The 56267-nt window shown below is 52.5% G+C and carries 62 protein-coding genes and 1 CRISPR repeat array (2 of these 63 only partly in view); of the genes, 51 read left to right on the top strand and 11 right to left on the bottom strand.

Annotated features, from left to right (window positions below; genetic code table 11):
* From F3I20_RS01470 to F3I20_RS01440, 7 genes are all read left to right on the top strand, one after another.
* A protein-coding gene (locus F3I20_RS01470; RefSeq protein ID WP_150019188.1) for a lysis protein crosses the window boundary here: on the top strand, positions 1–236 show its 3' portion. The gene continues 226 nt to the left of window position 1, outside the view; the window shows 236 of its 462 coding nt (coding positions 227–462); its start codon lies beyond the left edge, outside the window; its stop codon occupies positions 234–236.
* 15 nt (positions 237–251) lie between these two features.
* Positions 252–524 carry a hypothetical protein gene (locus F3I20_RS01465; protein WP_150019189.1) on the top strand — a complete coding sequence of 91 codons (273 nt, stop codon included), beginning with the start codon at positions 252–254 and terminating at the stop codon, positions 522–524.
* Positions 525–560: 36 nt separating this feature from the next.
* Positions 561–908 carry a Gp49 family protein gene (locus tag F3I20_RS01460; protein ID WP_150019190.1) on the top strand — a complete coding sequence of 116 codons (348 nt, stop codon included), beginning with the start codon at positions 561–563 and terminating at the stop codon, positions 906–908.
* 74 nt (positions 909–982) lie between these two features.
* Positions 983–1252, top strand: coding sequence for a hypothetical protein (locus F3I20_RS01455; protein WP_150019191.1), 270 nt, complete (start codon positions 983–985; stop codon positions 1250–1252).
* A gap of 2 nt (positions 1253–1254) precedes the next feature.
* Entirely contained in the window at positions 1255–1434 is a 180-nt protein-coding gene (locus tag F3I20_RS01450; protein WP_150019192.1) for a hypothetical protein, read from the top strand.
* Positions 1435–1687: 253 nt separating this feature from the next.
* The gene (locus tag F3I20_RS01445) at positions 1688–3145 is read left to right on the top strand and encodes a glycosyltransferase family 2 protein (protein WP_150019193.1); all 1458 of its coding nucleotides are present in this window, start codon (positions 1688–1690) and stop codon (positions 3143–3145) included.
* A 21-nt stretch (positions 3146–3166) separates the two neighbouring features.
* The gene (locus F3I20_RS01440; RefSeq protein WP_150019194.1) at positions 3167–3364 is read left to right on the top strand and encodes an Rrf2 family transcriptional regulator; all 198 of its coding nucleotides are present in this window, start codon (positions 3167–3169) and stop codon (positions 3362–3364) included.
* Here the strand turns inward: F3I20_RS01440 and F3I20_RS01435 are convergent.
* On the bottom strand, positions 3323–3571 hold the full coding sequence (locus tag F3I20_RS01435) for a DUF1883 domain-containing protein (RefSeq protein WP_255467482.1): 249 nt from the start codon (positions 3569–3571) through the stop codon (positions 3323–3325). The genes F3I20_RS01440 and F3I20_RS01435 overlap by 42 nt on opposite strands.
* A 125-nt stretch (positions 3572–3696) precedes the next feature.
* On the opposite strand from F3I20_RS01435, the gene F3I20_RS01430 reads away from it, so the two are divergent.
* The 12 genes from F3I20_RS01430 to F3I20_RS01375 all read left to right on the top strand — a co-directional run bounded on the left by F3I20_RS01430 (position 3697) and on the right by F3I20_RS01375 (position 13735).
* Positions 3697–4287, top strand: a complete 591-nt coding sequence (locus tag F3I20_RS01430) for a hypothetical protein (RefSeq protein ID WP_150019196.1) — start codon at positions 3697–3699, stop codon at positions 4285–4287.
* Complete coding sequence (locus F3I20_RS01425; protein WP_150019197.1) at positions 4280–4648, top strand: HNH endonuclease; 369 nt, start codon at positions 4280–4282, stop codon at positions 4646–4648. Before F3I20_RS01430 ends, F3I20_RS01425 begins: the two co-directional genes overlap by 8 nt.
* 265 nt (positions 4649–4913) lie before the next feature.
* Positions 4914–5402 (top strand): terminase small subunit, encoded by a 489-nt coding sequence (locus F3I20_RS01420; RefSeq protein WP_150019198.1) that lies wholly within the window; start codon positions 4914–4916, stop codon positions 5400–5402.
* Positions 5403–5405: 3 nt separating this feature from the next.
* Positions 5406–7064: a terminase large subunit gene (locus F3I20_RS01415; RefSeq protein ID WP_150019199.1), complete on the top strand. Its 1659-nt coding sequence runs from the start codon at positions 5406–5408 to the stop codon at positions 7062–7064.
* A gap of 57 nt (positions 7065–7121) precedes the next feature.
* Positions 7122–9056 carry a phage major capsid protein gene (locus tag F3I20_RS01410; protein WP_150019200.1) on the top strand — a complete coding sequence of 645 codons (1935 nt, stop codon included), beginning with the start codon at positions 7122–7124 and terminating at the stop codon, positions 9054–9056.
* Positions 9057–9262: 206 nt separating this feature from the next.
* Entirely contained in the window at positions 9263–10606 is a 1344-nt protein-coding gene (locus F3I20_RS24080) for a phage portal protein (protein ID WP_150019201.1), read from the top strand.
* Complete coding sequence (locus F3I20_RS24075) at positions 10603–11811, top strand: phage portal protein (RefSeq protein ID WP_150019202.1); 1209 nt, start codon at positions 10603–10605, stop codon at positions 11809–11811. The genes F3I20_RS24080 and F3I20_RS24075 overlap by 4 nt, the downstream gene beginning before the upstream one ends.
* Positions 11808–12134, top strand: a complete 327-nt coding sequence (locus F3I20_RS01395; protein ID WP_150019203.1) for a head-tail connector protein — start codon at positions 11808–11810, stop codon at positions 12132–12134. Before F3I20_RS24075 ends, F3I20_RS01395 begins: the two co-directional genes overlap by 4 nt.
* A gap of 8 nt (positions 12135–12142) precedes the next feature.
* Positions 12143–12475, top strand: coding sequence for a head-tail adaptor protein (locus tag F3I20_RS01390; RefSeq protein ID WP_150019204.1), 333 nt, complete (start codon positions 12143–12145; stop codon positions 12473–12475).
* Entirely contained in the window at positions 12468–12857 is a 390-nt protein-coding gene (locus F3I20_RS01385; RefSeq protein WP_150019205.1) for a hypothetical protein, read from the top strand. Before F3I20_RS01390 ends, F3I20_RS01385 begins: the two co-directional genes overlap by 8 nt.
* Entirely contained in the window at positions 12854–13264 is a 411-nt protein-coding gene (locus F3I20_RS01380) for an HK97-gp10 family putative phage morphogenesis protein (protein WP_150019206.1), read from the top strand. Before F3I20_RS01385 ends, F3I20_RS01380 begins: the two co-directional genes overlap by 4 nt.
* Before the next feature lie 15 nt (positions 13265–13279).
* Positions 13280–13735, top strand: coding sequence for a phage tail protein (locus F3I20_RS01375; protein ID WP_150019207.1), 456 nt, complete (start codon positions 13280–13282; stop codon positions 13733–13735).
* A 107-nt stretch (positions 13736–13842) separates the two neighbouring features.
* Here F3I20_RS01375 and F3I20_RS01370 read toward each other — a convergent pair whose 3' ends face one another.
* The gene (locus F3I20_RS01370) at positions 13843–14466 is read right to left on the bottom strand and encodes a hypothetical protein (RefSeq protein ID WP_150019208.1); all 624 of its coding nucleotides are present in this window, start codon (positions 14464–14466) and stop codon (positions 13843–13845) included.
* Between the two features lie 20 nt (positions 14467–14486).
* Here F3I20_RS01370 and F3I20_RS01365 point away from each other — a divergent pair, with 20 nt between their 5' ends.
* Positions 14487–14681, top strand: coding sequence for a hypothetical protein (locus F3I20_RS01365; protein WP_150019209.1), 195 nt, complete (start codon positions 14487–14489; stop codon positions 14679–14681).
* A gap of 33 nt (positions 14682–14714) precedes the next feature.
* Here the strand turns inward: F3I20_RS01365 and F3I20_RS23810 are convergent, their stop codons facing one another.
* Positions 14715–14873, bottom strand: a complete 159-nt coding sequence (locus F3I20_RS23810; RefSeq protein ID WP_190286009.1) for a hypothetical protein — start codon at positions 14871–14873, stop codon at positions 14715–14717.
* Between the two features lie 268 nt (positions 14874–15141).
* Between F3I20_RS23810 and F3I20_RS01360 the strand changes: the two genes are divergently transcribed.
* Together F3I20_RS01360 and F3I20_RS01355 are read left to right on the top strand one after the other, a co-directional pair.
* Complete coding sequence (locus tag F3I20_RS01360; RefSeq protein ID WP_150019210.1) at positions 15142–15366, top strand: type II toxin-antitoxin system Phd/YefM family antitoxin; 225 nt, start codon at positions 15142–15144, stop codon at positions 15364–15366.
* Complete coding sequence (locus F3I20_RS01355) at positions 15363–15737, top strand: type II toxin-antitoxin system death-on-curing family toxin (RefSeq protein WP_150019211.1); 375 nt, start codon at positions 15363–15365, stop codon at positions 15735–15737. The genes F3I20_RS01360 and F3I20_RS01355 overlap by 4 nt, the downstream gene beginning before the upstream one ends.
* Positions 15738–15772: 35 nt before the next feature.
* On the opposite strand, the gene F3I20_RS01350 is transcribed toward F3I20_RS01355, so the two are convergent.
* Positions 15773–16597, bottom strand: coding sequence for a LexA family protein (locus F3I20_RS01350; protein ID WP_150019212.1), 825 nt, complete (start codon positions 16595–16597; stop codon positions 15773–15775).
* Positions 16598–16675: 78 nt separating this feature from the next.
* On the opposite strand from F3I20_RS01350, the gene F3I20_RS23805 reads away from it, so the two are divergent.
* From F3I20_RS23805 to F3I20_RS01285, 13 genes are all read left to right on the top strand, one after another.
* Complete coding sequence (locus F3I20_RS23805; protein WP_190286008.1) at positions 16676–16849, top strand: hypothetical protein; 174 nt, start codon at positions 16676–16678, stop codon at positions 16847–16849.
* Between the two features lie 69 nt (positions 16850–16918).
* Positions 16919–17515, top strand: coding sequence for a BRO-N domain-containing protein (locus F3I20_RS24400; RefSeq protein ID WP_370461289.1), 597 nt, complete (start codon positions 16919–16921; stop codon positions 17513–17515).
* A 63-nt stretch (positions 17516–17578) separates the two neighbouring features.
* The gene (locus F3I20_RS01340) at positions 17579–18283 is read left to right on the top strand and encodes a Rha family transcriptional regulator (RefSeq protein WP_150019213.1); all 705 of its coding nucleotides are present in this window, start codon (positions 17579–17581) and stop codon (positions 18281–18283) included.
* 132 nt (positions 18284–18415) lie between these two features.
* Positions 18416–19552, top strand: coding sequence for a hypothetical protein (locus F3I20_RS01335; protein WP_223811642.1), 1137 nt, complete (start codon positions 18416–18418; stop codon positions 19550–19552).
* 113 nt (positions 19553–19665) lie between these two features.
* Positions 19666–20007: a phage tail protein gene (locus tag F3I20_RS01330; protein WP_150019214.1), complete on the top strand. Its 342-nt coding sequence runs from the start codon at positions 19666–19668 to the stop codon at positions 20005–20007.
* 223 nt (positions 20008–20230) lie between these two features.
* Complete coding sequence (locus F3I20_RS01320) at positions 20231–23239, top strand: phage tail tape measure protein (protein ID WP_150019216.1); 3009 nt, start codon at positions 20231–20233, stop codon at positions 23237–23239.
* A complete protein-coding gene (locus F3I20_RS01315) occupies positions 23239–23577 on the top strand; it encodes a phage tail protein (RefSeq protein ID WP_150019217.1) in 339 nt (112 codons plus the stop codon). The genes F3I20_RS01320 and F3I20_RS01315 overlap by 1 nt, the downstream gene beginning before the upstream one ends.
* A gap of 17 nt (positions 23578–23594) precedes the next feature.
* Positions 23595–24347 (top strand): phage minor tail protein L, encoded by a 753-nt coding sequence (locus F3I20_RS01310; RefSeq protein WP_150019218.1) that lies wholly within the window; start codon positions 23595–23597, stop codon positions 24345–24347.
* A gap of 10 nt (positions 24348–24357) precedes the next feature.
* Positions 24358–25065, top strand: a complete 708-nt coding sequence (locus tag F3I20_RS01305; protein WP_370461290.1) for a C40 family peptidase — start codon at positions 24358–24360, stop codon at positions 25063–25065.
* Positions 25066–25131: 66 nt separating this feature from the next.
* Positions 25132–28887 (top strand): TipJ family phage tail tip protein, encoded by a 3756-nt coding sequence (gene gpJ / locus F3I20_RS01300; RefSeq protein WP_150019220.1) that lies wholly within the window; start codon positions 25132–25134, stop codon positions 28885–28887.
* The gene (locus F3I20_RS01295; protein WP_150019221.1) at positions 28887–29954 is read left to right on the top strand and encodes a DUF6453 family protein; all 1068 of its coding nucleotides are present in this window, start codon (positions 28887–28889) and stop codon (positions 29952–29954) included. Before gpJ ends, F3I20_RS01295 begins: the two co-directional genes overlap by 1 nt.
* Positions 29955–30016: 62 nt before the next feature.
* A complete protein-coding gene (locus F3I20_RS01290; RefSeq protein ID WP_190286007.1) occupies positions 30017–31276 on the top strand; it encodes a tail fiber domain-containing protein in 1260 nt (419 codons plus the stop codon).
* 169 nt (positions 31277–31445) lie between these two features.
* Entirely contained in the window at positions 31446–31757 is a 312-nt protein-coding gene (locus tag F3I20_RS01285; protein WP_190286006.1) for a hypothetical protein, read from the top strand.
* A 424-nt stretch (positions 31758–32181) separates the two neighbouring features.
* Here F3I20_RS01285 and F3I20_RS01280 read toward each other — a convergent pair whose 3' ends face one another.
* From F3I20_RS01280 to F3I20_RS01260, 5 genes are all read right to left on the bottom strand, one after another.
* Complete coding sequence (locus tag F3I20_RS01280; protein WP_150036953.1) at positions 32182–33261, bottom strand: fimbrial protein; 1080 nt, start codon at positions 33259–33261, stop codon at positions 32182–32184.
* Positions 33246–35684: a fimbria/pilus outer membrane usher protein gene (locus tag F3I20_RS01275; protein WP_150036954.1), complete on the bottom strand. Its 2439-nt coding sequence runs from the start codon at positions 35682–35684 to the stop codon at positions 33246–33248. Before F3I20_RS01275 ends, F3I20_RS01280 begins: the two co-directional genes overlap by 16 nt.
* Positions 35684–36391, bottom strand: coding sequence for a fimbrial biogenesis chaperone (locus tag F3I20_RS01270; protein ID WP_150036955.1), 708 nt, complete (start codon positions 36389–36391; stop codon positions 35684–35686). The genes F3I20_RS01275 and F3I20_RS01270 overlap by 1 nt, the downstream gene beginning before the upstream one ends.
* A gap of 56 nt (positions 36392–36447) precedes the next feature.
* Positions 36448–37047 (bottom strand): fimbrial protein, encoded by a 600-nt coding sequence (locus tag F3I20_RS01265; protein ID WP_150036956.1) that lies wholly within the window; start codon positions 37045–37047, stop codon positions 36448–36450.
* Positions 37048–37645: 598 nt separating this feature from the next.
* Entirely contained in the window at positions 37646–38581 is a 936-nt protein-coding gene (locus F3I20_RS01260) for a formate/nitrite transporter family protein (protein WP_150010630.1), read from the bottom strand.
* A 242-nt stretch (positions 38582–38823) separates the two neighbouring features.
* Between F3I20_RS01260 and ccmA the strand changes: the two genes are divergently transcribed.
* From ccmA to mlaA, 10 genes are all read left to right on the top strand, one after another.
* Entirely contained in the window at positions 38824–39441 is a 618-nt protein-coding gene (gene ccmA / locus F3I20_RS01255) for a cytochrome c biogenesis heme-transporting ATPase CcmA (protein WP_150010628.1), read from the top strand.
* A complete protein-coding gene (ccmB, locus tag F3I20_RS01250; RefSeq protein ID WP_150010626.1) occupies positions 39441–40100 on the top strand; it encodes a heme exporter protein CcmB in 660 nt (219 codons plus the stop codon). The genes ccmA and ccmB overlap by 1 nt, the downstream gene beginning before the upstream one ends.
* A gap of 67 nt (positions 40101–40167) precedes the next feature.
* The gene (locus F3I20_RS01245) at positions 40168–40908 is read left to right on the top strand and encodes a heme ABC transporter permease (RefSeq protein ID WP_150010624.1); all 741 of its coding nucleotides are present in this window, start codon (positions 40168–40170) and stop codon (positions 40906–40908) included.
* Positions 40905–41138: a heme exporter protein CcmD gene (gene ccmD, locus F3I20_RS01240; protein ID WP_150010622.1), complete on the top strand. Its 234-nt coding sequence runs from the start codon at positions 40905–40907 to the stop codon at positions 41136–41138. The genes F3I20_RS01245 and ccmD overlap by 4 nt, the downstream gene beginning before the upstream one ends.
* On the top strand, positions 41135–41620 hold the full coding sequence (gene ccmE / locus F3I20_RS01235) for a cytochrome c maturation protein CcmE (protein ID WP_150010620.1): 486 nt from the start codon (positions 41135–41137) through the stop codon (positions 41618–41620). Before ccmD ends, ccmE begins: the two co-directional genes overlap by 4 nt.
* Positions 41617–43575, top strand: a complete 1959-nt coding sequence (locus tag F3I20_RS01230) for a heme lyase CcmF/NrfE family subunit (protein ID WP_150036957.1) — start codon at positions 41617–41619, stop codon at positions 43573–43575. The genes ccmE and F3I20_RS01230 overlap by 4 nt, the downstream gene beginning before the upstream one ends.
* On the top strand, positions 43572–44129 hold the full coding sequence (locus F3I20_RS01225) for a DsbE family thiol:disulfide interchange protein (protein WP_150010616.1): 558 nt from the start codon (positions 43572–43574) through the stop codon (positions 44127–44129). Before F3I20_RS01230 ends, F3I20_RS01225 begins: the two co-directional genes overlap by 4 nt.
* Positions 44126–44578 carry a cytochrome c-type biogenesis protein gene (locus F3I20_RS01220; RefSeq protein WP_190285899.1) on the top strand — a complete coding sequence of 151 codons (453 nt, stop codon included), beginning with the start codon at positions 44126–44128 and terminating at the stop codon, positions 44576–44578. The genes F3I20_RS01225 and F3I20_RS01220 overlap by 4 nt, the downstream gene beginning before the upstream one ends.
* Positions 44578–45789 carry a c-type cytochrome biogenesis protein CcmI gene (gene ccmI / locus F3I20_RS01215; RefSeq protein WP_150010614.1) on the top strand — a complete coding sequence of 404 codons (1212 nt, stop codon included), beginning with the start codon at positions 44578–44580 and terminating at the stop codon, positions 45787–45789. Before F3I20_RS01220 ends, ccmI begins: the two co-directional genes overlap by 1 nt.
* 147 nt (positions 45790–45936) lie before the next feature.
* The gene (gene mlaA / locus F3I20_RS01210; RefSeq protein ID WP_150019223.1) at positions 45937–46701 is read left to right on the top strand and encodes a phospholipid-binding lipoprotein MlaA; all 765 of its coding nucleotides are present in this window, start codon (positions 45937–45939) and stop codon (positions 46699–46701) included.
* Positions 46702–47060: 359 nt separating this feature from the next.
* Positions 47061–47943: direct repeats of the CRISPR family, unit length 29 nt; unit sequence GTGTTCCCCGCGTGAGCGGGGATAAACCG.
* Between the two features lie 199 nt (positions 47944–48142).
* Here the strand turns inward: mlaA and fadL are convergent.
* Positions 48143–49426: a long-chain fatty acid transporter FadL gene (gene fadL, locus F3I20_RS01205; protein ID WP_150036958.1), complete on the bottom strand. Its 1284-nt coding sequence runs from the start codon at positions 49424–49426 to the stop codon at positions 48143–48145.
* 358 nt (positions 49427–49784) lie between these two features.
* Here fadL and F3I20_RS01200 point away from each other — a divergent pair, with 358 nt between their 5' ends.
* From F3I20_RS01200 to sixA, 4 genes are all read left to right on the top strand, one after another.
* Complete coding sequence (locus F3I20_RS01200; RefSeq protein WP_150010608.1) at positions 49785–50081, top strand: YfcZ/YiiS family protein; 297 nt, start codon at positions 49785–49787, stop codon at positions 50079–50081.
* A gap of 158 nt (positions 50082–50239) precedes the next feature.
* Positions 50240–51550, top strand: a complete 1311-nt coding sequence (gene fadI / locus F3I20_RS01195; protein WP_150036959.1) for an acetyl-CoA C-acyltransferase FadI — start codon at positions 50240–50242, stop codon at positions 51548–51550.
* Positions 51550–53646, top strand: a complete 2097-nt coding sequence (fadJ, locus tag F3I20_RS01190) for a fatty acid oxidation complex subunit alpha FadJ (protein ID WP_150036960.1) — start codon at positions 51550–51552, stop codon at positions 53644–53646. Before fadI ends, fadJ begins: the two co-directional genes overlap by 1 nt.
* Positions 53647–53870: 224 nt before the next feature.
* The gene (gene sixA, locus F3I20_RS01185; protein ID WP_150010602.1) at positions 53871–54353 is read left to right on the top strand and encodes a phosphohistidine phosphatase SixA; all 483 of its coding nucleotides are present in this window, start codon (positions 53871–53873) and stop codon (positions 54351–54353) included.
* A 29-nt stretch (positions 54354–54382) separates the two neighbouring features.
* Here sixA and smrB read toward each other — a convergent pair whose 3' ends face one another.
* Complete coding sequence (gene smrB / locus F3I20_RS01180) at positions 54383–54931, bottom strand: endonuclease SmrB (RefSeq protein WP_013358610.1); 549 nt, start codon at positions 54929–54931, stop codon at positions 54383–54385.
* Positions 54932–55090: 159 nt separating this feature from the next.
* Between smrB and prmB the strand changes: the two genes are divergently transcribed.
* Together prmB and aroC are read left to right on the top strand one after the other, a co-directional pair.
* On the top strand, positions 55091–56023 hold the full coding sequence (prmB, locus tag F3I20_RS01175; protein WP_033783751.1) for a 50S ribosomal protein L3 N(5)-glutamine methyltransferase: 933 nt from the start codon (positions 55091–55093) through the stop codon (positions 56021–56023).
* A 45-nt stretch (positions 56024–56068) separates the two neighbouring features.
* On the top strand, positions 56069–56267 hold the 5' portion of the coding sequence (aroC, locus tag F3I20_RS01170; protein ID WP_033783750.1) for a chorismate synthase. Its footprint extends 887 nt past the window's final position; the window shows 199 of its 1086 coding nt (coding positions 1–199); its start codon is at positions 56069–56071; its stop codon lies beyond the right edge, outside the window.

The raw sequence follows: 56267 nt of genomic DNA, 5'->3' as shown, positions 1-56267 counted from the left end.
ATGATGCTCTTCGCCGCCAGCTTGCCGCTGGTACTCGCCGCATGTACGTCCACGCAAAATGCCCCGTGTCCGGTACCGGCACAGCGACAGGGGCCGGCAGCCTGGGCGATGGAGCCGCCGTCGAACTCGCTGCAGATTCTCGACGAAACGTTCTCGACATCCGCGCCGGCATCATCCGTGACCGGGAAAAGCTGAAATATCTGCAGGGGTATGTGCAGACCGAGTGTCTCAGATAACCAAAAGGTCAGACTGTGAAAAAAATACTGTTTGTTATAGCGCTGTGTGCGGTTGCTGCCGGCTGCACCGATGCGTCCCGTTCAAAATTCACGGCGTTTGGCTCACCTCATGAAGTCCAGTGCTGGAATTATCATCAGGAAATTTATCACGGCATATCAACTGGCCGGGTAAGTCACGACAAAGAAGGCAGCAGCGATACGATTTCGTTTGAGGATGCGGGCACGCACCAGCTGGTGGAAATCATGCTGGGCCAGTCCTCAACCTGCGTTATTAAGGTTAAGCCATAAATCAGGCAGCAATGCCGGTAACTAACAGGTGGTAAAATGTCAGACAAAGATATCGAACAGGCAATTCAGGCCAAAGGCAAAACCGCACCGCGAGTGACTCCCGAACACATCGGTAGTGTCATTTCCAGTGAGCACTATTTTACTGCGCAGGATGGTGTTAATGGGGCGTACGGAACTCCGCGCGATGCCCCTGCATCACTATCATGTCTGACATTTTGCGTACTGACTTTGAAAAACGGGTTCAGCGTCACCGGTGAAAGTGCCTGCGCCAGTCCGGAGAACTTCGACGCTGAAATCGGTCGTCAGATTGCGCGCGAGAACGCTATCCAGAAAATCTGGCCGCTGGAAGGCTATTTGTTGAAGCAGAAATTAAGCGAACAATAGCCCTCATCAAAATAAAGTTTTCAAGATTCGCACCAGCATTATCCCCCCAATAAATTCCTCATAAGGAAATATGAATGTTCAGTGCTAACGTCCCGATTATATGGGCGCTGGCTGCGCTCGCCCTGGGTTTCATAGCAGGTTATATGGTTGGCCTGTTTCGATGGAAGAACGCGCCGGCTAAGGCCGCTACTGAGCTATTAGCCATCCGAGATGCATGGAAACAGGCTGAAGCCCATTTTCAGGCTCAGATTGATGAGCTGAAAGCAAAGCTGGATGAGAAATTCATTCAGCATTCCGAAGAGGCGCGAAACGACGCGTCAAAAAAGTCACTACTGGAGAACTGAAAATGTCCGAACCGCTGAATGATGTAAACGATCAACAGAACACTGATACAAACGACACAGTCGATAACAGCAGCAACACTGATGCTGTGCTGGCGAAAGTGAAAGAACTGCTGAAAGTAGCAGGTCACGACGTGGAATCGGTGTTTGAAGATGTCGTCGCGCTGGCTAAAAAGCTGGTCTGATAGTTCGTGTTACAGAGCATTCCTCCGGGAATGCTCGATAATGCAGAATTAATTTAAAATTGCTTGCCCGCTGACACCCTTACTTTTAGCAGGACATTCTAAATGGCTACGTTTAAATACTCGATTAAGTGGACGCTTCGCCCTTACACGAAGCCACTACTTTTGATTGCAGCATTAACCAAATGGAGTTGGCTAACTGTTATCTGTTTCAAAAAAGAAGTGGTTGTCCGGGACGTGGAGCGGTGAGGCTGACATGAACGTTGTTATTGATGGGGTAAAATACGCGCCAGCAAACAATCCCACTTCCAATATCGGCATAGCAATCTCCACCCACAATCGACACGAAGTACTATCCCGCGCCCTGGAACACCATCTTAAGTATCTGCCATACGGTGCGCTGGTGGTAGTTATAGATGACGGGTCCAAAAAGCCAGTGACGGTCCCTGATGGGGTCCGACTTATTCGACATGACATGTCACAGGGGATTGTAGCGTCAAAGAACGCGAGTCTTGAAGCATTAATGGACGCTGGGTGCGAACAATTATTTTTATGGGACGATGACGCCTGGCCAGTCGCAGAAAACTGGCATCAGCCTTACATCGATTCTCCTGAGCCGCATCTGGCCTATCAGTTCCTAGACCTTGCCGGCCCGCGCAAGCTCAGAGACATGAACATCCTCTTTCAGGATGCACAGCATATTGCTTACACAGGCCAGCGCGGCGTGATGCTGTATTACCATCGCAGCGCAGTAAATAAAGTTGGCGGCTTCGATCCTGTTTATGGGCGAGGCATGTATGAGCATCCTGATTTGGCTCTGCGCATTCATAACGCCGGGCTGACAAGCTGGGCATTTGCTGACGTAGTCGGTTCTGAAAGGCTGATTCATTCATGCGATGAGCATGAAACCGTTGACCGGTCGCTACCGGGAGCAGAGCGGCAGGCACTGGTGGCAAAAAACTCAGTTATCTATAGTCACCGCCGGGACAGTTTTTACACCGGCTATGTTGAGTATCGTCAGCAGCGTAACGTTGTTATCACCACGCTACTGACCAGTCAGCCAGACCCGCAGCGCGGCAGCAAAATGGCGGCAACCCCAGACCTGCTAAGCAAATGGGCCGCATCTGTAAAAAGCGCTGATGCTGTTGTGCTGGTGGATGAACTTGAAACAGCACCTGCAGGCGCAACGCTTCATCGCGTACCGGATGTGGCTATGAACGTCTATTTCCGGCGCTGGCTGCACATTTACCAGCATCTGCGTGATCACCCGGAATACCGCTGGGTCTGGTGTACCGATGGCACAGACGTAGAAATGCTTCATGAACCCTGGCAGGAAATGGAGCCAGGTAAAATTTACGTTGGTTCGGAGCCGAAAACCTATGCTGACGCCTGGGCAGCAGCCAATCACCCAGAAGCGTGTTATCAGCAGTTCCTGACTCAACACCGAAAGGATTTGATGCTTAATGCCGGATTGCTTGGCGGCAGTCGCGCTGAAGTGATGGCTGTTGCTCACGGCATCGTCCGACTGTATTACCACATCGAATCACTGCGCTGCTGGAAAAAGGAAGGTGCAGCGTCCGCTATCGGGGACATGATCGCGTTTGCCATAGTTGCACACCGCTACAGCGACAGGCTGGTGACCGGACCCCGCGTTCATACTGTGTTCAAGTCAAACGGCATAGGAAAAGATTATGCCTGGTGGCAACATAAATAAGCCGAAAGGCGGGAGAGAGTGATGAAGATTGAAATCTCAGAAAACGATAACGTCATCTGGATGCGTGATACTGCAAATAAGTTGGGCATTGCATCAAAAGGTTATTTAAAGGACGGCACTCAGCAAAAAATCATTGCCGCCCTTGAGGATGCATTAGCTCAGGCCAAAGGGGAGGCCTTAAGCTGGAATAACGTTAATACCGTATTCGATGTTGGCTGAACCGCCCCCGAGATCCAGCGTTATGTTCCAGTAGCCAGAATAAGGAACATGAAGGTGTGCCGGAAGTCGCTTAAAAAAACCGCCACCTCCATGATGCTGAAATCTACGGCCGCTTCTGTAGCTATTAAAATTACTGTCAGTCGTCATAAGGATATTGCATTGATGAGAGCAGTTAACGACAACAGTATCGCCCTCATTGAGTTGCATTCTTTTGTGTAGATAATGCATACCATTTCCTTTTCAGAGGTAATCAGCCATCCCTCATTATTGCTGTGTGCGCCTGCGCCCCAAACGCAGGCGGGCTGAACCCCTATAGTAACCAGGGCTAATGAATGATCGAAGCCATAACGTATGTAATCGTCGGTCACCATTCACGCAGGCACCCGGCAGAAAAGCTGGCGAAGTCGCTCAAGGCACATCTGATTATTGATGAGTATCAGCATGGAGCAAACTGGAATCACCGTCGAGCGCTTGAGTGGGCAAATAAGCAGGTCTGCAGAGTAGTCATCATTGAAGATGACGCAGTGCTGGTGGAGGGTTTCAAAGACAAGGTTGCTGGCTGGCTGGCAAGATTTCCTGATGATCTGTGCTCTTTCTATCTGGGTACCGGAAGGCCGCCTCAATACCAGCTTGATATAGCGATGAAGCTTATCGAGAGCGATAAACGGCAGACAGACTACATCACCATGAAACGGCTAATTCATGGCGTCTGCTACAGCCCCCCGCCTGCCAGCATCCCACGGATTCTTGCACGATGGGACGTCACAAAGCCCGCCGACTTTGCTGTGGGCGATGCCTATGGAGGTGTGGTCATTTACCCCTGCTGGTCGCTGGTGGATCATGCAGACGGAGATTCGGTCGAGCGTCATCCTGATGCTGCTCTCCGGACAGAACGGCGCAGAGCCTGGAGGTTTTATGGCTAAGCTGAAGACCCTGCAGCCGAGGCTTAAAGCCATCGATACAAGGCGCATCAAGCCAGTGTACGGTGAAGCGCGGCGCATTAGCGGCAGTACCAGGATGAACCTGAAGCGCCGAATCTATGTGCGTGACAGTGGTCACTGCTGCATGTGCCAGCGCGTTGTGGATCTGCATAGCAGCGAACTGGATCACCGTATCGCTCTGCAGTTCGGTGGCAGCAACAATGAAGATAATCTCTGGACCCTTTGCATTGAGTGTCACAGGGATAAGTCCTTGCGAGAGGTCGCATCCGGACAGCCCGACAGCGAAGCACTGAAGCATCATGTGCCAGCGGAAGATATCGGTGCATCAGTAACGATTGTGTGAAGCAAGCATGAACTTGCAATTATTGATATCAGCAGGGTGAAAAGCCGCGTCGCGCTATGAGGGATGTCGCTGCGGTGGTGGCGATCCACCATCGCGGCAGGGTGGAGGTAGCAGACGAGCCACGCCGCCGTCCAGACGTCCGTGACGGGCCTGGCTGGTGGCTGGTCAGGGTGGGGGGGGGTACCTCTGAACCTCACCCCCTTTCGCCTTCGACACCGCGCTCCCCCTCACGCACAGAAAATATCCCCGTTTGGAGGGTGTAAACATGTTAACAGCCCAGAAGCGAAAATTCGCGCTGGCGCTGATTTCCGGTATGTCGAAAAAAGATGCGGCTATAAAGGCTGGGTATTCTGCAAACTCCGCTCGATCTAAGGGGTCGCAGCTTGCTAAGGACCCGGAAGTCATCGCCTTTATTGCACGCAAAAAGAAAGAAAAAATTGACGTTGATGATGTGCCGTCACTGGGGAAAAAAGTTAATACCCCAGCGGTAAACCCGCCCCCCGGATCCGCTGCGAAAACCATTATTGCGGTCGGTGAATATGATGACCCGCTTGAGTTCCTGAAGGCGGTGATGAACGACCAGCACGAGGATATTGATACCCGCAAGGATGCTGCAAAAGCCATGCTTCCCTACATTCATAGCAAAAAGGGGGAAGGGGGCAAAAAGGATGCAAAACTGGCAGCAGCTAAATCCGTCGCCAGTAAGTTCTCAGGCCTGACACCGCCGAAACTGGTGGTCAGTAATAGAGGGTAAAAAATGCCACAATGGTCAACGGCCTGCCCGGGGTGGGAAGACAAACTGATCAATCGGCAATCCATCATCCCGCCGCCAATATTTCCTGATGTGGCCCAGCATGCCTTGTCAATATTTAAAGAGTTGCGTGTATCAGACCTGCCGGGCAAGCCAACATTTGGTGAGTGCTCGGAGCAATGGGTTTTCGATTTCGTTTCTGTCATTTTCGGTGGTTATGATGCCGAAACGGGTAATCAGCTGATCCGTGAGTATGGATTGCTTATCAGCAAGAAGAACACCAAAAGTACTATCGCGGCCGGGATTATGCTGACGGCCCTGATTCTGTGCTGGCGGGAAGATGAAGAACACCTGATTCTGGCACCCACTAAAGAGGTCGCTGATAACAGTTTCAAGCCCGCCGCCAGCATGATCCGTGCTGACGAAGAGCTTTCAGACATATTTCACGTACAGGATCACATTCGTACCATTACCCACCGCGTTACACGAAACAGCCTGAAAGTGGTTGCTGCTGATGCAGAGACGGTATCCGGTAAAAAGTCGGGCCGCATTCTGGTTGATGAACTTTGGCTGTTCGGCAAGCAGAGTAAGGCCGAATCCATGTTCATGGAGGCACTGGGCGGGCAGGTTTCACGAAATGAGGGCTGGGTAATCTACCTGACCACGCAAAGTGATGAGCCGCCGGCCGGTATTTTTAAGCAAAAGCTGAACTACTGGCGTGATGTGCGCGATGGCAAAATTAGCGATCCTAAAACGCTTGGCATTCTGTACGAATTTCCGGAAGCCATGCTTGAGGCCAAAGCCTGGCAGCATCCTGAAAATTTCTATGTCACCAACCCGAATATGGGGCGTTCGGTCAGTAAGGACTGGCTTGAGAGCGAATATCTTAAATACGGCAACAGTTCAGACGGTACGCTGCAGCAGTTTCTTGCCAAGCATCTTAATATCGAAATTGGTTTAAACCTGCGCAGCGATCGCTGGGCGGGCGTTGACGTATGGGAACAGCAGGCTCAGCGGGTGACGTTTGATGAAATACTCAGGCGGGCGGAAGTGGTCACTGTCGGCATTGACGGTGGCGGCCTTGATGATTTGCTGGGACTGAGTGTGATCGGGCGGGATAAAGAGAGCCGCCAGTGGCTCTGCTGGTGTCATGCCTGGGGGCATCAGATCGCGGTTTCACGACGAAAGAGTGAGCAATCCCGCTTTATCGACTTTTGCGGTGCCGGGGATATGACCATCGTTAAGAACGTCGGGCAGGATACCGAAGAAGTGGCGGCGTATGTTGCACAAATTTACGAGGCCGAACTGCTCGACAAAATAGGGATTGACCCGTCAGGTGTAGGACAGATTCTGGACGCACTGGTTGAGGCCGGAATCCCGGCCGATGATATCGTCGGAGTCAGTCAGGGCTGGCGGCTGGGTGGCGCGATAAAAACCACTGAGCGCAAACTGGCTGAAGGCGTGCTTGTTCATGGAGGCCAGCCGCTTATGGCCTGGTGCGTGGGTAACGCCAGAGTTGAACCCAAAGGCAACGCCATTCTGATCACCAAGCAGGCGAGTGGTAAGGGCAAAATCGATCCCCTCATGGCGCTGTTTAATGCCGTGTCGCTGATGGCGCTGAACCCGGAGGCAAAAAAGAAAGATTATCAGGTATTTTTCATCTGACCAGATGATTTGCAGACAACCCGCTTCGGCGGGTTTTTTCATTTAAGGAGGCAATTAATGGCGCTCAAGCACGCCTGCACTCTCATGACGGTGAAATCGGTAAACGAGGATGATCGGATTATTACCGGCATCGCCTCCACACCGTCACCGGACCGTGACGGTGACATCCTGGAGTCAGAGGGGGCAAAGTTCCGCAACGATACGCCGTTTCTCTGGCAGCATGACAGCACCCAACCCATAGGCATATGCACGCCTGCGAGGGTAAAAGAAGGGCTACAAATTACCGCAAAGCTGGTCAAGCCCACACCAGATATGCCCTCACAACTGGCCTCGCGGCTTGATGAGGCCTGGACTTCAATCAAGGCGGGTTTGGTGCGGGGACTCTCCATCGGTTTCCGGCCCATTGAATACTCATTCCTGGATGAAGGTGGCATCCGCTTTCTGTCCTGGGACCTGCTTGAAGTATCGGCAGTGACCATACCGGCAAACGCCGAATGCTCTATCGATACCGTTAAATCTTTTGATCGACAGTTTCTCGCCGCGTCAGGCAATAAGAAACCGGTGGTAAAAAACGCTAAAACCGCTGGCGCTACAGCACCCAAAACCAAAACAGGAAACAATCTGATGAACGTAGCAGAACAAATTAAGAGCTTTGAAGCGAAGCGTGCAGCGCTGGCAGCATCACTTGATGAAGTGATGTCCAAAGCGGCTGAAGAAGGGCGTACTCTGGATGCTGAGGAAGAAGAGAGCTACGACAATACGTCCGCAGAAATCAAATCCGTTGATGCTCATCTGAAGCGCCTGCGTGACATGGAAACCAGCCTGGCCGCTAATGCCAAGCCGGTCGATAAGGCTGCAAACGGAGCGGTCAGCTCCATCAAAACGGGGGCACCTTCAATTATCCGCGTGGAACAGACGCTGGAAAAAGGGATTGCCTTTGCCCGCTTCGCCAAGTCGCTGGCTGCGGCAAATGGTAGTCGCTCTGAAGCGCTGGAGATTGCACGCAAGCAGTATCCGGATGACTCAAAGCTTCATCATGTACTCAAGTCTGCCGTTGGCGCGGGTACCACGACCGATCCTGTCTGGGCGGGCGCACTGGTTGAATATCAGGATTATGCAAAGGACTTCATTGAGTTTCTGCGTCCGCAGACGATCATCGGCCGGTTTGGGCAGGGAAATATTCCTTCGCTGCGTCAGGTTCCGTTTAACATCCGCATTCCTGCACAGACTTCCGGCGGCTCGGCAGGCTGGGTTGGACAGGGTAAAGCCAAGCCGCTGACGAAGTTTGACTTTGAGTCCATTACATTCAGTTTTGCGAAGGTTGCGGCGATTGCTGTCCTGACAGACGAGCTGATCCGCTTCTCAAATCCTGCAGCTGATGCGCTGGTGCGAAATGCGCTGGCAGAAGCTGTGATTGCGCGGCTGGACACCGATTTTATCAACCCTTCAAAAGCTGAGGTTGCGGGTGTTTCCCCGGCTTCGGTGACAAACGGCATCACGGCGATTCCTTCTACCGGTATTCCGGATGAAGATGCTGCTGCTGCATTCGGTGTTTTTGTGGCTGCAAACCTTCAGCCGAATGGCGCGGTCTGGCTTATGTCGAGTACAACTGCCCTGGCGCTGTCCATGCGTAAAAATGCGCTGGGGCAGAAGGAGTACCCGGATATGACACTGCTGGGCGGCACCTTCCAGGGACTTCCTGTGATCGTTTCTCAGTACGTGGGAAATCTGCTGGTGCTGGTCAACGCGCCGGATATTTATCTGGCGGATGACGGTGGCGTTGCTGTGGATATGTCCCGTGAAGCATCGCTGGAGATGGAAAGCGAGCCTGCTGGCGATAGCGGAACGCCCACCGCCACTGAAATGGTCTCCATGTTCCAGACAAACAGCGTGGCTATCCGTGCCGAACGCTGGATCAACTGGAAGCGTCGCCGCACTGCTGCGGTAGCGGTTATCTCCGGCGTCAACTACAGCACCGGTCAGGGTAGCTAATCAGGTAAAGGAGGGCGGGGCAAAACCCCGCCGTAACTCATGGTCAGGATCAGATATCTGCAGCATACCCATGATTCCCGTTCAGGGGAGGTGAAATTTGTGGATGACCAGTGCGCCAGGGTACTTGTTCTGCTCGGTAAGGCCGAGTATGTGACCGGAAAACGACCCGGCATCAGGAAAAAAAAGACTGATTCGGAGGGGAGCTGATGTGGAATCCCTTCAGAAAAAAGCAGGCGATGCAACAGCCAGTTAGCCGTGGGTGGACACCGTTGTTTGGCTTCGTTCATGAGCCCTTTGCCGGTGCATGGCAGCGAAACCTTGAGATTAATCAGGACACCGTACTGTCGTTTTACGCGGTATTTTCCTGCATTTCTCTTATAGCCAGCGATATATCCAAAATGCCCCTTCGTTTAATGCAGAGCGATTCACAGGGCGTTAAAAAAGAGCTCACCACAGGCAAAACGGCTGCTCTCTGCAAAAGGCCTAATGCTTTTCAGAACCGCATACAGTTTTTTGAACACTGGATCAATTCCAAGCTCTGTCATGGCAATACTATCGCCCTGAAAATCCGTAACAGCCGCGGCGACATTACCGAACTGCGGCTGCTGGACTGGCACAAAGTTACGCCGCTGGTCGCCGATGATGGATCGGTCTTTTACCAAATCAGCCCGGACAATATGACCGGCGTTGAAACGACGATAACCGTACCGGCCAGAGAAATCATTCACGACCGGTTTAACTGTCTGTTTCATCCGCTCATCGGACTATCCCCGATATATGCAGCGGGACTTGCTGCAACGCAGGGGCACCATATTCAGGAGAATTCCGCTCATTTCTTTCGCAATGGCAGCCGGCCGGGTGGTGTTATTGAGGTGCCGGGATCGCTGAGTGAAGAAAACGCGAAGCTAATTAAAGCCAGCTGGGATAGTGGCTATTCAGGTGAGAATGCTGGCAAAACCGCCGTACTGAGTAACGGTGCAAAATATAATCCGGCTGCAGTGTCGGCTGTGGATTCCCAGACCGTTGAACAACTCAGCATGACGGCGCAGATCGTCTGCTCCACGTTTCATGTCCCGGCCTACAAGATTGGGATCGGTGCCATGCCTTCTGGCGACAACATCGAGGCTCAGGAACAGCAGTATTACTCACAGTGTCTTCAGACGCTGATTGAGTCAATTGAAATACTCCTGGATGAGGCTTTTGAGCTTGAAGGTAATAGCAGCACGGAATTTGACGTTAACGCGCTGCTGCGTATGGATAGCGAACGCCGCCTTAAAACGCTGGGTGAAGGTGTTAAAAACACTATTCTTACGCCCAACGAGGCCCGGCGCAGTGAGAATCTTCCTGCGGTGCCCGGTGGCGACTCACTCTATCTTCAGCAGCAAAACTACAGCCTCGAGGCGCTGGCACGGCGCGACGCGTCGGACAATCCCTTCGGCAGTAAGAATGCAGACTCACCGCCAGCACCGGAGGCCAGCCAGGATAAAGCCCTGTCAGCCGTCGAAACTGCTGCTACCCGGTCAATGCTCAGGGGGCTACTCAAAAAATGAACGAACGGGAACTTTCTCTGATAAAAGCGCTGGGAGAGGAATTTGGCCTGGTACTCCGCGAAATGCGCAATGATTTTGAAGAGCGACTACAGGAGCACAAAGGCGCGACTGAACAGTGCCTTCGTCAACTGGCAAATGATATTCAGTCACTCAAAGACGCGCCTGAACCGGACTTCGCGCCGCTCGTAGCATCTGCTTTATCGGCGATCACCCCACCCGAGCCTCCACCTTTGCCTGATGTCGCAGCAATGGTTGGCGAGGCTATTGCGGCGCTACCCCGGCCGCAGGATGGTACCAGCGTCACCATTGATGACGTGCGGCCCATGCTTGAAGAGCTGGTAAGCATAGCTGTTGCTGACATTCCGGCACCCCGCGACGGTAAAGACTACGATCCGGACGTGCTGAAGCAGGCGGTCAGTGAAGCGGTGGCAAGCCTGCCGGCACCCAGGGACGGCACCAGCGTCACCGTTGATGACGTGCGGCCCATGCTTGAAGAGCTGGTAAGCATAGCTGTTGCTGACATTCCGGCACCCCGCGACGGTAAAGACTACGATCCGGACGTGCTGAAGCAGGCGGTCAGTGAAGCGGTGGCAAGCCTGCCGGCACCCAGGGACGGCACCAGCGTCACCGTTGATGACGTGCGGCCCATGCTTGAAGAGCTGGTAAGCATAGCTGTTGCTGACATTCCGGCACCCCGCGACGGTAAAGACTACGATCCTGATGCGCTGAAGCAGGCGGTTAGTGAAGCGGTGGCGAGCCTGCCGGTACCCCAGGACGGTCGTGATGCGCTGTCGCTGGAGCTGCTACCTGGCATTGATGAAAGCAAAAGCTATCCGCGTGGGACATGGGCTACCCACAATGGTGGTCTGTGGCGAGCGTATGAAAAAACGTTTGGTATGCGTGGATGGGAGTGCGTGGTTGACGGTGTGTCCGATGTAGATGTTTCACTCAATGAGCGGCGTTGTTTTAACGTCATCGTCAATCGTGCCAGCGGTCAGTATGAGAATAAGACTTTCAACGTGCCAGTCATGCTCTATCGCGGGGTTTTCAAAGCCGATACCGAATACCTGCCGGGCGATACGGTCACCTGGGGTGGATCGTTGTGGCACTGCGACACTAAAACTCAGGATAAGCCCGGAGAAACCGGCTCGACAGGTTGGACGCTGGCCGCTAAGCGGGGACGGGACGGGAGAGATAAAACATGATTGAGCTTGTCACCCTGGATCAGGCAAAAGAGCATCTGAGGATCGATGAAGATGCGGGCGACACCGATCTGACTCTGAAAATACAGGCAGGTAGTGCGGCGCTGCTTTCTTATATACAGGGCAGTCGTGAATTGGTTGTGAATGACAAGGGTGCTCTCGTTGATGGTGAGCCACTGGTGAGAGTTCAGACCGCGTTACTGGTCCTGCTCGGTTATCTCGATCGCAACCGGAACGGCGAAGATGCCGATAAGCTGATGCAGGGGGAGTTGCCATTGTCAGTGACGATGCTGATTTATGATCTGCGGCGACCAACCATTATCTGAGGTGATTTATGTCTTCCATTCTCGCAGGTGAACTCAGCAAGCGTGTAACGCTGCAGCGTCGTGATACTACACGCGGTCCCCTTGGTGAGGTCCTGAGCGAAAAGCTCATCGATGTGGCCACTGTCTGGGCAAAGGCTGACGTCAAATCTAACAGAAAAATTCGCACGCTGGATCAGGCCCAGGTCGTTGAGACATGGCTGTTTACGCTGCGCCCACGTGCCGACGTCCAGATCGACTGGAAAATTTGCTGGAAAGACGCCACGTTCACGGTTGTTGCTGTAGACCGCACTCAACCTGATCGCGTTGAGATCAAAGCAGAAAGGGACGTGCGCCATGATTGAAGCCGCTATCAAATCTGAACTGGAAGCCATCAGCGGCATGCCGGTTTATCCGCTGCTATTACCGGATGAGCTGCAGGAGGGCATTACTTTCCAGCGCATATCTGATCCAGAGGTAGAAGACGGCCTGGTACGCACCGGCTTAATCGCCGGGCGCTTCCAGATATCCATGTATCGAATCGACCAGTACACCGATCTGGTGCTTCTGGAAAGGAAAATCTGGTCGGCCTGGCGTGATATCCGGCATGGCTATATCGGCGGTTACCCGGTTCAGTATGTGGAAAGAGGAAATATTGTTCAGGACAGAGCGACACTGACCAGCAAAAGCATTCAGTACCGCCTGGTCAGGGACTTCACGCTGTATTTTTTCGAGGACACAACATGATCCGTATGGAAGTGAAAGGTCTTACTGAGCTGGAAAAGCAGCTTGAAGCGCTCGGCGAAAAAGTAGCGGTTAAAGTGCTGGCTGAAGCCGGTAAAGAGGCTATGCAGATAGTCAGTGAGGATATGCGCCGGCATGCAGGTTACGACAAGGAAAGCTCCGGCCCGCACATGCGCGACAGCATAAAAGTATCTTCCCGCAACCGGATGAAAAATAAGCGCTGGAACACCGTCGTTACTATCCGTGTTGGCCCCTCCCGAGAACACACCCAGAAAGCGCTTGCGCAGGAATATGGCACCTCTAAACAGGTTGCCCGGCCCTTTATGCGTCCGGCGCTGGAATATAACACTGCAAAAATTTTGCGAATCCTTACGGTACAAATCCGCGAGGGCATACAGAACAATCGTTAACTGAGGTAATAACCTATGACAGACAAAACTTCACCCGAATACGCCATGCTTCCGGCAGGAACGGTGGTTAAGTGGGGTAAATCAGGCGATACCGTCGATGAAATGCAGGCGCTGATTAACTGTAAAGCGCTGGGTGCTACCGGTGCTACAGGTTCATTCGTAGACTGCACCACCCTGATCGACACCCAGAAACAGTTTCTGTCCGACCTGCCTGAAGGCCCGGAAAAGTCACTGGGTTTTATCGACGATCCGACCAACCAGAGTTTTACGGCATTTCTGAATGCTGCTCAGCAGCGTCAGACCGTACAATTCTATGTCAAGCTGCCGAACGGGCGAACCGCCACAATGATTATGGCGCTTTCTGGCTGGCAGATGAATGAAATCACGGCACCAGCCAGTGAGGTGATTCAGATTACCGTGAAGGGTAAGCAGAACAACCTGACCTGGGGAGTGGATGATCCGGGTAGCTGAGGCCGATAGTTCCTGGTCGGACAAATGCAAATTTCAACGTGACCAGCTCTGCCTGACAATCAATCTGCGGAATCCTCACAGATGATCAGTGCTTATTACTGGCCCACTCAGGTGGGCTTAGTACTGTCAGTTGTATTTGTAGTGAATGAATATTGATGTTGGGAGAAATCATTATCCCACTGCTTATCGTGCTTGCTTGCAACGAATTTCATCATCTCTTGCATTAGCACGCTAAAAATAAGACAGAGTTTTAGCCTGTTTTGTGAGCTATCAGAGGCCATAGTAACCGTTGCGACCTCATTGCCATCTGGGCTGTTAACGGTCACATATCGCTTTGAAAGCGTCACATCTGATGAAAGCCTGATGTGATTATCAGTCTTTTCAGCAAAGCTTTGTATGCGAGAGTCTGGAATCGAATTCTTAATGGGGTTGTGAGCAATGTCGTTTCGTAAAGAATTAAGAACCTTGAAAGCCTTCCCTAAGTGCTCAGGAAGCCCAAGATTTATAGCCATCTCAATTTTTGCACTGCATTCAACCAGAACGCGATTCTTATCCTGCCCGAATAATCCGGCGTTATTGCAGCATGCACAAATCCATGACTCGATGAGGCGCTCGCTAATAAGGTGTAGTCTTAGAGTGGTTCCTACATCATCATCAATAGTTGCTGCTTTTAAAAGCAGGTCATTAACATCAATGGCAGTGTAATATTCCATAAATACACGTGCGTCCATTTTTTCTCCGTGAGGTTTGTATGATGAACTTAAGCGAAACGCTGATTATCTTTCTCAAAGATGACGGCATCTCACTTCAGACGCTAGATGGTCAGTCAGCCGGTTACTGGCCAAATGGCAATCTCCGAATCTTTGCAGGTCAAAACAGGCAGGCTTTCCCTGCTCGTATAGTGCTCCATGACGAGCGTTCCGACATCTCATCAAATGAAAAATAAACCCGGAATTTAATCTCCGGGTTTTTAACAACATCAATGGCGTTTTTCGTAGTGATCGCCCGTACGTGCATTTTTGTATTTCCCATACTTGTGGGAAGAGCCATGCCCGCCAGAGTAGTGACCACCGCGAGCAAAACTGAGGGAAGGTGAAAGCAGCGCGATCGCCATCAAAGCTACCATAATTTTTTTCATGATTATCCTTTTCAAAATTTGCTGTAAGGGAAAAACCCATTGGCAATATACGCTTAAGTTTTAGAATGAGAATCCTGACAAATGATCAGGTTTTTCGACTCGGCTACGAGGCCCGTCCTGATGCGTAGGGAAAATGCGATCTTCGGATGCTTTAAGCTGGTTGATCTACCTGTACAGTATTCACGCAACCTGGCAAGTGATAAACTCCCGTTTAAGATTTGGATTGTACAATCCAAACTATAATTTTCACTTGCCAGAGGTAATCCCCATGATGACTATACCGTTCTCCGATGCTCGCCAGAAGCTTGCAAGTGTCTTTGAGACTGCGACGAAACAGCCGGTAACTATCACTCGCCGCTCTGCACCGGATGTTGTGGTGATCTCCGCTGAGCAATTTGCAGAATTCCAACAGGCGAAGTTTGAGGCTTCACTTGCTCGCGTTATGGGTAAGCCAAAGAATCAGGATCTTTTCAGGGAACTAGCCGATAAATGATTTTCTTTTTAACTGTCGACCAGGTCATAGCGATCCATGACAGTCAGTTAGAAGCTTACGGCGGATTGCCGGGATTCCGGGATATTGGTCTTATTGAGGGCATGGTGGCAAGGGTTGAAAACCTCCATGTCTATGAGAGTGAAGACGACCTGTTTGTTCTGGCTGCAGCCTTACTGCTTTCCATCGCTCGCGGGCATGGATTCAACGATGCAAACAAACGCACCTCGGTAGCAGCTGCGATGATTTTTCTGGGCATGAATGGCTCGTCGATCGCGCCAGATGAGGGGTTCGCTGACTTCATAGTGGAGGCGGCACAGGGAATTCATGATCTGCAGGATGTAGCGGCGGAATTGCAAATGCTAGCGGAGTAGACCCGGCCACTGAGCCGGGTTTTTGCTATCTGGATTCAGGCGGGCTTTTTATTGTTAATGGTCTTTAGTATCTGGTCAATTTTATCTTCAAGTGAACTAAGCCGTGAATCATAATCTTTACTCGCCAGAAGTGTTGATGATTTGCATGTTGATAGTTCAGGGTCACCTGCGTCAATAGGATACGCCCTGCTTAGAGATGTTTGAGAGTGAATAGCTATGCCTTTTATCTCAACATCTTTAATTGGTATTAGTGGGTATGCTGGATTCAAGGAACGCAGAAATTTCTGCCCCTGATCTTGTACCAATTGTTTAAATGTCGCGAAATCGTCGTCAAATTTACAAAAGACGAAATCTCCGCTAAAAGCTTCCTCATATGGCTCGAATATAACTACTGTTCCGTCAGGAAATGAGACTGAACCAGAAGATGCCATAGAATCACCTGAAATTTCTATCGCGAAAGCATTTTCAGAAATCGAGATACTTGGTGCGGGAATGTAGTCCTTTATTGAAGGAGTGCCATGCGCTGGCGACGTATCATTATCTAAGAGAGTCATAGCCATGCCCCATGACAAAACCGGTATTTCTCGAACTGTTACGGTACGTTTTATGTGATTTACGTCAGGTCCTCGTCCATTTCCAGTGGAGAGCCACTCCGTGGATGTGCCTAGTGCTGCCGCTAAATTTCGCAGCACCTTATCTCTTGGTTTTGAATCTCCAGCTTCATATGCGGCAATTTGCCTGCGTACGATCCCTACGATGTCGGCAAGTTGAGATTGAGTCAGCCCTAGTGCTGTTCTGGCTATAGCAATGCGTTTACAAAATGAATCATCTATTTTCATATGTGAATCTTTAAAACTCATATTGACACACTGTGTCTGCCTGATGATAATCTTCTCACACCGTGTTGGTGTGAAGATGAAAAGTGCATGAGGTGAATAATGGAGCAGAAAAAGTCAGAGATCAAGCCGATGGCTTATCGGATGCGTCCCGAAGTAAAAGAGTTCGTTGAAGGTAACGCTAAGCGAACTTACCGTTCTGCGCAGGGAATGATGGATTACCTGATGGATAAGATTATGCAGATGGAAAAAAAAGGTGAATTTGTCATTCAGTAAAAAGCGAAACCCCGCAGTGCGTCAACACTAACGGGGCCTCTGATGTCAGTAATCTTGGAGAAAACCAACATGAGCATTGTAGCTAAGTCACATCTCGACTTCCACGGAGTAATGCTTAACCCTGTAGAAAATGTTTCTGGAATTTGGCTAACTTCAGCAGATATAGCAAATGCTCTAGGTTATGCCTCAAGCAAAAGCGTATCAACGATTTACTCACGCAACATTGATGAGTTTTCCAATAGCATGTCAATGGTCATCAAAATGATAACCAATGGAATAAACAATAACTTACGTGAAAAAAGTGTACGTGTTTTCTCACTCCGTGGTTGTCATCTGATAGCCATGTTTTCAACAACTCCGGCTGCCAAAAAATTCCGCCGCTGGGTGCTGGATATTTTGGATCGAGAAGTTGCCGTTAACATGCCGGTTCAGTCAGGTCCAAGTGAGCGCGAGATCCATGCATACAACGTTCATGCACTGGCCGACCACTACAAGTTTATGTACGAAGCATGGGAGAGGCAGATAGAACCAGCATTGAGGGCTATCGAATCGCCGCTAGCAGATCGCTTACATGATCGTTTTCAGGATGGAGGTGTGTTCATGCAACTAATAAAAGAAGGTTCAGAAAAGCAATTGAAGAGGGGGGAAGTTGCAAGGCTTTACTGAAAAAGAAAAACCAGCAGGGTCTAGCTGCTGGTTATCAGGCGTCAAATCAACTACGAGGTTCGTATGACTGAGTTAACTGTATCAAATGCTAGATCATCTGTCACTAAGATGTCGAGCCGTGAGATTGCGAAATTGACCGGCAAGCAGCACAAACACGTTCTGGACGACTGTCGCAAAATGTTCGAGGCGCTCAGTATTCAATCGGCCGACTTTTCGGCCGATTACCAAGACGAGCGCGGGCGCACGTATCAGGAATTCTGGCTCGACCAGGATTTGACACTTACTCTCATGACCGGCTACAGCATACCGCTGCGTCATAAGGTGGCAAAACGCTGGCGTCAGCTTGAGTCCGGCGAAGTTTCGCCACAAAAATCCGCGTCATACCTCCCAGAATATCGTCGCGCTCGCGCAATAAAAATGGAAGTTGAAGCATTGAACCTCGCACTATCTTTCATGCCAAAACTGAGCGATATCGCAAAGCAGACGGCGATGGCGCGTGCTGTTAATGATGCCGCTGGCATGGAGTTGCTTCCGCTACCTCAGGTAGAAGAGCATTACTACAGCGCCCGAGAGGTAGGGGAGATGCTAGGCGTATCCGCGCAAAAAATTGGGCGAGTTGCCAACGCTAATAACCTGAAGACAGATCAGTTCGGCATCACGGTAATGGACAAGTCAGCACACAGCAACAAACAGGTTGAAGCCTTTCGCTACAACGCTGAAGGCATCAGGGCGCTTCGGCATTTGATTTGCGGGGCCAGGGTAGCTTAATCAGCAATTTGGACCTCGGTCCAGCCACATAAGCAGATCATTGATCAGGCTCATTGTTGAGCCTGTTTCTTGCTTTCCTTTGAGTTCAGCTAGCCTTATGATTTTAGCTAACTTTTTAAAGGAGATAAAAAAGTGAGAAAAAAACTATTACTTGTCGTTATGCTGTCAACCATTTTGATGTCAGGTTGTGGGCCAGCAAAATTAAATGATAGCGAGAAGAAACTGGTTGATAACTTAAAGGTTGAGTTATCGAAGACTGAAAAAGATATTGAGTTGTCTTTGTCAGAAAGCCAGCAGTATTCTCAGGGTTTAATAAGAAATTTAATCACTTCAAAAAAAGAAATCCTTGAAATAAACAAAGCTCTTTTGCAGCAAAGAATAAATGCATTAGAAGCTGGTGCAAAAATAGATTTTGAAACCAAAGGGACCAAGACGGACCCAGCTTTAGCCGATAAGATCAGTAATGAGATGGGTTCTTTGATAACTAAAATTGACTCTGACAAGGCTGACTCTGGAAATTATACTGGGCTTGTTCAGACAATAAAATTGGCGACCATTGCATCTGAAGAACAAACTTTAGCAATGCTACAACAAAAATATCTAGCTGCAAAATATGGCATGATGACGATTCAGATATCCGAAACCAGCGGTAAAAGTCATTCACCATCTTCTTCTCCCGTTGTGAGTGATAAGAACAGTAAGGATAATTTGTTGCCGCCAGCAGATGGGCCATTTGGTTTGCAGGAGGGGTTAACCAAGAAAAATATAGAAGATATGACAGGGGTTAATTTATCTCCTATTGAAGGTTCAACAAACCTCTATCTGGCGGAAGCTTTACCTAAGAGTAATAATGATTTTTCGACCTTCGCTCTACTTATCTCACCTCAAGTTGGCTTATGTCAAATTAGAGCCGTGGGTAAGGATATTGACTCTGATAGTTACGGTATAGCATTACAAATAAAGTTTAATGAATTAAAAAAATCCTTGGATTCTATTTATGGTAATGGTAAGAAAATTGACATTGTGCTTCCGGGTTCAATATGGAAAGAACCTGAGTATTGGATGATGGGAGTTGCAAAAAAAGAGCGAACGCTTGCAGCAGAGTGGACTTCAAAAAATGATGCTATGAAAAAGAATAGATTAAGTGATGTAAATATTGAATCACGAGCAGATAGTGATTCTAAAGGGTATATTTTCCTACAGTATACCTTTGAAAATGGAACTCAGTGCCAAAATGAATTAGATAATGCGAACAAGGGCTCTCTATAAAGGCCTGCAAGAGTTTTGCCAGTGATTGGATTACTTAAATCAGTAGTTTTATATAGAAACCTTTTTATACATAACCACTCCCTAGTGGGGTGGTTTTTTTATGGAGAAATTAAATGAAAGACTTTAAGTCACGCCTTTTATGCCCCGTTCATGATGCTTTGACGGTCACTATTTTAGGCAGTGAGTTTTTTATCCGTCGACTTTCAGCTTACGAACTGGCTGAATTTGAAGATAAGGCAGCGAAACTGCGCAGTGAAGATAATACACGCGGGCTGGCAATGGCTGGCGCATCCCTGGTACTAAATGCGCTGGTGAGTGAAGACGGACAGCCGATTGCTGATTTGCCAGCACCGGATGAGCTCATGAAAGCACACTCCTATGCCTCGCTGATTGAGGCGCTTACAGTGGTTCAGCGCCACAGTTACGGCACGCTAGAGGAAGCAAAAAAAAACTGATGGATTCCCCGTGGCTTCAGCTGATCTTTTCACTCGCTGACCGCTTCGGGGAGTCTGACCCGCGCAAAATAGCCTGCCTTCCCGCTGAAATTCTTCGCTACTGGGAGGCATGGTTTTCCTTAACAGACCCGACCTGTGACATCACCCCTGCGGCACCATCCGCACCGCCATCTCGTACACCGGTCGACAAACAATGCGCTGACATTATGAGGATACTCGGATAATGAGTGACGTAGCGTCTTTGTCGGTTGCCCTGCATCTTAATTCTGCGACGTTCAAATCGCAGATCGCAGATGCATATCAGAAAGCGGGGCAGGCCAGCAAAAATTTTAACAGCCAGGCTAAAGCTCAGGCCAATGAGCTATCAGCTGCTATTGCCAAAACGGTAGAGGCGGCAAAGAAAATTGGCGGGCAGAGTATTGGAGCAGATCAGTTTTCTGGAGTAACTCAGGGTGCAGGCCAGCTTAACTTTGTACTGCATGAAGTGGCTGCGGGCAGTAACGTTGCCAGCAGCACAATCATTAATGCGCTAATCCCCGCTGTTCATTCGCTCAAAGGTCAGCTGGACGGCAGCGCAGACGGCTGGCAGGCCCAGCAGGAAGCCGCCCGTAAGGCTGCGCAGGAACTGGCATCAGCTGCCCAGCAGCAGATCAGCGTGGCGCAGGCAGAAAAGCAGGCAGCAATCAGTAAAGCTGCGATAGCTGAAGAAACAATTGTGGCTGCGGCTGCACAGCGTGAAGAAGCTATCGCCCTGGATGATTATTATGCCAAACGAACTGAGGTTAACAAACAATACGGGATAAGTCTCAGCTATCAGGAAGAGCACCTTAAAAATGAACGCGCGATCATTGAAGCTGAGCGCCTAGAAGAGTCTGGTGTGGAAAAGCTGGAGGCGGCAAAAGCAGCGATTATTGCAGCCGAGTTGGCTGAAACTGAGGGGAAAGCAGCGCTAACTGCCGCGACCGAGGCGGCAGCTGCGGCCAACACACAACTGACGGTTTCGCAGAGAATAGCGGCGACCAGCAGCAGAGCCTTGAGTTCCGCAATGAGCTTGCTGGGTGGCCCTGTTGGCATTGGCCTGAGTGTGCTTGCTGCTGGCGGAACGTTAATCTACAACGAGTTTAAGAAAGCTGAAGAGCAGACTAAAAAGCTTAATGCGGCCGCGCTGGACCTGAGTACATCCTCCCTAATTTCTGCTACCGATCTAAAACGACTGAATGGAGAGTTAGGAGACACGGAGAATTCAGTTACTGCCGTGTCTGCTGCTGCAAAAGCGGGATTTTCCGGCCAGATGTTGACACAGGTCGCCACACTTGCCACTGCTTACGCAGAAGCGGGTGGAAATGCCGATGACCTGGTGAAAAGCCTTTCTGCACTTCGGGGCGATCCTGTCACTGCCATGGAGAAACTTACCGCTTCAGGAGTGGCGCTCGGTGATTCTATTATCCATCAAGTCATGGCACTCAGCCAACGCGGACAGACTGCACAGGCTAGTCAGCTACTGATTGAGGCCGCAATAGAAGCAGAGAAGGGAAGATTAAAAGAGTTGGGCGTTGAAGTTGATAAAACTTCAACTCAGGTTAACAACCTTGGTCAGACTTGGGGGATGGCAGGCAACCAGGCTGCAGAAGCACTCGGTACAGCGATTGATAACACTCGTTATCTTCAGAAACTGCAAAAAGATTACGACGAATCTTCGGCAAGATATATTGCAGCCAGTAAAGCGGGCTATGCCGCTGCTCAAAATGAGCGCTTAAAAAATGCTGCGGACCTCAAAAGTTATATGACTGAAGGAACCAGCGCTGTTGAAAAACGCGCTGCGGCACTTAAAAAACTTAATAACAGTATTTATTCTCCTGACTCTGCAGATTACAAGCGCATTCTGAAAGGGATTAACGACGAATACGATAAATCCACCAAAAAGCCCAAGCACAAAGCGGCCACTGGTGAAACTGAAGGCCAGCGAATGCTGGAGCAGGCCCAGCAGCGCAGCGCAGTACTGAAGGAGCAGGCGCTGACAAACGACAAAATGACTAGCTCGCAGAGTCAGCTTGTTGCATTTGATCAGAAAATTGCCGGGCTTAAAGGCACGGCACTCAATGCCAGCCAGCAGAGTCTGGTGAACATGCAGGGACAAATTCGCGCACAGCTTCAGGCTAATGTGCTGCTGGAACGTGAAGCTGCACTTCGTAAAGTCTCTGAAAAATATCAGGGTGAGGCCAAAAAATGGGCTGAAGAAGCTGCAGCGATGAAGCGTGAAGCAGCGGCCAGCCTGGATAAGTACAGTCAGTCCGATCAGGAATCCGCTCAGGCTGAAGCAAAACTTGCCATTGAGAACCGCTTCAGCCAGCGCCGCATCGCGCTTGATAAAGATTTTACTGATAAGACATCTGCAGAGTATCAGGCCCGTCTGGCTGATCTGGAAAGCGCCAAGCAACAGGAACTGCAGATCACCGAGAAAAGCGTGAGTGACCGTCTGGCTCTTGAAAACGATTATGGGAAGGGATTCCGGCGCGGTACGCTGAACTGGATAGACAGCGCCCGCTATGCAAACAGCCAGATGGCGAGTTATGCCGGAAGTCTGTTTGACAGCATGACTGACTCTGTGGCTACTTTCGCCACAACGGGCAAGCTCAACTTCAAATCCTTTACCACATCGGTGCTGTCAGACCTTGCCAAAATAGCAGCCCGTGTAGCGCTCAGTAATGCTCTACAAAGCATTCTTGGCACCGCTTTCTCCAGTGCTGCAAATGCTGACATTTCGGCACCATCCGGTTCAGGCGGGTCAACGGGGGGGATGGGAATGCCCACTGGCTGGCAGGCTTACGCCAGCGCAACCAAAAATGCAAAAGGTGGAGTTTACAACTCTCCGAATCTGAGCAGCCACAGTAACAGCATCGTCAGTCAGCCTACCTTCTTCGCCTTTGCAAAAGGCGCGGGCGTTATGGGTGAAGCCGGTCCGGAGGCAATCCTGCCGCTCACGCGCACATCGGGAGGTGCTCTGGGCGTGCGTAGCACGGGTTCCGCGTCTGCGACCACATCACCCATTGTCAATGTCACAATTACAAACAACGGAAATGGCCAGAGCTCGGCAGACAGTTCTTCCAGCGCGGGCTGGGAACAGTTCGCCAGGCAGATTACGCCCATGATACAGCGTGAGGCGCAGAAAGTGGTAAATCGTAATCTGGGGCAGGCAGGAGCAATAACTACGGCAATCAGGGGGCAGCGCTGATGGCACTTGAAACCTTTACCTGGCCCGTGCGCGTAAATGCTGCGGGCGAAAACAGCCTGAAGGTCAGGACCGCTTCATTTGGCGATGGCTATGCCCAGACTGCAGGCGATGGACTTAACAGTGAGGTGTCGCAGTGGTCGGTCACGCTCGTCGGCAAAGAGGCACTGGTCCGCGAAGCGCTGGATTTTATCCGCAACCATAGCGGATACCGGTCATTTATCTGGACGCCACCTCTGAGCGACGCCGGGCTTTTCCGGTGTGCAGAATATAAGCCCACCGCCCTGGGGGCCGGTAACTATTCTCTTTCAGCCACCTTCATCCGCACTTACGCACCCTGAGCAGCAGGAGACAACCTATGGCACTGACCAGTGATTTTCAGAAACTGGAACCCGGCAGCCGCATTCAGCTGATCGAAATCGACGGCAGCGCGTTCGGCGCAGACGTTTTGCGTTTTCATGGACATGGTATTGCACATACCGCCGCAGAAATTGCCGCTGCAGGTGGAGATGAGTCGAAACTGCCGGCGAAATCAGTATGGTGGCAGGGCAATGAGTACCGGGCGTGGCCGTGCGAGATTGAGGGTGTGGATGCATCCACGGATGGCAAGGCTTCCTCTCCAAAACTCACTGTTGCGAACCTGGACGGTTCAGTGACAGCCATCTGCTCAGCCTATGACGACATGCTGCAGGCAAAAGTCACCATACGGCACACACTGGCCCATTATCTTGACGCCAGAAATTTTGAGAACGGTAACGATCGCGCCGATCCGTCTCAGGAGGTGCTGCAGGTATTTTATATCGACAGTAAAAGCGGTGAGACGAACGCCAGCGTTGAATTCACGCTCAGTTCACCGGTAGACCTGCAGGGATTACAGCTTCCGAACCGTCAGCTGCATTCGGTCTGCACCTGGTGCATCCGGGGATGGTACCGGACAGGCAACGGTTGTGGCTGGAATGGCAGCACGTACTATGACCGCTTCAATAATCCGGTAGACGATCCGTCAAAAGACGTCTGCTCCGGGCTGGTCTCAGCCTGTAAGGTCCGTTTTGGCGACAATAATCCCCTGGACTTCGGCGGGTTCAGTGGTACGTCTTTGATCAAAAGCTGAGGGGAAAATGATTACAGAAGACCTTAAAGGGGCCATTTTGCATCATGCTGCAGCAGCTTACCCGCATGAATGCTGCGGTGTGGTGGTTATTCAATCCGACGGGCATGGCCTGTATCTGCCCTGCAGGAACATCGCACCAGATCCGGAAAACGATTTTGCTATCCATCCTGAAGATTACGCCGCAGCGGAGGAAATGGGTCAGGTCATCGCGGTAGCACACAGTCACCCGGACGCATCAACCCGACCCGGTGAGACAGACCGGGCGCTTTGCGATCTGTCTGGCCTGACATGGTATATCGTCAGCTGGCCGGAGGGTGATTTTCGGGTGCTGCTGCCGCGCGAAGAGCTACCTCTGGTGGGCAGGCCGTTTGTACTGGGTGTTTATGACTGCTGGGGACTTATCATGAGCTGGTACCGGCAGTCGCTGGGTATCGAACTGCCTGATCACCGGGTGAACTATCCCTGGTGGGAGCAGGGCGAAGACCGCTATATGGATAACTGGCACAGCACCGGGTTCAGGAAATTCAGCGGTCCGGCGCGGACGGGCGACGTTGTACTCATGAAGGTTGGCGCTCGGGTGGTCAATCATGCCGGCGTTCTGCTTGAAGACGGCATGCTGCTTCATCACCTGTATGGCCACCTGAGTCAGCGCGTTGTCTTTGACGACAACTGGCGCAGCCGCACGGAAATGATTGTCCGGTATCAGGGTAACTTCTGACCCCCTGCTTTTCTTCACAAATCCTCTTCCGCGTCACTCTCAGATAATTTTCAGCAGGACATTCCTATGTCAGATATGACAAAACGCAGGGTGCGTCTTTATGGCGTGCTCGGGAGTACATTTGGGCGGGATCATGAGCTCGTTGTCGCGACGCCGGCGCAGGCCATCAGAGCTTTATGTGTGCTGATACCCGGGTTTGAGCATTACCTCAACAGCAGCCGGCGGCGCGGGCTGGTGTATGCCGTGTTCAGCGGACGGCGAAATCTTAGCGCAGACGAACTGAATCTGGACGGCAGTGACAGTGATATCCGGATCGTGCCTGTCATTATCGGCAGCAAGCGGGGCGGCATGCTGCAGGTGATTATTGGTGCTGTGCTGGTAGTAGCCGGATATTTCACCTTTGGCACTACTTCATCAATTGGTATGGCGATGATAGCCAGTGGCGTGTCTATGGCGGCAGGTGGCGTAGTACAGATGCTGTCACCGCAGATGACCGGTCTGGCGAAGAGCAGCGATGAAAAGGCCAGTTATGCCTTTGGTAGTCCGACAAATACTTCTTCTCAGGGTTACCCTGTCCCCCTGCTTTACGGAAAGCGACGTATTGGCGGGGCCATTATTTCAGCCGGAATCTATGTCGACGATCTTGATGCGTACCAGGCTCAGAGAGCATCCGGGACGATAACTCCAGACGCCCGTGGTGCAGAAAAGGGTGATCTGCAGTCCATCGCCGTTGCGCGTGTACTGGTGGCGCTGGGGGAGGGGGAATTCGCCGGCGGTTTAACAGATCAGAGTATCTTTCTGAATGGCACAGCGCTGGCAGGCAGCGACGGTACCAGCAACTTTGGCTCAGGTGTTTCATGGGTATTTCGCCCGGGAACACAGGATCAGGAATATATTCCGGGCATTCCCTCAGTCGAGAATGAAATATCGGCCGGCAGCGTGGAGGTCACCACTGCGAAAAGCTGGGTTCATACTCTGACGAATACCCAGCTGTCGGCCGTCCGGCTGCGCCTGAAGTGGCCGTCATTGTTTCATCAGAAAGATGACGGTGGTGTTGGTGGTTATCGGGTTGAGTACGCTATCGATTTACAGGTTGATGGTGGAAGCTGGCAGACCGTCCTGACGGATGCAGCAGATGGACGGGCCATGTCCGGATATGAGCGTACTCATCGTGTTGCTTTGCCGTCCGGGGCTAAAACGTGGACGGTGAGGGTCAGACGTCTGTCAGCAGACACAACCGATGAAAAGATCGGCAGCAAAATGACGCTGGAGAGCTATACCGAAATCATTGATGCTAAATTCCGCTATCCGCACACCGCACTCCTTTATATCGAATTTGACGCCTCAACCTTCAGCGGACAGATACCCACGATTACCTGTGAACCGGCGGGTCGTATTATCAGCGTCCCCTCCAACTATACACCGGAAACGCGCACGTACGCCGGCACCTGGGACGGCACATTCAAGCAGGCCTGGACGGACAACCCTGCATGGATATTTTATGACATCGTGGTAAGTGAGCGGTTCGGCCTTGGGCCACGGCTGAGTGCGGCAAATACCGATCGTTATGAACTTTACCGCGTCGCGCAGTACTGCGATGCGCTCGTGCCGGATGGGCTGGGCGGAAGCGGTACCGAGGTCCGGTATAAGTGTGATGTCTACATTCAGACCCGTGAAGACGCATTTACTGTTCTGCGTGATTTTGCATCCATGTTTCGCGGGCTGACCTGCTGGTACAACAACCAGCTGGTAGCGCTGGCCGACATGCCACGCGATATGGACTGGACGTTCACGCGGGCAAACGTGGTGGACGGGCTGTTTACCTACGCCGGCAGCTCAGTGAAAAGCCGCTACACTACCTGTCTGGTGACCTACAGTGATCCGGATAATGCCTGGCAGGATGCTGTCGAGGCTGTCTTTGAAAGTGATCTTGTCACACGGTTTAATGTGAATCAGCTTGAGCTCAGCGCGGTGGGTTGCTCGCGACGCTCGGAAGCTAATCGTCGTGGACGATGGGCCGTACTGACCAATAATGGCGACAGGACCGTTGAGTTTAAGGTGGGCCTGGACGGAAACATTCCGCTTCCGGGTTACATAATTGGCGTGGCTGATGAGATGTTTTCCGGCAGGGTTACGGGAGGGCGGATCAGTGCCGTGAACGGGCGAAGCGTCACCCTGGATCGGGTGCCGGGTGCTGCTGCCGGTGATCGGCTTATTCTCAACCTGCCTTCAGGGGTGGCCCAGAGCCGCACGATAGAGTCCGTCAGCGACCGTACAGTAACAGTCAGCACAGTCTGGAGCGAAACGCCGGAAGCGGAGGCAGTTTGGGTCGTTGAAGCCGACGATCTGTACGTTCAGCAGTACCGTGTTATCAGCGTTACGGACAACAATGACGGGACATTTACTATAAGTGGCATCCATTACGATCCGGATAAGTTTGCCCGCATCGATGATGGCGCAACCATACCCAACCGCCCCGACAGTGTATTGCCGATTACCACCCAGCCAGCACCGACTAACATCGTCATCAGTGAAACCTCCGCTGTTTCGCAGGGACTGAGTGTGGCCACAATGCACGTCACCTGGGACAAAGCAGCAGGCGCTATTGCATATGAGGCACAGTGGCGTCGGAACAGCAGTAACTGGATATCCGTTCCCCGCTCATCGGTCACAGGATTTGACATTTCAGGTATTTACGCAGGTCAATACCTGGTGCGCGTGTGCGCTGTTAACGTTGCGGATGTCTCAAGCACCTGGGTGTACTCAGATGAAACCACGCTCACGGGCAAGCAGGGTAACCCGCCGGTACCGGTTGGGCTGAGGGCGACAACAGACCGGGTGTTTGCCGTCGAACTGACCTGGGGATTCGGTGAGGATTCCGGCGATACCAGCTATACCGAAATTCAGTATGCCACGCGCGCGGATTACAGTGACGCCACGCTACTTTCAGATGTGGCATATCCCACACATAACTATCTGCAGAGTGGTCTGGCGGCCGGGGTGACGTTTTATTACCGAGCCCGGCTGGTGGACAAACTGGGTAATCAGTCGGACTGGACAAGCTGGGTTCAGGGGGCATCTTCGTCGGATGCCTCAGATATTCTCGGCGACATCACCGAAGCCATAGAGAATTCGCAGGCATGGCAGCAGATGAACCAGAATATCGATCCGCTGGCAGAGGCGGCTATTGAAAATGCGCTGGCCAACGATGCAGATATTCAGCGCTGGCGGAAAGAAAACGGCAAGGTGGTGGCCCAGATTGTGGAAATCCGCACGACTGTTGCTGACCAGGATAAAGCCTTCGCGCAGTTCGAGCGTGACGTGGGCGTGCAGTTTAATGACATGTCGGCAGCTGTGGACACCAAAGCCACGGCTAAGTTTGACGCCACAGGGCAGGGTTTCGCCTCCTGGGATACTGGCGCACAGGTGACTTATAACGGTCAGACGGTTTCTGCCGGTCTCTCCATCTATGCCGAAGTGGATGGCGGCAGCATTACGGCCGGCGTTCTCATTAAGGCAGAGCAGTTTGCGCTGATGCAGCCCAGCGGCAGCGGCTGGCTGTCACCATTCGCGGTAAAAAATCAGCAGGTCTTCATGAATCAGGCATTCATTGAAGATGCCTCGATCACGAATGAGAAGATCGGTAACTACATCCAGTCTGTGGGGTATGACGGTAAAACCGGATGGCGCATTGATAAAGGTGCCGGCTTCTTCTTTGGTGCCGTTGATTCTGCCGGGGCAGGTTCGATCCGGCTGGACGAAACCGGCCTTGCGGTCATGGACGGTGCCGGTACTGAACGCTGTAAGCTGGGGAGGTTGTAATGACTTACGGATTACGCATCACGCCGGATGACGGGGGTAAATCCTTGGTCCTGGACGGCAGCACTCGTTATATCTCATACCTGGCTTCATTATCCCTCAAAAGTGGCGACAAAACACGACAGGTGAAAGCTCCGCCGTCAGGTTCTGCCGCGCTGGTGGTGCCACGAAAACTGGTGTCAGTATTTCCCACGGTGAACCAGCCGGTGATGTACTACCTCACTGGCTGGAGTCTGGCTGCTAATGGAACGTTTACGTACAGCGTCGGGGGCGGTGATGACGTGCAACGCTCAACGCTTGATATTGCCGATGTTGATATCTTTTCGGTGGCTGGCGGGGCCGGGGTCGGTGGGTACGGCATCAGGATCACAAATGGCGCGGATTTTATGGAGGTGAACGACACCAGTTATCTGGGGTATGTGACTTACAGAGCGACCATCAGCATTACCGATCGCTGGCCCATCCCCGCAGCGGTGCTGGCGCTGGGCAGTTCTTACGTGGTCTTTGCACGGTGGAATAATACGGATAATCCGCTGTTCCTCAACCGCGATAATAACAGCATTGAGGTTTACAGCGCGTTTGCCGCTACGGAAGGTTCAAAGGTAGGCGGCACGGTCAGCAATGTTCAGATCGTCATCGTCTCCTGCGGGTATTCCCCGGCCCTGCCTGCATCCGGCTACGGGCTGGTGATCCGGAACGCCGCCGGGCAGATTACGTTTTCCAGCAAATTCCCGCCGGTCATGTACCGGGGCGCATCATACAATTTTTCATACTGGCAGAACTTCGATACCAGCGGGGGCGAAGTCCTGAGCTGGACCAGTCCAACCGGTGACGTTTCGCAGCCCATGATCCCGCTGTGCAGTATCGGGTTACAGCGCGGTGATTACAGCCGGTCGCAGGGGGGCTGGCAGTACCGTATTGTGCTCTATTCGGGATTTAAAATGAGCGGGAATTCGGTTTCTGTCGCCAGAGCACGTTCAGCGGGTTCAGAAGCTGCCGTGCCGATGTTCGTTAAGGCGATGCAGGCCGCATGTTCGCTGCCCTGCCTGGACGCGGCAGACTACTTCTGACAGAACTCAGGAAAATTCAGGGCCACCGGAGACGGTGGCTTTTTTTATGCGAGGAATATTTGATGGCATGGTACAGAACCGGCACGATTGCCGCAGCAAAAGACAGTAAAACCGTTACCGGCACCGGGACAAAGTGGGCGGACAACAAACAGGGGATTGGAGCCGGGCAGATGCTGCTGGTACCGGGCAGCGGCAGCGTACAGGCTTATGAGATTGCGTCGGTTAGGAGTGATACTGAGCTGACCGTGACGGAAGCAGTTGCCAGCGAAATCAGCGGCAGCGCCTACGCTATCCTGGCATTTTACGGTAACTCCTATCCGGACTTTGCCCGCCAGCTGGCCGCGCAGTTGAAATACTATCAGTCCCAGATGGACGGCTGGCAGGAAATTATGACGGGAACCGGCGACGTCACGCTGGTGGCACCGGATGGCACTAGTGTGACCATCAGCAGTCTGAGCAAGCTGACGTCTGCTCTCGCAGAACGTGCAATAACAGGCAGCAATGCTCAGTTTTCAGGACTGGAGTTGATGTCTCAAACGCCCTACATAGACTTTCATTATAATAAATCTGAGGCTGACTATAGCGTCAGGATGATTTGCACGGAGCAGAGCGCACTGGAGCTGACCGCAGCCAGCGGAAATGTTTCACTGCACGTTAACGGAGGAATTCGCGCAGGGGGCGCGAATAATCCCGGTGGAATTAATTTATACCGGGGCAACGGTGATGCATCAAGCCTGTGGGGAGTAAATGCCAGCGATGGTAATTTTAACATCGCCAGAGGCCCCAGTGCCGGTCTGAATGTGGTCATGGGTGATGCGTATCTCGACAAAGTTAAGGGGATTTACACAAAACGAGGTGCGTCAGGAGTTTATGGCGCTAACAAATATCAGTTCTACTGGACCGGAACGTTAATGGAATGCTGGGTTGATGCCAGTGGAGTCGGTACCCTGCAACTAACACCAATGTCAGACCGGCAACTAAAAAAGGATATTGTGTATCGGCACGATGCTCATAAGGCGCTTGATGAAGTGTGTAAGTGGCAGCCCGCTGATTTCAAAATGAAGGCACGCGGTATCATTCCAGAAACAGCAGACCAGCTCGGGTTTATTGCAAATGACCTTGTGAAAGTTTCACCTGAATGCGTTGGCGGCAAGGGATTACCGGAGGATTACGATATCGAAGCTGATCCTAATAATTCCGACGCATATTTTCTTAATCAGGTTCCAATGATTGCCAAACTGACACAGGCAATACAGGCCCAGCAGATAATGATAAAAGAGCTTCAGCAGCGGTTGTCAGTTTTAGAAAACTCCGGAAGTTAGATTGTCTATAAATGAATCGCTGAATGCCGCATGAATTAAACACAAGTCCAGCCCCGGCAGCCTGAAATTTTGGGACAACCTCAGCTTTACAATTTTGCCTGCCTTTTCGTCTTGATCAAATCTACCGATCAATATTACTGTTTATCTATACAGTTTTCGAGATTGGTCTATGCGCAGATTTTCAACTGGTGGCTATACGTTCTACATACTGCAACGAGGCGAGCGGGCACCTGACCCGCTGGCTGATACCGGATTTTGTGGGGCTTATCTGATCTGGCCGCGAAAAAATGGTTACTGGGATGTTCGTGAGTTCATCTCAGGGCAGTGGCAGGAGATAACAGATGTGCAGTTTGACACTGAGAGTGCAGCATTTAGTTTCGTCTATGAACAATACCGCATTCGTGTTAAGGCTTACATCCGAAAGGTTGATGCAAGGCATGAGGGTCTAAAAGATTTAGCTCTTCCAGAGATAAAGTCTTGACGGGGATTAAGATGAATCTCAGTTTATTTATAGCTTGACCAAATAAGTCTCAAGTACAAACGCCAGCGCTAGACTGTTGGCGCTTATTCACTGATAGAGCCTGAGGCAAGGGGGTTATTAAGCATATTTTGGAAGGCTGAACCGCTGCGGAGGGGAATTCTGTGTACATATATGGGTACCTAAAAAATAAATAGTCCAAGTCAATGCATTGATTTATATGTTATTTTTTATTTTATTTGCTTTACCCATTTAACTAAGAGGACTGCGGCGTGCAGTATAGCGAAAGAGGTCTGAAGATTCACCAGGTTGCCGTGCGTTTGCTCATTCCTCCAGCAACACTGCTTTTATCTCTTCCTTTTGTTGCTATTCAGGTCGTGACGGCGAAGGTGCTAAACCCAAAATAAGCGCATCGCCGCCAGTAAGCTTACTCATATTCCATGTAGATAATGATGGTGCCGACCACGGTGCCAGGCGACGCGTTTGCTGCATCAAAAATTTTATAGCGTGCACCAATATCGATCGCCGTCAGCGATGAAACGAGATCCTTGCCTTTGGTCATCGCTGCCAGTGAGGTGGATGCAGAGTCATAACCGGTCGTGAATTTTAATGGATCAGAAAGGGTGTTAAACAGTTGAAATCCAATGCCTGAAGAGGTTGACGATGCATTCCTGACGATGTAGTTGGCGCTATCAACGATATCGTTACTGTAGGCTCTCAGATTGAAAGTTTTCGTGGCCTGACTGTTTATGCTTCCGCTACAAGAGAGAGGGATAGAGAACTGCGTATCTGAATAATCACCGGATTTCAGAGTAAACAGCGTTGTTGAAGGTAAAGTGAACGATTGGCTCTGAATGCTACAGGTGGTGCTAACCGGAACAAACGCCACATTCACCGATGCAAATGCCTTAAGTTCATTATATGAGGCGGATGTTGCTGAGTCTTTAGTTGCTACAAATCCTCGCAGTGCGCTGGCGGTGGGATAAAGAGTGCTGCCGTTCGATGAGATCAAATATAACAACGGAATTTCAGCGTTGCCGGTGGTTGTAGCTGTATCGTAAGTAGTGCCGTCAGCGATTTCAGCATTGACAGTGATATCAGTATCAAAATCTGAGGCGGGATAATCCTGGCTGATGAAACCTACACTGAATAGCTTACTTGTAACGGGAATAGACGCTGTAAACTTAATATAATAATCTTCATCGCCAGATGAAAACTTAACCGTATAGCCATCTTCAATCCCATTACGGTAATAGAGGGTTTCACCGCTGGTCTGGCATCCCAGTTTAAAACCGGTAAAATTTGAGCTTATGGTCACTGAATAATTACTTGTCAGTGAAAGCATGTTTGCCAGATCGATATCACTTGACGTGGAAGTCGCCACGATAGAACTGCCAGTTGCCAGACTGTATGGGTTGCAAAAAGCTAGCGCCTGATTAATCGAAGCGATCGCGAGCCCAAAAAATATTCCCGAGGCGATTAACAGATTCTTTATAAACGTGTACATAGATTATCTCCGGTAAGAACCGCGTTTTTAATCACGCAGGACTGCTGTTTATCGAACCGCGCAAGAATATAGTCAGGCAGGGCATCAGCTTTGACGTAAATCAGGCCGCCCTGAGCTACAAAACCTAACTCTGCTCCTTTTCGGTCAAAGAGCGAGGCACCAAACGCCAGCGGTGTTCCATCAGGGTGACGGGCCAGTAATGAAAATGTTTTTCGCGTATCGGTCATGTATTTCACATAAGAAATACTGCCTTTCCAGGGTGCGATTTTTTTAATATTCCCCTGAATATCACTGGCGGATTCAGAATTAAGATGAAATGTATTTTTGCGCCACGGCGTCGCGAAGGGCACCAGCGCCTTACCCTGACTATTTGTATAAATTGTCGCGTTACCATTAACTTTCGCACCAGCAATGCCCGGCGCATCAATAATCACGAAGTGATTACCGGTCTGTGGCGACGTTAGCAAACCGTGCTGAGAGAGCAGTATAGTACCCGAAGCCGTCGCGCCATATTGGGTATATTTCTCACCCTGTGTCAGATTCCCGGTAAAGGTCGACCACGGAGATGCATAAGAGAAATAACCGCCAGAAGAGACACCGTCACGGCTTCGATTATTCACTAACAGGTTATACCTGAACGCGTCTGAAACTTTCTCATTCCAGCCCAGAGAGGCGCTTGACTGGCTTCCTTCAACACTGGATGAGGCACTGACTGTGCCATCGTGCCCAAATATGCTCCAGGGAATGCTGAGTGTTAAACTGGCATACTCTTCCTGGCGATAAACCGCATTACTGCGATTCTCTTCGTATGTTTCTGCATTAGTGTAAATTCTTTTGCCTGCATTCAGTGACCAGGAAATCTGATTATAAGTGTTGCTCCATCCCACACTGAACTGGCGAGAGACCTTGTCAGTATTCCAGTAACCCACAGCATAAAGGCTGGCGTTTAAACTGCCATAACCTGCGGGCAGGCGTTGATCAATAGCCAGATTAAGACTGTTCTTTTCCTGAGCTCGGTAGCCTATACGGTCGCTGATATATTCAGCAGCGGTGTCCGCCTGACTCAGAGTAATGAAGTTTTTGTCGCTGTAAGAGGCCGCAACAGTGACTGATGTTCGGGTTGGAAAATGTTTATTCAGCGCCACCCTGACTTTCTCACCTTGCTGCTTTTCTTCTGTCAAATTTGCCTGGGTATATTGATAGCTGGTAGTCAGCGTACCGAGCCACGGAACAAGCAGACCGGTACCGATCAGTCCTGACTGGTATTTTTCGGCAGCAATGACACCGGTAACCATTGTTAAATAATTGTTAATGCCCCGACTATACTCTGCCTGAACAAAATCATTCTGCCTGAACAGGGCGTCACTTTTAAATTTACCGGCATATATCTCCCAGTCGGTGGAGCCGCTTCTTAGCAGGCTGCCTGCAGCCGAGTATGGGATGATGGTCGTGGTTTTACTGCCATCTGCGTTTTCAATAACGAGTGAGAGGTCAGAACGTGAGCCGGTTGGCATAAGGTCAGCAAATTCAAAAGGACCTGGGGGAACGCTCTGCTGAAAAACAACCCGGTTATCCTGTAGCACCTTAACAATCGCATTGGTTTGTGCCACACCGCTGATGACGGGCATATAGGTTCGGTAGCTGTCAGGCAACATGGCGAGATCTTTAGTCAGACTGAATCCGCGAAACTTAACACTGTCGAACCAGGATGAGCGGGTGTAATCGTCACCCACTTTAACTGCCGAGTTGATCGCCGGAATCGATTTCTCAAGATAGCGAGAACGGTTCATCCAGCGGGAAGTGGTCTGATTGCGATAGTAATAGCTATTGTCGCGCAGATGCCAGTCAGCCACGTTAAAGCCGCTATTCAGGGTCAGATAAAGATTGGACTGGTTATTACTGTCACGGTATTTACCGCCAGAAAAGATGGCACTGTAGTTCGTGAATAACCCTGTGATTCCCTTATCCCACAATTCTGGCGGCATCCAGTTGCGGTCGTGCGCAATAATACGTGCCTGCGGGACGGTAATATCCAGCTGGAAAATATCCTGACGAAACTTAAGCGCGTCGTCAGTGACAATATCCTGCAGGTCAACCCAATCCTGGTTCAGCGGCGTCAGTTTCTTATCATGTGCGTCAGGGTCGGTTTTGATATCTAAAGCACTGATATCTTCTCTGGGAATAAGAAAGACGCCATTCCCTTCCACTCTTAGCTGATGATTACCTTTCCACTCTTTATTAACATAAATATCCACGCTGTAGATGCCAGGAGAGATAGGGTTTCTCTCGCTGGACCAGGCTTCATTCGAGGCGCTACCGAGCATAAAGCCCTGATTGAATTCTTCCTCAGCATAGCTGCGAATGCATACAGCGACGCTGATGAAAAGTAACGTTGTTTTTAGAAGAGTCAGTCTGGTATTCATTAGCGGCTGATATCAACTGTTCTTAAAGTTCCGAAATCATCAATGTATGTCAGATAAAATTTTCCCTGGGTTGAGAAACCTGCAGACTTACCAACAGAGGCGCAACTAAAGGGTTTTGCCAGTACGGATTCCTGCAGCAGATTATCTTTTTTACTGCCATTTTTGACTTTGCTTAATCCGGCAACGGTGACGTAATAGGGTGAGCTGTTTTTAATACAGGTGCCATTGTTATCACGCGTCAGCTTCAGGTGATCCTGCAGTTTATTTTGATTGATGCTCAGATTAGTTGGACGATAAAAAACTTTGACGCGGTTTCTGATAGCAAACTGGAGGTAGCTACCGCTTTTATCTTTTGGATTCGGTGGGATATCGATGAAATTCAGCCAGAATAGGCTTTCACGATCTTTTGGCAGTGAGGCAGCCAGATCATTTTTGACTACAGTCAGAATCTGACCATCATTGGCACCGATGCGAACTACGGAAGGCACAACGGCCAATGCCAGCCTGAGGTTTTCAGGTTTCTCATCAGGATTTCCGTTGTCTATCCATGACTGAACAAGATGAGCTTCTGCTGATTTATTGACGAGCTGTACGTTGACGCTTTTCTTGTCACCACTATAGATAACACGCGTATTATTCATCACGACGCTGGCGTTTGCGCTTAATGAAAAAATGCATAGCAGTGTGCCTAAAGAAACGAGTTTCATTTTCAGTCCTCATTTTTTAGACATCCTTGTCTCAGCGAAATATCCTGTTTTTACAATTATTCGTAAGTGAAGGTGTAAGTTGCAGTGGTCACCACTGAACCGGCTTTTACTGCTGCGCCGCCATAGTTGTAATAGTTGGCGTAGTAGTTAATGGCACCGCCTGGTGCAGTATCAAAGTTTGTGCCGTCTGAAGAGGTGGTTTTCAGGCCACTGTCCAGCGCGGAGTTCAGCGCAACCAACTGGCTGCCATCTTTAGTAATACCGATGCCCACGCCGCTTGAGGTGCCAGTCGTGTTTTTCAGGTAGGTGTTGTCATCAGAGACATTCCCGCCTGAAAAAGTGATTTTCAGCGTCTGCGCTGTAGCGCTGGTGCTGTCAAAACCTGAACAGCCATCTACGTTCAGCGTGAACTGTTTTGCATTAGTGCTGACTACGCCAACGGTAGTGCCCATATCGGTGCTGGTGACCGGATTTAAATCAACCGCAAAGTCACTTCCGCTGTTGGTTGTTACGTTACAGGTTGCATCTGTTACTGCACCATAAAAGGTGATGGTGCCACCCCCGACATCAGCAGTAGTAGAGGTGGCGAAAGCGACCTGGCAGGTCATTAACAGGGCAATTCCTGCAGTGATTTTATTAAGCGCTAATTTTTTCATTTTTATAATCCTTTTGTTGAGTCAGATTAACGTGACGTGTATTGACACAATAAAAAGTCTCTTCAAGTGGTGACGCAGGGTTTATTACCTGGTCCTTGTTGTGTGCAATTAACAGGAAATAAGTTGATGCGGCAATAAGCTCTATTTTCAGAAGTCAACTTAATTAATTCCTCCTTAATAAATTAAAGTGAATAAATTAAGTGATTTTCCAGTCTGGCGTATACTGTGTCGCATCAGGAATCGGCCTTTCCTGTTAGCGGTAAAGGTAACAAAAAATCGGGTGGGGGAATATATGTCTGGCGTTATATATATTTATTCAAAAGCTAATAAACTTTAATTTTGTGGGAGGGTAATGTTGGGTGGAATCTGGTTTTATTAACATGCTTTCCAGAATGAGAATTGCCCACGAATAATCAAAACTAAATTGACATGAAGTGAATTTAATTTACGATACGTTCGCGCTAAGCGCAAATGATAATGTCTACTATTGGGTATTTGTCTATTCTCAGCTGGCGACGCTATGCTTTATATTCAGCCGCAGGCTTTCAAATCGCCATGCAGTGCAAAAAAGCACAGCATGGCGTTGATCCGACCGCTATTACTCGGTGTTTTCCTGCGCTTCACGCTGGCGGCGCTTCTCCTGCTTCCTCTTTTCGGCCTTGGCTTTAGCCACGGCGGCTTCACTCATATCATTGCGGATTTGCGCATGGCTTATCAGGGCAAAAATCAGGGTACCACCGGTAATGTTGCCGAGCAGCGTTGGCAGGGCAAACGGCCACAAAAACTCATGCCAGCTGATGCTGCCATTGAAAACCAGATAAAGCACTTCTACCGAGCCTACTACGATATGCGCCAGATCACCCAGCGCAACCAGCCAGGTCATCATGACAACAACCAGCAGCTTAGCGCCCCCCGCAGAGGGAAACATCCAGACCATAGTGGCGATAATCCAGCCTGAAATCACCGCATTGGCAAACATCTCACCGGGAGTGTTTTCCATCACCTTCATACTGATATCGGTAAACGCCTGGCGGGTAGCCTCATCAAATATCGGCATCTCATTGAATGCCAGCGCACCGAGTGCCGTACCGATTAAATTTCCGAATAAAACAATGCTCCATAACCGCAACAGCAGACCCGCATTACTCCAGGTCGGTTTGTGCATCACTGGTAACACGGCGGTAACGGTATTTTCAGTAAACAGTTGCTGGCGCGCCATAATGACAATAACAAAACCAAAGGTATAACCGAGGTTTTCAAGCAGGAATGCGCCCGGTACGCCATCCAGATGCACCTGGAATATCCCTTTAGCCATCAGCGAGGCGCCCATAGACAGGCCCGCCGCGATAGCTGACCAGAGCAGCGCCATACCGTCGCGCTCCAGCTCCTTTTCTCCATCCTGGCGAATTTCCTCATGGATCGCCGCTGCGCGGGAGGGTAAAGCCTCCTCATCGACTTCGATGTCAGTGCCCTTGTCCTTCTCTTCGCTTTCTACGTCGTTAGGACCCTGTTCGTTACCTGATGAAGGCTTCATATTTTCTCCTGGTGATAGTGCTGTAGCGTAATAAGCGTAGTCGTTTTTTATTTGCTGAGAATGTAACAATCAGTGCGAATAAGCGTAACAACGTTTTTCGGAACTGCATTTTTATTCAGACTTCTGACGATACCGCACGAATAAGCTACTGGCAGCGAAACTGAGCGGTGGCTCACACTTCGGCCCACAGCAACATTGTGGTAATATCCCGGCCACTTTTAGCTGGTGCGATTCTCCCCTCGATGTTGGAAATCATTACGCTCACTTGTGCATACGATGAACGCGCGCTGTTCCGACGGCTCTCTTTTTGCGTCTCTGCTGGTGACATTGTGCAGATTGAAGGCCCGAATGGTGCCGGTAAGACTTCGTTATTGCGCCTGATGGCTGGCCTCAGCCGTCCTGAAGAGGGTGAAATACGCTGGCAACAGCAGCCAATCCTGCGGCAGCGTGAAACCTGGCACCAGGCAATGCTTTATCTGGGCCACCATACCGGTGTCAAAGGCGTGCTTACGCCGCTGGAAAATCTGCGTTTTTACCATCCCGATTGCAGTGATGCGCAGATCTTTGCTGCGCTTGAGTGTGTCGATCTTACGGGCGATGAAGAGGTGCCGGTCAGCCGGTTGTCGGCGGGCCAGCAGCGTCGGGTGGCGCTCGCGCGCTTGTGGCTAAGCCATGCCAGCCTGTGGATCCTCGATGAGCCCTTGACCGCCATCGACAAAGCGGGAATTGAAAAATTAATGGCGCAATTCGTCCGGCATGCCGATAACGGCGGTGCAGTGATCCTGACAACCCATCAGGATTTGCCTGCGGATGCAGCACGGGTGCGTAAAATTCGCCTCGGCGACGAGGAGGCAGAGTGATGCTGTTTCGCCTCATCCAGCGTGAATTGCGCATTGCCTTTCGCAGCGGTGCGGATGTGGTTAATCCGCTCTGGTTTTTCCTGATTGTCATTACCCTGTTTCCGCTGGGCATCGGACCGGATCCGCAACAGCTGGCGCGTATTGCGCCGGGCGTTGCCTGGGTTGCCGCACTGCTGGCGTCGCTGCTGGCGCTGGAACGGCTATTCCGCGATGACTTCAGCGATGGTTCGCTGGAGCAACTGGTGCTGCTGCCAACGCCTCTTCCGCTAACGGTTATCGGCAAAGTGGTGGCGCACTGGCTGGTTACCGGCGTGCCACTGATTATTCTGTCGCCGCTGGCTGCGCTGCTGCTGTCGCTGGATTTTAATGGCTGGCGGGCGATGGCGCTGACGCTGTTGCTAGGCACGCCAACCCTGAGTTTTCTCGGTGCCATTGGCGTGGGTCTCACGGTAGGTTTACGACGCGGCGGCGTACTGTTAAGCCTGCTGGTGCTGCCGCTGGCTATTCCTGTCCTGATCTTTGCCAGTGCGGCGATGGAGGCGGCCAGTCAGGGATTGCCGACGGGGGGCTATCTGGCCATTCTTGGCGCGATGCTGCTGGGCAGCGCTACGCTCGCGCCGTTTGCTACGGCGGCGGCGCTACGCATTACTTTGCAGTAACCGGCTTGTACCAGCCGCACGTGAAAGACGCGGCAATACTCTTTTATCGTTAATGTGAGCATCTGATATGTGGAAAGCGTTACATCAGCTGGCCAGACCCGAACGGCTTTATCAATTTTCGGGTCGACTGGTGCCCTGGTTTGCCGTTGCAGGGCTGGCGTCATTGCTGCTGGGCTGGGGCTGGGGATTCGGTTTTGCTCCTGCCGACTATCAGCAGGGCGACAGTTTTCGCATCATGTATATCCATGTACCCGCCGCGATGTGGTCGATGGGCATCTATGCCTCAATGGCTATCGCCGCCTTTATTGGTCTGGTGTGGCAGATGAAGATGGCCGATCTGCTCTCTGCCGCCATGGCACCCGTGGGGGCGGTTTTTACCTTTATTGCGCTGGTCACCGGTTCTGCCTGGGGCAAGCCGATGTGGGGCACCTGGTGGATCTGGGATGCGCGTCTGACGTCGGAGCTGGTGCTGCTGTTCCTCTATATGGGCGTTATCGCGCTTTATCATGCTTTTGATGATCGCCGCACCGCAGGCCGGGCCGCCGGCATTCTGATTCTGGTTGGCGTGGTCAATCTGCCCATCATTCACTTCTCGGTGCAGTGGTGGAATACCCTGCATCAGGGCTCGTCAGGCCTTCTTCAGCAGGCGATTGCGCCCGTGATGCGAACCCCCCTGCGCTGGGCAATCCTGGGTTATCTGCTGCTGTTTATCACGCTGACCCTGATGCGGTTACGCAACCTGATCCTGTTAACTGAACGTCATCGTCCCTGGGCGTTAGATGTGGCGAAGCAGGGAGAGCAGGCATGACCCCGGCATTTACCTCCTTGCACGCCTTCTTTGCGATGGGCGGTTACGCCTTTTACGTCTGGCTGGCGGTTGCCTGCACGCTGCTACCGCTTATCGGCCTGACGCTGCATACGCTGTTGCTGCGCCGACGCCTGCTGGCTGAGATCCGCCAGCGTGATGCACGGGAACGCCGCATCCGGGTGGCGAAAACGAAAAAAGCCGTAGCTGATGCGGCAGGAGAGACACTGTGAATATCCGTCGACGCAACCGCCTCTATGCGGCAGTGGCGATCCTGCTCGGCCTTGGCCTGGCCACCGCGTTGGTCATGTATGCGCTGCGCTCAAACATCGATCTGTTCTATACCCCGGGTGAAATTCTCTACGGCAAAGGCGAGGCGCACGAGAAGCCTGAAGCGGGCCAGCGACTGCGCGTCGGTGGCATGGTGATGCCCGGCAGCGTCCGGCGCGATCCCAATACGCTGGCGGTATCGTTCAAACTTTATGATGCACGCGGCGTGGTCAGCGTCAGTTTTGAAGGCATCCTGCCGGATCTGTTCCGGGAAGGGCAGGGCGTTGTCGCACAGGGCGTGCTGACGACGGGCAACCAGATTATCGCCAAAGAAGTGCTGGCGAAACATGATGAGAAATACACGCCGCCGGAGATTGAAGACGCGATGAAGCAAAATCACACCGGCCCGCAATCGCTCTATCAGGCGGGAAATAAATCACCATGATGCCCGAGATTGGTACCTTTCTGCTCTGCCTGGCGCTGGGGCTTTCGCTGCTGCTGAGCAGTTATCCGCTGTGGGGTGCAGTGCGCCAGGATGCCCGTCTGATGGCAATGGCGCGTCCGTTGGCCAGCGGGCTGTTTGTCTGCATCGCAGCGGCGTTTGCGCTGCTGGTCTGGGCCTTTATCAGCAACGACTTTACCGTTGCCTATGTCGTCACGAACTCCAACAGCCTGCTGCCGGTCTACTACCGCATCGCCGCCACCTGGGGCGCACACGAAGGTTCACTGCTGCTGTGGGTGCTGCTGCTCAGCACCTGGACACTGGCGGTGGCGATCTTCAGCCGCGGGATGCCGCAGGATGCACTGGCCCGCGTGCTTGCCGTCATGGGAATGATTAACCTCGGCTTTCTTCTGTTTATCCTGCTGACCTCTAATCCGTTTAGCCGCACGCTGCCGGACTTTCCGATAGACGGGCATGACCTGAATCCGATGCTGCAGGATATCGGTCTCATTTTCCATCCGCCGCTGCTCTATATGGGCTACGTCGGCTTTTCGGTGGCGTTTGCCTTTGCCATCGCCTCACTGATGGCCGGACGGCTCGATACCGCGTGGGCGCGGTGGTCACGTCCCTGGACCACCGCGGCCTGGGTCTTTCTGACCATCGGTATCGTCCTCGGTTCTGCGTGGGCCTATTACGAGCTCGGCTGGGGCGGCTGGTGGTTCTGGGATCCGGTTGAAAATGCCTCATTTATGCCGTGGCTGGCGGGCACGGCCCTGATGCACTCGCTGGCAGTCACCGAAAAGCGCGGCACCTTTAAAGCCTGGACCGTGCTGCTGGCGATTACCGCGTTTTCGCTGAGTCTGCTGGGGACATTCCTGGTACGATCCGGCGTGCTGGTGTCAGTGCATTCTTTTGCCTCCGATCCGGCGCGCGGGATGTTCATCCTTGCGTTTCTGGTCATCGTTATCGGCAGTTCGTTGCTGCTCTACGCCATTAAAGGCGGGCAGGTGCGTGGCCGGGTTCAGAATGAAACCTGGTCACGGGAATCGTTCCTCCTGGGTAATAACGTGCTGCTGATTGCTGCAATGCTGGTGGTGCTGCTCGGCACCCTATTGCCGCTGGTGCATAAGCAACTGGGGCTGGGCAGCATCTCGGTCGGTGAACCCTTCTTCAACACGATGTTCAGCTGGCTGATGGCACCGTTTGCTTTGCTGATGGGGATCGGCCCGCTGGTGCGCTGGCGTCGCGATGAACCCCAGAAGCTCGCAAAACGGCTGGGGCTGGCGCTGATTGTCACTCTGGCCTGTTCCATGATCGTTCCCTGGTGGCTGCAGGATCGCATTGCGGCGATGACTGTGGTTGGTCTGCTGATGTCGCTCTGGATTATCGTGCTGACGCTGCTGGAACTGCATGAGCGCGCCACCCATCGTCATCCGTTCTTTGTGGGTTTACGTCACCTGTCACGCAGCCACTGGGGCATGGTGCTGGGCCATCTTGGTGTGGGTATGACGGTGATTGGCATTGCCTTCAGTACGCAGTACAGCGTGGAACGCGACGTGCGGATGAGAGCGGGTGATAGCGTCGATATTCATCACTATCACTTTGTCTTCCGCGGCGTGCAGAATCTGCAGGGACCTAACTACAGCGGCGGCATGGGCATCATTGACGTCACCCGCAACGGCAAACATGAAGCGACGCTGCAGGCGGAAAAACGCTTTTACACCGCCGCCCGTACCATGATGACCGAAGCGGCGATTGATGGCGGTTTCAGCCGCGATCTCTACGCGGCGCTGGGCGAAGAGCTGGAGGATGGCGGCTGGGCTGTGCGCATCTACTACAAACCCTTTGTCCGCTGGATCTGGTTCGGTGGTGCGCTGATGGCGCTGGGCGGGCTGTTCTGCCTGTTTGATCCCCGTTACCGTTCGCGCAAAAAAGCAGAAGCGGAGGCACGGACATGAACAAGAAAATCTTGTTTATTCCCCTGATGCTGTTTCTGCTGCTGGCGGCCGCGCTGCTGTGGCAGCTAACGCGTAATGCCGATGGTGACGATCCGACCCGTCTTGAATCGGCTCTGATTGGCAAACCGGTGCCGCTGTTCCGGCTGGAAGCCCTGGATCAGCCGGGCAAAACGTATGATCAGCGCGTGCTGACAGATGGCCAACCGATATTGCTCAACGTCTGGGCGACCTGGTGTCCGACCTGCCGCGCTGAGCATCACTATCTGAATACGCTGGCGGAGCAGGGCATTCGTGTCGTCGGATTGAACTATAAAGACGATCGTCAGAAGGCGGTTAACTGGCTGAATACGCTGGGCAATCCCTATGCGCTAAGTCTCTACGACGGCAACGGCATGCTGGGGCTGGATCTCGGCGTCTATGGTGCGCCGGAGACTTTCCTGATCGATGGTAAAGGGATTATCCGTTATCGCCACGCGGGCGATCTCAATGCGCGCGTCTGGGAGCAGGAAGTGAAACCCTTGTGGATGAAATACAGTGCGGAGGCGGGATCATGAAAATGCTGTTACTGCTCTGCGGCCTGCTGTTCAGCATCAACCTGTGGGCAGGCATCGACACGCTGCAATTTGACTCGGAGGCCCAGGAAGAGCAATACCGCGATCTGACCGCGTCACTGCGCTGTCCGAAATGTCAGAACAACAGCATCGCCGACTCGAATGCCATGATTGCCGCCGACATGCGGCTGAAAGTTTATGAGCTGATGAAGCAGGGGCAGAGTCGCCAGCAGATTATCGACTACATGGTGGCGCGCTACGGCAACTTCGTCAGCTATTCGCCACCGGTCACGCCTTCAACCCTGATTCTGTGGGCGGGTCCGGCGCTGTTTGCGCTGCTGGGTGGTGTGGTGATCATCCTGCGCAGCCGTCAGCGCAAAACCCGCAGTGAGCTGGATGAAGATGAGCAACAGCGTCTTAATGCGCTACTGAAGTCTGACAGGAAGCCGTAATGAGTGCATTCTGGATTACCCTTTTTCTGTTACTGCTGGCGGCCTGCACGCTGTTTCTGGCCGCAGGCTGGCGGCAGCGTCAGGCCAGCGCAGGCGATCGCGATCGCCTGAATCAGCGTTTCTATCATCAGCGGATAGAGGAGCTGGCGCAGGATGAAGCGCAGGGCGTCGTTGCTGAGCGTCCGCTGATGGAACGGGAGCTACAGCAGACGCTGCTGGCGGATATCCCGCCGGCACAGACGCTGCAGTCACACAGCAGCCGCCGCTGGATTCTGCTGCCAGGCCTGATTGTGCTGGTTGCGGTTTCGCTGGGCACTTATCTGAAAACCAGCGGCCTGGCACAATTCACCGGCTGGATGCAGGTGCAGCAGGCGTATCCTGAGCTGCGTGCCCGTCTGATGGACCCCGGCGCAAAACCGCTGAGCATGGAGGAGCTGGCGCGTTTACAGCTCGGATTACGTACCGCGTTGCAAACCGAACCGGATAATCTGGCCGACTGGACAATGCTGGGACGGCTCGGCATGGTGCTGAATAATGCGGAAATTGCCAGCCAGGCTTTTGAGCATGCACTACAGCTGGCCCCCAACGATCTGGCGCTGAAGCAGGATTATGCAGAGGTGCTGACAAGATCCGCCGATCCGCAGGATAACCGTCAGGCATCACTGCTGCTGCAATCCTTGCTTAAAGCTGATCCGCAAAATCTGCGGACGCTGAGCCTGCTGGCGTATAACGCTTACGGTCAGCAACAGTATGATCAGGCTATCGATGCATGGCAGACTCTGCTGGGTCTGTTGCCTGCCGGTGATTCGCGACACGCGATGATCGCCCGCAGTATTGAAAAGGCCCGAAGCGATGCCGGGCAGCAGAGTCGTCAGCTGGCGCTGACAGTGACGCTGACCCCAGAGGCAGAAAAAATGTTACCGCAGGACGGAGTGTTGTATATTTCGGTTTCTGACGGGGATTCACCGGTACCGGTGGCGGTTAAGCGTATGCCGCTCAGCCACTTCCCACTGTCGCTGACGCTGGATGACAGCAATGCCATGATGCCGGATCGCCTGCTTTCGGCGCAGCATCAGGTTGAGGTTCGGGTGCGGATTTCCCGCGATGGCAGCGCCAATCCGCAGCCAGGTGACTGGCTGGGTCTGAGCGCGGTGACACCCTGGGATGGGCATCAGCCGATCGCGGTGGAGATCAATAAGCAGCTACCCTGAACGTCAAAATGATAACGTTAAAAATGATGCGTGCTATTGCCTGCTGCCTCTGGCACAAAGTCAGCTATGCTCATCGGATAAGCCGATACGACAGGGCTGTGACCTGAACGATGGGCTGACCTTTTTCATCCGCACAGGGAGATTGGAATGAATTATCGCCTGACCAGCCTGGCTGTCGCCAGCGTCCTTCTGGTGGGTTGTGCCAGTTCAAAGCCGGCAAATAGCGATCCTGCGCAGCGCAGCGATCCATTTGAAGGCTTTAACCGCACGATGTTTAACTTTAACTACAACGTGCTGGATCCGTACGTGCTTCGTCCGGTCGCTGTGGCATGGCGTGATTATGTGCCGGTCCCGGCGCGTACCGGCCTGAGCAATTTTCTCGGCAACCTGGAAGAGCCAGCCAGTATGGTCAACGCTATTCTGGTCGGTAACGGACGTGATGCGGGCATTCACTTTACCCGTTTCTTCCTGAACAGCGTGCTGGGACTGGGCGGTTTCATTGACGTTGCCGGTAAAGCCAACCCGGAGCTGGCGCGCGAAGAGCCGCACCGTTTCGGTACCACGCTGGGTCACTATGGCGTCGGCTACGGGCCTTATGTTGAACTGCCTGCTTACGGCAGCTTCACGGTTCGTCAGGATGGCGGTGACTATGTTGATACGCTCTATCCGATCCTCGGCTGGCTGACCTGGCCAATGTCGATTGGTAAATGGACGCTGGAAGGTATTGAGACCCGCGCTCAGTTGCTGGATTCTGATGCCATCCTGAAACAGCAGAGCGATCCGTACGCCTTTATCCGTAACGCCTACTTCCAGCGGCACGACTTCCTGGCGCGTGGCGGTAAACTCAAGCCGGAAGATAATCCTAACGCAGCCGCGATTCAGGATGACCTGAAGGATATCGATTCGCAGTAATGTTACGGTCCTTAAAAGGGCGCGTCACATACGTCGTTTTGATTTTATTGCTGACGTCTTACCCGGTCTGCTGTAAGACCGGGTAAGAACAGAGTTCAGGTTCAGGCTCTTCCTGATCGCCCGATTCTCGTCGTTCATGCTATGGAAAACTTTTCTCTTCTGCTTTTACTTCTGACTTAATTCGTAACGACCTTTCCTGTTTGGGGCTGTTATTAACCTTCTGCCTTCCTGAATAACAGTATTTTTTCGACAGATTTGGTGTCTGAGAATAACGGCTCATAGGGGCAGATCCGGATGTAAAATTCGGTAGAATTTTCTGGTGCGAAAAAACGCTTTGTAATCAGTCGGATAATTTTAGAGTGTTCCCCGCGTGAGCGGGGATAAACCGGCACATGTAAGCCCGCCGCGTGCGGGCTTTAAGTGTTCCCCGCGTGAGCGGGGATAAACCGGTCTCGCAATGAGCAAATACACAGACTGTATAGTGTTCCCCGCGTGAGCGGGGATAAACCGCTGACTCTTCATGGCTGGCTGATTCATGAAGCGTGTTCCCCGCGTGAGCGGGGATAAACCGACCTGTCTGATTTTGAGCGGGATATTAAGGGCGTGTTCCCCGCGTGAGCGGGGATAAACCGAGTACTTCTTTCGCCCATCATTCACAGCGATGGTGTTCCCCGCGTGAGCGGGGATAAACCGTTGGCGGCGACTGGATCGCAGATTGGGAGGCTGTGTTCCCCGCGTGAGCGGGGATAAACCGTGCGCTGGTGCCTTTGACGCGATATCCGTCGGGTGTTCCCCGCGTGAGCGGGGATAAACCGGCTTAACAGTCAGGCCGGTCAGGTACTGGCTGGTGTTCCCCGCGTGAGCGGGGATAAACCGAACAATTCGAGAGGCTAGAGTGACGATACCCGGTGTTCCCCGCGTGAGCGGGGATAAACCGGTTGAGCCCGTGTCCGGCTGACGCGGGATGCAGTGTTCCCCGCGTGAGCGGGGATAAACCGGATTCAGCCTGCGCCTTGTCAGCGGAGAAGAAGTGTTCCCCGCGTGAGCGGGGATAAACCGCGTGGCGCTACCCATGCCCGGGTAACGCCGGAGTGTTCCCCGCGTGAGCGGGGATAAACCGGAGTATGTGGGCAGTGCCATTACGCTGACGCTGTGTTCCCCGCGTGAGCGGGGATAAACCGGCGCAGAGCTAATAGAAATTGACACAGAACGAGTGTTCCGCACGCGAGCGGGGATAAACCGCCGCGATAAACCTGTAATGAAAGAGTCCGGGAAAGGTGAGGGTAAATCTTCGCTATGCGAGCGTTGATTAACCATGGTGAAGAAAGACGTCGAAGAGTGAGAATTTCTGGAACTCCCGTACCTGCCGGGAAAAAGTCGAGGTTGGTCAGCTGTCTGAAGGCGACTCATCAGAGTCGCCTTTTTTAAACCCGTCCCTCGATCAGAACTTGTAGTTAAAGCTCGCACCATAGAGCCAGGCCTTGCCTTCAGAGGTAAAGGTATAAGGACCTTCTTTCACCGTTACTTTCTGCCCATGCATATAAGAGATACCCAAATCGACTGAGGCATCATCGTTAAAGGCGTAAGACGTACCCGCACTCAGCCATAAACGATCCTGGTCCGGAATAGAGATAGAACGCTTATCAGCCGGTACCGGGCTGTCATCAAACGCAATACCGGTACGGAAAATCCAGTTTTTGTCGTAGGAATAGGTTGTGCCCAGTGCAATGCGGTAAGCATCACGGAAGCCTTCATCTTTATAGAAAAGCGTCTGGCCATTAGAACCGGTGGCTTTCAGCTCCTGGAACTGGCTCCAGCTGGTGTAGGCCATGCTGTAGTGAACCGCCCACTGCGGTGCCACTTTATGCCAGCCCGATACTTCCCACATCTCTGGCAGATTCAGGGTTAACGCGCCAGGAACAGTGGTGCCATTGGTGCCAAAAGGTACACCTGATACTTCCGGGTTATTCACTGCATTCAGTCGGGAAGAGAGGCTGCTTTTGTAATCGCCATCAAAGTCGACTTTCACTTCTGAACGATAGGTAAAGCCGAAACGGTTATTTTCATCCACTTCGTACAGGATACCGGCGTTCCAGCCATATCCCCACTCATCGCCTTTCAGATGGGCAACCTGCGTATCAGCCGGAACGCCCAGTCTTGCGCCTGACTCACCGGCATAGCGTTCAATTTTGGCTTTGGCATAAACCGCATCAAAACCGACGCCAAAACTAAAATGCTCATTTAAGCGGTACGCGGTGCTGAGATTGAAATTGCCGGTTACCAGATCGGTTTTACCGCCGTAACCCCCCGCGGTGTAGCCATTATTAAACTCTGTTGCTAAGCCATAATTAGAGGTTGCAGACGCGCCGATCCACCACTGATCGTTGATGGGCTGAACATAATGAATATTGGGGACCCACTGATTCGGGGCAATATTATTGGCATCCAGGCTGCGTCCGCTGGGGCTGCGACCACTGATATTGACGTCTGGCGCAATATAAACCGCACCGAGTGAAAATTCCGGACGATCCATTAACGCCATCGTCGCCGGGTTACGGCTGGCTGATGCCGCTGTATCGCCCATTGCTCCTTCGCCTGAATATGCGCGACCTAAACCAATCGTAGAGAATTCATTTAACTGAAATCCAGCTGCGTAAACGTGTGAAGAGACAAGCGCCACTGCAGCCGCCACGGCTGACTTTGCAAACAGGTTTTTATGGTTCATGACCACAACCTCATGTGAATTATTATTTAACGCTATAACGTCGCGTAACAAAGGACGGCGGATTGTAGGGACTGACGTAAAACGCACATATCAGACCAGTGCGGAGAGTATAGGTCTGACCTGTGTGTATGTTGCAATATTGTTTTTAAAATATTTCAGGATTGATCGCTTAAAATTCGATCTGCATAACAAAACTGCCCCGATTCTGCACAGCATACCGATTCCAGTTTGTTCTGGATCAATTTTTATTGTGATATTCGTCACTTAGGGCCATGCGCGTGGCACATCTTTACGCGAGCAGGTAAAATTTCGGCCATAAAATCGCTCAACCCACCAGATCGCTGGTCAGGAGAATGAAATGACTGATGCCATTAAAAAATGCAGTGCGACCGAAACAGCAGCCTGCTGTTGTGTTGATGTGGGCACGGTAATGGATAACACCGATTGCACCGCCAGCTGGTCAGAATGGTTTGCTCAGCGTGACGATGCTGAAGCTAAATTAGCGCTCCTCACCGAACGTGCACGCGAAGTTGAATCGGAACCCTGTGTGATTGAGTCGCGCTTTAGTGAAGTGGATCAGGGTGTGCAGCTGGATATCGATTTTACTTTCAGTTGCCAGGCTGAAACGATGATTTTTCAGCTCGGTTTGCGTTAAGTCTCATAACGCCGCGTTAATGCGGCGTTTTACATTTTCGTGTTTTCCTTCGCACTTTTTCCTTTCCGGTATTGGCGGCTCACCCGCTTGTGGTTAACACTGATCAGGTCAGACCTCTTCAGGCAATGATGCCACAGTCCCAGCCACAGGTGAGAATAATGAGCAAAGCGCAGCCGCTGCTGACGCGTGATGGTGAACGCATCGCAATAACCCACGGGTTACGCACCCCTTTTTTGCGCCAGGCGACCGGCTTTCATGGCATTCCCGCCATTGAACTTGGGCGGATGGTGGTCAGCGAATTAATGGCGCGCAGTGAACTGCCAGCTGAGGTGATCGAGCAACTGGTCTTTGGTCAGGTGGTGCAGATGCCGGAAGCACCGAACATTGCGCGTGAAATTGTACTGAGCAGCGGCCTTGATGTGCACACCGATGCCTATAGCGTCAGCCGTGCCTGCGCCACCAGTTTCCAGGCAGTGGCGAATGTGGCAGAAAGTCTGCTGGCTGGCACGATTTCTGCGGGCATTGCCGGAGGCGCAGACTCCTCTTCAGTGCTGCCAATCGGCGTCAGTAAAACACTGGCCAGCGCGCTGGTGGATCTCAATAAAGCCCGCAGCCTTGGGCAAAAACTGCACATCCTTAAGCGTCTGCGTCCGCGCGATCTGCTGCCGGTGCCGCCCGCGGTGGCCGAGTATTCAACCGGCCTGCGCATGGGTGACACCGCCGAGCAGATGGCAAAGAGTCATGGCATCACCCGTGAGGCACAGGATGCGCTGGCGCTGCGATCTCATCAGCATGCCGCCCGCGCCTGGCAATCCGGGGTACTCAATCAGGAAGTGATGGCAGCCTTTGTGCCGCCGTGGAAAACCGCTATCGACCAGGACAATAACGTCCGCATGAACGCCAGAGCAGAGGATTACGCCCGCTTGCGTCCGGCGTTTGATCGTCAGCACGGCAGCGTCACGGCGGCCAACAGCACGCCACTCACCGACGGTGCGGCCGCCGTGATTCTGATGCGCGAAGGCCGCGCCCGTGAACTCGGTGTCACGCCGCTGGGCTATCTGCGCAGCTACGCGTTTACCGCGATTGGTGTACAGCAGGATATGCTGCTGGGCCCGGCGTACTCCTCCCCGCTGGCGCTGGATCGCGCCGGGATCACGCTGGCCGATCTGACGCTAATCGATATGCACGAAGCGTTTGCGGCCCAGACGCTGAGCAATCTGCAACTGTTTCGCGACGAGCGCTTTGCCCGTGAGGTGCTCAATCGTCCTCATGCGCTGGGCGAAGTGAATGAAGAGCGCTTTAACGTGCTGGGTGGTTCAATCGCCTATGGTCATCCTTTTGCTGCCACGGGCGCGCGTATGATCACCCAGACGCTGAATGAATTACGCCGTCGCGGTGGCGGGTTAGGACTGGTCACAGCGTGTGCGGCGGGCGGTCTGGGTGCGGCAATGGTTCTGGAGGCCGAATAATGGAGCAGAATGCGTTTCACCTGAAGATGCGACTGGATCACGTTGGCATCATCACAATCGATGTCCCTGGCGAGAAGATGAACACCCTGAAAGCGGAGTTTGCCGGGCAGATCACCGCCATCATTGCAGAGGCGCGACGCGATCCGCAGCTGGCAGGCCTGGTGCTGATTTCTGGCAAAGCGGACAACTTTATCGCGGGCGCAGACATCAGCATGATTGATCGCTGTCAGAGCGCGCAGGAAGCCGAAGCGCTGGCAAAACAGGGGCAGGAAGTGATGGCTGCGCTTGATGCGCTGCCATTCCCGGTAGTGGCCGCTATCCATGGTGCCTGTCTGGGCGGCGGGCTGGAACTGGCGCTGGCCTGCGATGCGCGCATCTGCTCGCTGGATGAAAAAACCCGCCTGGGATTACCGGAAGTGCAACTCGGCTTACTGCCCGGCTCCGGTGGCACTCAGCGACTGCCTCGGTTAATTGGCGTGCAGCAGGCGCTGCCGCTGATTCTGACCGGCAAAACGCTGCGGGCGAAACAGGCACGCAGGCTGGGGGTGGTCGATGACGTGGTGCCCCAGGCGATTCTGCTGGAGACCGCTATCGCACGGGTGAAAAAGGGCAAAGTCAGCCGACGGACGTTGCCGCTGCGTGACCGTTTTCTGCACGGTCCGGTGGGCCGTCAGGCACTATTTGCACTCGCAACCCGGCAGACTGCAGCCAAAACCCAGGGTAACTATCCGGCGGCAAACCGCATTATTGAAGTGGTACGCATCGGGCTGGAGAGGGGCAGCCTGGCCGGACATGACGCCGAAGCGCGTGCATTCGGTGAGCTGGCAATGACGCCGGAATCTGCGGCGCTGCGCGGAATCTTCTTCGCGACCACGGCCATGAAGAAGGAGCGGGGCGGTGAGGCGGAGCCCGCTGCGGTGAAGCGTGTCGCGATTCTCGGTGGCGGTCTGATGGGGGGTGGCATCGCCAGCGTCACCGCCATCAACGCCGGGTTGCCGGTGCGCATCAAAGATATCAGCCTGGAAGGGGTTAACCATGCGCTGAAAACCAGCTGGGATCTGCTGAGCAAAAAGGTCAAACGACGCCAGATCACTCCGGCACAGCGTCAGCAGCAGATGGCCCGTATCACGGGCGGCATTGATTACAAGGGGTTCTCGCAGCGTGATGTGGTGATCGAAGCCGTATTCGAAGATTTAGCTCTCAAGCAGCAGATGGTCAGCGAAGTGGAAGCCCACTGTCAGCCGCATACGCTGTTTGCCTCAAACACCTCTTCATTGCCGATTGAGGCGATCGCCGCCAAAGCACAGCGTCCGGAGAATGTCATCGGGCTGCACTACTTCAGCCCGGTCGATAAAATGCCGCTGGTGGAAGTGATTCCCCATCTGAACACCTCCACCGCAACGGTGGTAACGATTGTGGCGCTGGCGCGCAGTCAGGGTAAAACGCCGATAGTAGTGGCGGACAAGCCGGGTTTCTATGTTAACCGCATCCTGACGCCCTATATAAATGAAGCGATGCGTTGCCTGCTGGAGGGCGAGCCGATTGATCATATCGATCGGGCGCTGGTCAAGGCTGGTTTTCCCGTCGGTCCGATTCAACTGCTTGATGAGGTAGGCATCGATGTCGGCAGCAAAATCAGCCCCATCCTGCATCAGGCTTATGGTGAACGCTTTGCCGCGCCTGCCGCTTTTGACGCGGTGCTGAAAGATGGCCGCAAGGGACGTAAAAACAGCAAAGGCTTTTATCGTTATGACCAGCCGCGCTGGCAGCGTAAAAAGCCCGACACCTCGCTGTATACGTTGCTGAACGTCACGCCGCAGGCCAGACAGAGTGAAGCGCAGATTGCAGAACGCTGCATGATGATGATGCTGAATGAGGCCGCCCGCTGCCTTGATGAGCAGGTGATTCGCTGTGCCCGCGATGGCGATATCGGTGCTGTGTTTGGTATCGGCTTTCCGCCTTTCCTGGGGGGACCGTTCCACTACATGGACAAACTGGGTTCGGCGGAGGTGGTCAACCGCTTAACCCGCCTTACGCAGCAGTATGGCGATCGATTTACGCCCTGCGAAGCGCTGGTTGAAGCGGCCAGAGAATAGACGAAATTTTACATTTCTGCTGAGAATGGAATAACCAATCCGATTCAGCGGCTTAGAAAAGCGCCGCCAGAGTGTGCGGCGCAGCATGATTCTGAGAAGCGCTTATTTAATAAACAACCGGTTGACTATACTGAAGCCATTAGGGTAAAACACAGCGTTCATTCGCAGAGTGAAGAGTCAGGCGCCAGGCGTCGGGCGATGTCGACAAACAACAGCGGTGCTTTATGCAAGTTTTTATCATGCGTCACGGCGATGCGGCTCTGGAAGCAGCCAGTGATTCAGTCAGGCCTTTAACCTTATGTGGCTGCAATGAATCACGCCAGATGGCCAGCTGGCTCAACAGCCAGACGCCGGACATTGAGCGTGTCCTGGTGAGTCCCTATTTACGCGCGCAGCAAACCCTCGCAACCGTGCGTGAAGCTTTTCCCCTGCCGGAAAATCAGGATGTTCTGCCGGAGTTAACGCCGGGCGGCGATCCGGAAATGGTCGGGTGCTATCTGCAGACCCTGGCAAACGAAGGCGTGAAATCGGCGCTGGTGATCTCTCACTTACCGCTGGTGGGGTATTTAGTCTCTGAACTGTGCCCGCAGGAAGCCCCACCCATGTTTGCCACTTCCGCTATTGCCTGTGTGGAATTTGATCCCGCGCAGCATGCCGGTAAACTCCTGTGGCAGGTCAGTCCCAAAAAGCTGGCGAAAGCGATCTGACGCCTGTGGGCCGATCATCCCGGCCCCTTTCAGGGCAACTCAGGCGGTTGCCACTCCTCAATCTCAATTAAAACCAGCAGCGCGGCGTCGCCGCCAAACAGCTTCGGTGCCTGATGAAAAGCCATCACCCATGGATGCTGGGCCAGCCACAGCGGCGTCTGCTGCTTCAGAATATGTTTTCCATGACCGGTCATAACGCTGGCGCAGAACAGATGTTCACGGCGGCAGGCGGCAATCAGTGCGCCCAGTTCCTGCTTGGCCTGCTGCTGCGTTAAGCCATGCAGATCGAGGAAAATCTCCGGCGTATAGTCGCCACGACGCAGTTTCTTCAGCTCAAAGTGGCTGACATCGGCGCGTACGTAACGGGTTGCCCCTTCGGTGGAGAGCAGCGGCTGAAACTCATCCGAAAAGTAATGGCTGTTATCTGCCTGCTCCGAAAGCAGACGTTTTACCGGCAGTTCGCGGGTTTTAACCGGTAATTTATGCACGAAAGTATCTTGTTTTAACTGACGTGTGCCAGTCATTAACTGTCGAAACAGCGCCTGATCATCCGGGCTTAAGGGTGTTTTTTTACTCATGACGGGTCAGTTATCTACGAAAAGTCTGCTACACAGCATAGGCTATACCTTACCGATTAATGTTATTAAATGTCAGCTTTTTCATCTTGCTGCGCTGAATTCTCCCCGGCTTCATGGCACACTACTGGCCGATTTAGCAAAAGGCCTGCGGAGGGCTACGTGGACAAAATTTTCGTCGATGAGGCAGTGAACGAACTGCACACCATTCAGGACATGCTGCGCTGGGCGGTAAGCCGCTTTTCCGCTGCCGGAATCTGGTACGGACATGGCACAGACAATCCCTGGGACGAAGCCGTTCAACTGGTCCTGCCGTCACTCTGGCTGCCGCTGGATATTCCTGAAGATATGCGCAGTGCACGCCTCACCGCCAGTGAACGTCTTTTGATCGTTGAGCGCGTTATCCGTCGCGTTAACGAGCGCATTCCGGTTGCCTATCTGACCAATAAGGCCTGGTTCTGTGGGCACGAATTCTTTGTCGATGAGCGCGTGCTGGTGCCGCGTTCACCGATTGGCGAGCTGATTGAAAACCGCTTTGCCGGTCTGGTCAGCACACCGCCGCGTCATATTCTGGATATGTGTACCGGCAGCGGCTGTATCGCGATTGCCTGCGCCTATGCCTTCCCGGAAGCCGAAGTGGACGCCGTGGATATCTCCACTGGCGCGCTGGCGGTAGCCGAACAGAACATTGAAGAACATGGACTCATCCACCAGGTGACGCCGATTCGTGCTGACCTGTTCCGCGAACTACCACAGCTCAAATATGATCTGATCGTCACCAATCCGCCGTACGTTGATGCGGAAGATATGGACGATCTGCCGAACGAATATCGCCACGAACCGGAGCTTGGTCTGGCGGCAGGTAGCGACGGCCTGAAGCTGGTTCGCCGCATTCTGGCCTGCGCGCCCGACTATCTTAGCGAGCAGGGCGTACTGGTCTGCGAAGTGGGCAACAGCATGGTGCACATGATCGAGCAATATCCCGATGTGCCCTTTACCTGGCTGGAATTCGACAACGGCGGTGACGGCGTCTTCACGCTGACGCGCCAGCAGATTGTCGACGCACAACACCATTTCTCTTTTTATAAAGACTAAAAGTGGGGCGAAGCCTCGCCCGCCGAACTCTGACAAGGAAACAGCATGGCCGGAAACAGTATCGGGCAATTTTTTCGAGTAACGACCTTTGGCGAGTCCCACGGTCTGGCACTGGGCTGTATCGTTGACGGCGTGCCGCCAGGCATCCCGCTGACTGAAGCAGATATTCAGCATGACCTCGATCGCCGCCGTCCTGGTACTTCGCGCTATACCACGCAGCGCCGCGAGCCGGATCAGGTGAAAA

It is taken from the genome of Candidatus Pantoea gossypiicola, from assembly GCF_008632075.1.
Classification (GTDB): Bacteria; Pseudomonadota; Gammaproteobacteria; order Enterobacterales; family Enterobacteriaceae; genus Pantoea; species Pantoea gossypiicola.
This window is presented reverse-complemented; position numbering and strand designations above follow the sequence as displayed.

Excerpts from the sequence above, each read along its gene's own strand:
- F3I20_RS01460 (WP_150019190.1), top strand. The coding sequence starts at position 561 with ATGTCAGACAAAGATATCGAACAGGCAATTCAGGCCAAAGGCAAAACC.
- F3I20_RS01455 (WP_150019191.1), top strand. The coding sequence starts at position 983 with ATGTTCAGTGCTAACGTCCCGATTATATGGGCGCTGGCTGCGCTCGCC.
- F3I20_RS01450 (WP_150019192.1), top strand. The coding sequence starts at position 1,255 with ATGTCCGAACCGCTGAATGATGTAAACGATCAACAGAACACTGATACA.
- F3I20_RS01445 (WP_150019193.1), top strand. The coding sequence starts at position 1,688 with ATGAACGTTGTTATTGATGGGGTAAAATACGCGCCAGCAAACAATCCC.
- F3I20_RS01440 (WP_150019194.1), top strand. The coding sequence starts at position 3,167 with ATGAAGATTGAAATCTCAGAAAACGATAACGTCATCTGGATGCGTGAT.
- F3I20_RS01435 (WP_255467482.1), bottom strand. The coding sequence starts at position 3,571 with ATGCAACTCAATGAGGGCGATACTGTTGTCGTTAACTGCTCTCATCAA.
- F3I20_RS01430 (WP_150019196.1), top strand. The coding sequence starts at position 3,697 with ATGATCGAAGCCATAACGTATGTAATCGTCGGTCACCATTCACGCAGG.
- F3I20_RS01425 (WP_150019197.1), top strand. The coding sequence starts at position 4,280 with ATGGCTAAGCTGAAGACCCTGCAGCCGAGGCTTAAAGCCATCGATACA.
- F3I20_RS01420 (WP_150019198.1), top strand. The coding sequence starts at position 4,914 with ATGTTAACAGCCCAGAAGCGAAAATTCGCGCTGGCGCTGATTTCCGGT.
- F3I20_RS01415 (WP_150019199.1), top strand. The coding sequence starts at position 5,406 with ATGCCACAATGGTCAACGGCCTGCCCGGGGTGGGAAGACAAACTGATC.
- F3I20_RS01410 (WP_150019200.1), top strand. The coding sequence starts at position 7,122 with ATGGCGCTCAAGCACGCCTGCACTCTCATGACGGTGAAATCGGTAAAC.
- F3I20_RS24080 (WP_150019201.1), top strand. The coding sequence starts at position 9,263 with ATGTGGAATCCCTTCAGAAAAAAGCAGGCGATGCAACAGCCAGTTAGC.
- F3I20_RS24075 (WP_150019202.1), top strand. The coding sequence starts at position 10,603 with ATGAACGAACGGGAACTTTCTCTGATAAAAGCGCTGGGAGAGGAATTT.
- F3I20_RS01395 (WP_150019203.1), top strand. The coding sequence starts at position 11,808 with ATGATTGAGCTTGTCACCCTGGATCAGGCAAAAGAGCATCTGAGGATC.
- F3I20_RS01390 (WP_150019204.1), top strand. The coding sequence starts at position 12,143 with ATGTCTTCCATTCTCGCAGGTGAACTCAGCAAGCGTGTAACGCTGCAG.
- F3I20_RS01385 (WP_150019205.1), top strand. The coding sequence starts at position 12,468 with ATGATTGAAGCCGCTATCAAATCTGAACTGGAAGCCATCAGCGGCATG.
- F3I20_RS01380 (WP_150019206.1), top strand. The coding sequence starts at position 12,854 with ATGATCCGTATGGAAGTGAAAGGTCTTACTGAGCTGGAAAAGCAGCTT.
- F3I20_RS01375 (WP_150019207.1), top strand. The coding sequence starts at position 13,280 with ATGACAGACAAAACTTCACCCGAATACGCCATGCTTCCGGCAGGAACG.
- F3I20_RS01370 (WP_150019208.1), bottom strand. The coding sequence starts at position 14,466 with ATGGACGCACGTGTATTTATGGAATATTACACTGCCATTGATGTTAAT.
- F3I20_RS01365 (WP_150019209.1), top strand. The coding sequence starts at position 14,487 with ATGATGAACTTAAGCGAAACGCTGATTATCTTTCTCAAAGATGACGGC.
- F3I20_RS23810 (WP_190286009.1), bottom strand. The coding sequence starts at position 14,873 with ATGAAAAAAATTATGGTAGCTTTGATGGCGATCGCGCTGCTTTCACCT.
- F3I20_RS01360 (WP_150019210.1), top strand. The coding sequence starts at position 15,142 with ATGATGACTATACCGTTCTCCGATGCTCGCCAGAAGCTTGCAAGTGTC.
- F3I20_RS01355 (WP_150019211.1), top strand. The coding sequence starts at position 15,363 with ATGATTTTCTTTTTAACTGTCGACCAGGTCATAGCGATCCATGACAGT.
- F3I20_RS01350 (WP_150019212.1), bottom strand. The coding sequence starts at position 16,597 with ATGAGTTTTAAAGATTCACATATGAAAATAGATGATTCATTTTGTAAA.
- F3I20_RS23805 (WP_190286008.1), top strand. The coding sequence starts at position 16,676 with ATGGAGCAGAAAAAGTCAGAGATCAAGCCGATGGCTTATCGGATGCGT.
- F3I20_RS24400 (WP_370461289.1), top strand. The coding sequence starts at position 16,919 with ATGAGCATTGTAGCTAAGTCACATCTCGACTTCCACGGAGTAATGCTT.
- F3I20_RS01340 (WP_150019213.1), top strand. The coding sequence starts at position 17,579 with ATGACTGAGTTAACTGTATCAAATGCTAGATCATCTGTCACTAAGATG.
- F3I20_RS01330 (WP_150019214.1), top strand. The coding sequence starts at position 19,666 with ATGAAAGACTTTAAGTCACGCCTTTTATGCCCCGTTCATGATGCTTTG.
- F3I20_RS01320 (WP_150019216.1), top strand. The coding sequence starts at position 20,231 with ATGAGTGACGTAGCGTCTTTGTCGGTTGCCCTGCATCTTAATTCTGCG.
- F3I20_RS01315 (WP_150019217.1), top strand. The coding sequence starts at position 23,239 with ATGGCACTTGAAACCTTTACCTGGCCCGTGCGCGTAAATGCTGCGGGC.
- F3I20_RS01310 (WP_150019218.1), top strand. The coding sequence starts at position 23,595 with ATGGCACTGACCAGTGATTTTCAGAAACTGGAACCCGGCAGCCGCATT.
- gpJ (WP_150019220.1), top strand. The coding sequence starts at position 25,132 with ATGTCAGATATGACAAAACGCAGGGTGCGTCTTTATGGCGTGCTCGGG.
- F3I20_RS01295 (WP_150019221.1), top strand. The coding sequence starts at position 28,887 with ATGACTTACGGATTACGCATCACGCCGGATGACGGGGGTAAATCCTTG.
- F3I20_RS01290 (WP_190286007.1), top strand. The coding sequence starts at position 30,017 with ATGGCATGGTACAGAACCGGCACGATTGCCGCAGCAAAAGACAGTAAA.
- F3I20_RS01285 (WP_190286006.1), top strand. The coding sequence starts at position 31,446 with ATGCGCAGATTTTCAACTGGTGGCTATACGTTCTACATACTGCAACGA.
- F3I20_RS01280 (WP_150036953.1), bottom strand. The coding sequence starts at position 33,261 with ATGTACACGTTTATAAAGAATCTGTTAATCGCCTCGGGAATATTTTTT.
- F3I20_RS01275 (WP_150036954.1), bottom strand. The coding sequence starts at position 35,684 with ATGAATACCAGACTGACTCTTCTAAAAACAACGTTACTTTTCATCAGC.
- F3I20_RS01270 (WP_150036955.1), bottom strand. The coding sequence starts at position 36,391 with ATGAAACTCGTTTCTTTAGGCACACTGCTATGCATTTTTTCATTAAGC.
- F3I20_RS01265 (WP_150036956.1), bottom strand. The coding sequence starts at position 37,047 with ATGAAAAAATTAGCGCTTAATAAAATCACTGCAGGAATTGCCCTGTTA.
- F3I20_RS01260 (WP_150010630.1), bottom strand. The coding sequence starts at position 38,581 with ATGAAGCCTTCATCAGGTAACGAACAGGGTCCTAACGACGTAGAAAGC.
- ccmA (WP_150010628.1), top strand. The coding sequence starts at position 38,824 with ATGTTGGAAATCATTACGCTCACTTGTGCATACGATGAACGCGCGCTG.
- ccmB (WP_150010626.1), top strand. The coding sequence starts at position 39,441 with ATGCTGTTTCGCCTCATCCAGCGTGAATTGCGCATTGCCTTTCGCAGC.
- F3I20_RS01245 (WP_150010624.1), top strand. The coding sequence starts at position 40,168 with ATGTGGAAAGCGTTACATCAGCTGGCCAGACCCGAACGGCTTTATCAA.
- ccmD (WP_150010622.1), top strand. The coding sequence starts at position 40,905 with ATGACCCCGGCATTTACCTCCTTGCACGCCTTCTTTGCGATGGGCGGT.
- F3I20_RS01230 (WP_150036957.1), top strand. The coding sequence starts at position 41,617 with ATGATGCCCGAGATTGGTACCTTTCTGCTCTGCCTGGCGCTGGGGCTT.
- F3I20_RS01225 (WP_150010616.1), top strand. The coding sequence starts at position 43,572 with ATGAACAAGAAAATCTTGTTTATTCCCCTGATGCTGTTTCTGCTGCTG.
- F3I20_RS01220 (WP_190285899.1), top strand. The coding sequence starts at position 44,126 with ATGAAAATGCTGTTACTGCTCTGCGGCCTGCTGTTCAGCATCAACCTG.
- ccmI (WP_150010614.1), top strand. The coding sequence starts at position 44,578 with ATGAGTGCATTCTGGATTACCCTTTTTCTGTTACTGCTGGCGGCCTGC.
- mlaA (WP_150019223.1), top strand. The coding sequence starts at position 45,937 with ATGAATTATCGCCTGACCAGCCTGGCTGTCGCCAGCGTCCTTCTGGTG.
- fadL (WP_150036958.1), bottom strand. The coding sequence starts at position 49,426 with ATGAACCATAAAAACCTGTTTGCAAAGTCAGCCGTGGCGGCTGCAGTG.
- F3I20_RS01200 (WP_150010608.1), top strand. The coding sequence starts at position 49,785 with ATGACTGATGCCATTAAAAAATGCAGTGCGACCGAAACAGCAGCCTGC.
- fadI (WP_150036959.1), top strand. The coding sequence starts at position 50,240 with ATGAGCAAAGCGCAGCCGCTGCTGACGCGTGATGGTGAACGCATCGCA.
- fadJ (WP_150036960.1), top strand. The coding sequence starts at position 51,550 with ATGGAGCAGAATGCGTTTCACCTGAAGATGCGACTGGATCACGTTGGC.
- sixA (WP_150010602.1), top strand. The coding sequence starts at position 53,871 with ATGCAAGTTTTTATCATGCGTCACGGCGATGCGGCTCTGGAAGCAGCC.
- smrB (WP_013358610.1), bottom strand. The coding sequence starts at position 54,931 with ATGAGTAAAAAAACACCCTTAAGCCCGGATGATCAGGCGCTGTTTCGA.